Source organism: Novosphingobium album (ex Liu et al. 2023), assembly GCF_029076845.1.
In the GTDB taxonomy this organism is placed as follows: Bacteria; Pseudomonadota; Alphaproteobacteria; order Sphingomonadales; family Sphingomonadaceae; genus Novosphingobium.
The window spans coordinates 1-55,490 of sequence record NZ_JARESE010000073.1 but is presented as its reverse complement, the minus strand read 5'-3'; the positions used below and the strand labels follow the sequence as shown (position 1 = coordinate 55,490).

The following is a 55,490-nucleotide window of genomic DNA, read 5'->3' as shown; positions in this document are numbered from 1 at the left end:
CTTGATCTGCCAGATGGCGTTGGCGATATCGCCGATCACCTCGATATGCGGGAAGTAGACCGGATCGACCTCGGCCGTCTTGCTGGAAACGTGGATCACGCAAGGTCCGTCCTGTCGCATGAAGAACGGCGGCTTTTCGATCACGTCATGGCCGATGTTGACGATGCAATCGGCATCCTCGATCGCCCGGTGGACGAAATCGCCGGCGGAAAGCGCCGCGCAGCCGAGAAATTTCGGATGCCGTTCATCGATCACGCCCTTGCCGAGCTGGGTGGTGAGGAACGGGATGCCCGTCTTCTCGATGAATTCGCGCAACATGCGCCCGGTCATCGTCCGGTTGGCGCCCGCGCCGATCACCAGAACCGGGGATTTGGCCGTTTCCAGCGCATCCACTGCCTGACGGACGGACTTCACGTCGGCGGTCGGGCGGCGCACCAGGCTGCGCTGGAGCGGATGCGAATCGGTGCGTTCGTCGGCGATGTCCTCGGGCAGCTCGATATGCGTGGCGCCGGGCTTTTCCTCCTCGGCCAGCCGGAACGCCTCGCGCACCCGGCTGGGGATGTTGTCGGAACTGGCCATCTGGTGCGCGTACTTGGTGATCGGCGTCATCATCGAGACGACATCGAGGATCTGGAAGCGGCCCTGCTTCGATTTCTTGATCGGCTTCTGGCCGGTGATCATCAGCATCGGCATTCCGCCCAGCGTCGCATAAGCGGCGGCGGTGACCAGATTGGTCGCCCCCGGCCCCAGCGTCGCCAGGCAGACGCCGGTCTTGCCGGTGTGGCGGCCGTAAGTGGCGGCCATGAAGCCCGCGCCCTGCTCGTGCCGGGTCAGCACCAGCCTGATCTTGTCCGAGCGGGACAGCGAATCGAGAAAGTCGAGGTTCTCCTCTCCCGGCACGCCGAAAACGTATTCGACGCCTTCTTCCTCAAGACAGGCGATGAAAAGATCGGAAGCCTTGGTCTTCCCCTGCTCGGACATTTGCTGATCCCCCACCCTGCCCCATCGTACAGGGGTAACAAATGGCCGGGCGCGAGTCACCGTGAAACCGGGGCGCCCGCCCGGTCAGTAGCCGCTGGTGAGGTCGACCACGTGGCTGAGCGGCTCTCCCCTGGCATAGCGCGCGAGATTTTCGCAGAAGCGATCGGCCGCGCGGTGGAACAGCGTCTCTTGCGACCGGCCGGACAAGTGCATGGTGATCTGCACGTTGTCATAGCCCCAGAGCGGATGATCGGCCGGCAAGGGCTCGGGATCGGTCACGTCCAGGAACGCCGCGCCGACTTGCCCGGCATCGAGCGCGGCCATCAGCGCCTCCTGATCGATCACCGCGCCGCGCGCGAAGTTGAGCACGGCGGCGCCGCGCTTCATCGCCGCGAAGACATCCGCATCCAGCAGCTTGTCGGTATCCGGGGTGGCAGGCACGGCCACCACGATCCAGTCGAACTCGCCCAGGCGCGCGCGCCATTCGTCCGGCCCCAGCGCGCCCGGCGCGGGGCGGCGACGCACCTCGGCCACGGCGACGCCGAAGCCGCGCAGCAGTTCGCCGATGCGTCCGCCAATGCCGCCCGCGCCCAGGATCAGCGCTTTCGATCCCCACAGCTCCCGCTTGCCCGGTGCCTCGGTCAGCCATTCGCGGCGATCCTGCGCGCGCACCACCTGGCGATAGCCCTTGGCGATCGCCAGCATCCCCATCACCGCGTATTCGGCGATGGTCAGGGCATTGAGCCCGGCCCCGTTGGTGAACACCACGCCGCGTTCGCGCAGCAGCGCCAGCGGGAACGGGTCCACGCCGGCGGCCATGGTGCTCAGCCACCGGGCGCGGGTGGCCCGGCGATAGGCCTCGATCGCGTGGGTAAAATCGAACGTATCGAACCAGCCGATCTCGGCCCCGGGCGCCAGCGCGAGCAGTTCCTCGCCCGTTTCGAACCAGCGCGGCTCCACCCAGTCGGGCAGCCGCGCTTCGAGCAGGGGCCGAACGGCCGCGCTCATGACCGTGACCGTGCGCGTCATGCGCGCGGCCTCACCGGGCCTCGTCCTTGGCGATCGTTTCGCGCAGCGCCTGCTTGAGCCCCCTGGGCATCTGCTCGCTGGTCATCTCGTCCAGCTTCCAGGCGCCGTCCTCGCGCCTGAAATCCAGCTCCGCCTTGCGCGTCTCGGTGCCGAACACGGCGACCGAGACGACGACATGCGCCGCATCCGCGCCGGTCATCGCGGTGGACAGGACATCGGCCTTGAACACGCGCGAATCCCAGTCCTGGCACATGCACAGCCAGTCACCATCGTTGAGATCGTCCACGTCGTCCTCGGGCATGACCGCTTCCCAGCGGGAAATCAGCGCGGTGACATCCTTCGAATAGAGCGGGCGTTCCCAGGCGGTGGGCGGATACGTGCCGTCGGCGGAGGTTATCGCGTAAGGCGCATAGATCGCCTTCACCGCCTGATCGAGCGCGGGATCGACCGGCCTCGCCTCACACGCCGTGCCGCACGCCAGGAATACCAGAACCGCCGCCGCTGCCTTCACCGAATCCACTCCGCCCGTGCCATCCGGGGCGAAACATGCCCGATCAGCCGCCCAGCTTCCACTCCCAACCGAGCGGATCGCCGTCCATCACCTCGACGCCTTGGGCCACGAGTTCGTCGCGCAGCGCGTCGGAGGTGGCGAAATCCTTGTCGGCGCGGGCCTGCCTGCGGCGGGTCAGCACGTTCTCGATCTCCGCTTCGGTGATGGTCGCTATCTTCGGGCGCAGGCGCAGATCGGCGCGGGTGAGCTGGAACAGACCAAGGCCAAGCACCGCGTCCATCGTTTCGACCGCCGCCCGCTTGGCCGTTGGATCGACCTTCTTGGCGGCCAGCACCTCTTCCAGCGCGGTCAGCGCCACGGGGGTGTTGAGATCGTCCGAAACGGCCGCCGTGAAGGCTTCGAGCATGGGCGCGAGCCTGGGGTGCGCGGCATCGCCGGCGTCGCACTCCGCCAACCGCTCGGTCGCCATCACCATGCGCTTCAGCCGGGTAAGCGCTGCGCCCAGCCCTTCCCAAGAGAATTCCAGTTCGCTGCGATAATGCGCCTGCAGGCATAGCAGGCGGTAGGCGAGCGGGTGGTAGCCCTTGTCGAGCAGCAACTGGAGCCGCAGGAACTCGCCCGAGCTTTTGGACATCTTGCCCGATCGCTCGACCAGGAAGTTGTTGTGCATCCAGATCCGCGCGCCGGAATTGGCCGGCACGTCGAGCCCGTTGGTGCAGCAGAACGCCTGGTTCTGCGCGATCTCGTTGGGGTGATGGATCTCGCGATGGTCGATCCCGCCGGTGTGGATATCGAACGGGAAGCCCAGCAGCGCGCCGCTCATCACCGAGCATTCCAGATGCCAGCCCGGCGCGCCCCGGCCCCAGGGCGAATCCCATTCCATCTGGCGCTTCTCGCCCGGCGGGGTCTTGCGCCAGATGGCGAAATCGGCGGCGTGGCGCTTGCCCTCGACCTTCTCGATCCGGCCTTCGCCCTCATCGGTGGCCGCGCGGGCGAGGCGGCCATAGTCGCTTACCGTCGAAACGTCGAAATAGAGCCCGCTGTCGAGTTCGTAGCAGTGCTTGTCCGCGATCGAGGCGGCGAATTCGATCATTTGCGGCACATATTGGGTCGCGATCGACCATTGCGCCGGCTGGCGGATGTTGAGCGCCTTGATGTCGGCCCAATAGGCTTCGGTGTAATGCTTCGCGATGTCCCAGATGGACTGGGCGCGTTCGGCCGCCATCTTCTCCATCTTGTCTTCACCCGCGTCGGCATCGTCGGTCAGGTGGCCGACATCGGTGATGTTGATGACGTGGGTGAGCTTGTAGCCCTTGAAGCTCAGCGTCCGGCCCAGCACGTCGGCGAAGACGTAGGCGCGCATGTTGCCGATATGCGGATAATTATAGACCGTCGGCCCGCAGGTATAGACGCGCGCCTCGCCCGGATGGACGGGCCGGAACTCCTCCGGCTGGCGAGTCAGGCTGTTGAACAGCGTGAGCGGTGCGGCATCGGTCATGGGCGAGCGGCCTTACGCGGCGCGCGCGGGCAGTCAAGCCGTATGGCCCGTCAGGCCGAATGAGCCGCCAGCAGCAGCGCCACGCCGCCCATGATCAGCGCGAAGCCGAACCCTTCGTGCGGCGCCAGCCACTTGCCCGAAATGCGCCGAGAGAGCAGCGCCGCGATCGGCATCTCCACCAGCCCCAGCGTCCGCACATTGGCCGCGTTGGTCAGCGAGAAGGCGATGAACCATCCGGCCGATGCCAGCGCGCCAAGGAAGCCGGCGCCGATGCTGGTGCGCCATTCACGCACCGAGCCAAGGAAGGCCGCGCGGTCACGCAAGGCCAGCCAGACGCCGAGCATCAGTGTCTGCAGCCCGAGCGAAAGGACGAGCATCGTCAGGCTGCGGAGCACGAAGCCGCCTTCGGGCAGGCTGTCGATCGAGCCGCGAAAGGCAATGGCCGAAAGGCCGAAGCACGCCCCGCCCGCCGTGCCGATCAAGACCGGCCGGGCCTCGCCCAGCAACCTGCCGATATCGCCCGGCCGGGTGGAGGCCAGGACGACGCCCAGCGTCACCAGCGCGATCGCCACCCACGCCAGCGGCGCCAGCATATCGCCCAGCAGGAATACGCCCAGCAGCGCCACCAGCACCGGCTCGGTCTTGATATAGGCATAAGCGACGCCGAAGCTGCGCGCCTGCATGACCACCAGCATCAGCGCCGTGCCGGCGATCTGCGCCACCGCGCCCAGCGCGACCCAGCCCAGCGCCGCGCCGGTCAAGGCCGGCAGCCTCGCGCCCGTTACCAGCAACGCGGCGCAAAGGAACAGGACAGCGAAGGGAAAGCCGAAGACAAAGCGGACCTGCGTTGCCCCCAGCGTGCCGATCCTCGCGGTCAGCCCCGCCTGCGCGCCGTTGCGCAGCACCTGGCCCAGCGCCGCCACCAGCGTGAACGGCACCCAGAGGAAGGCGTGCGTCACGCGCCGAGGAAGCGAACGACCTCGTCGATCGGCGCGCGCGTGCGCGGATAGAGGTTGAGCGGCGCTTGCGGATCGGGATGGCCGATGGCCATGCCGCAGAAGAACAGGTGCGTCTCGTCGCTGACGCCGACGAACTGCTTGATCAGCCGCCCGTGGACATAGAGCGATTCCTGCGGGCAACTGCCCAGCCCATCGCCATGCAGCAGCAGCATGATGGTCTGCAGCCACATGCCCACGTCCGACCATTGCGGCGGCCCCATCACGCGCGGCACGAAGCACAGCAGCGCGGCCGGGGCGCCGAAGAACGCGAAATTGCGCGCCTGCAAGCGGGCCCGGCCCGCCTCGTCATCACGGGCGATGCCGGCGGCATCCATGCGCGGGCCGGTGATGCTGTCGCGCCGGTCCTTGTAGAGCTGCGGCAGCCCCCTGGGCACGAGCTGGTATTCGGCCGGCTCCTGCGGCGCGGCGGCGATCATCCGGCGCGACAGCTCGCGCAGCGGCTCGCCCGTCAGCACCACGCCTTCCCACGGCTGGAAATTATAGCCCGAAGGCGCCATCTGCGCCGCCGCGATCACCCGGCGTAGCACGGCCGGATCGACCGGCTTGTCGAGATAGGCCCGGATGGCCCGGCGCCCCGCGACGGCTTCGGCTACGGTCATGCTCACTCCTCTTCGAACAGCCCCGCGAGCTGCTCGATCATCGTGCCGCCCAGTTGCTCGACATCCATGATGGTGACGGCGCGGCGGTAATAGCGCGTGACGTCATGGCCGATGCCGATGGCGACGAGCTGGACGGGCGACTGGCGCTCGATCCAGTCGATCACCTTGCGCAAGTGCGCTTCCAGATAGCCGGCGCTGTTCACGCTGAGCGTGGAATCGTCGACCGGCGCGCCGTCTGAGATCACCATCAGGATGCGGCGGTCCTCGGGCCGGGCGAGCAGCCGGGAATGCGCCCAGAGCAGCGCCTCGCCGTCGATGTTCTCCTTCAGCAGCCCCTCGCGCATCATCAGGCCCAGGTTCTTGCGCGCGCGGCGCCAGGGCTCGTCCGCCTGCTTGTAGACGATGTGGCGCAAGTCGTTGAGGCGGCCGGGATGCTGCGGCTTGCCACCGGCCAGCCAGGCCTCGCGGCTTTGCCCACCCTTCCATGCGCGCGTGGTGAAGCCCAGGATCTCCACTTTCACGCCGCAGCGTTCCAGCGTGCGCGCCAGCACGTCGGCGCTGATCGCCGCGATCGAGATCGGCCGCCCGCGCATCGATCCCGAATTGTCGATCAGCAGCGTGACGACGGTGTCCTTGAACTCGATATCGCGCTCAACCTTGTAGGACAGCGACTGGCCGGGCGAGACGACGACGCGCGCCAGCCGGGCGGCATCGAGCATCCCTTCTTCCTGATCGAAATCCCACGAGCGGTTCTGCTGCGCCATCAGCCGGCGCTGCAGGCGGTTGGCCAGCCGGGTGACGATGCCTTGCAGCCCCTTGAGCTGCGCGTCGAGATAGGCGCGCAGGCGCGTCAGCTCTTCCTCGTCGCACAAGTCGGGCGCGGCGACGATCTCGTCGAAAGCCTCGGTATAGATTTCGTAGTTGAACGTGTCGGGCAAGTCGGTCCAGGGCCGGTTCGGGCGGACCGGCAACATGCCTTCCTCGCCTTCCTGCCCCTCGTCGGCTTCCTGCATGTCGTCGGAAGCCTCGCGCTCGGCCTCGCTTTCGCCCTGGTCCTCGCCCTCGGTGGGCTCGGCGGCCATTTCGGAAGGCTCCTGCTGCTGCCCCGAATCGTCGCCGTCTTCCTCTTCCTCGGTCTCCTCGTCGCCGTCCATGTCGTCGGCTTCGTCGGGCTGCTGCTCGATATCCTCGGCCCGCGTCAGCTCAAGGTGCTGCAGCATGTCGAGCGACAGCGACTGGAACGCCTTCTGATCGCCCAGCGAATGGGCCAGCGCATCGAAATCGCCGCCGGCGCGCGCCTCGATCCAGTCGCGCACCATGGCCACGCCGTGGGCGGCGGCGGCGGGCACCGGCTGGCCGGTCAACCGTTCGCGCAGCAGCAGCGCCAGCGCGGTCTGCACCGGGACTTCGCCGGCCGAGGCCGCGCGCGCGATCGGGTCCGACCCCATGCGCACGTCCATCGCCGCGTCCAGATTGCCGCGCATCCCGGCATAGCCGTTGGCGCCCAGCGCTTCGTAGCGCACCCGCTCGACCGCGTCGTAGCAAGCGCGCGCGACCGGCTCCATCGGCGCGCCGCGCGTGTGCATCGCCTCGTTATGATGGCGCAGGCGCAACGCGAAGCTGTCGGCGAAGCCGCGCGCCTCCATCGCCGCGCCGCGCGGCAGGCTGCGGCCGGGCATCGGCACGCGAAACTGCGTGCCCGAGGCGCTGGGCGCATCGGCCGTCCAGTTGACCTCGATCTCCGGCTCGTGCGCGATCGCCCGGCTGGCGCCGGCAAGCACGGCCTTGAAACGGTCCGCGGGGGTTTCGTCGCTCAATTCGCGGAACGCCTCAAATCGACTGGCCGGTCTTCGCCCAGTCGGCCAGGAAAGCCTCGATGCCCTTCTCGGTCAGCACGTGCCTGAACAGCCCGCGGATCACCGCCGGCGGCATCGTCGCGACATCGGCGCCGATCTTCGCGCTTTCCAGCACGTGGATCGAATGGCGGATCGAGGCGACGAGGATCTCGGTCTCGAAGGCGTAGTTGTCATAGATCAGGCGGATGTCGCGGATCAGGTCCATCCCGTCGAACCCGTTGTCGTCATGCCGGCCGACGAAAGGCGAGATGAACGTCGCCCCGGCCTTGGCCGCGAGCAGCGCCTGGTTGGCCGAAAAGCACAGCGTGACGTTGACCATGGTGCCATCGCCGGTCAGCTTCTTGCAGGTCTTCAGGCCGTCGATCGTCAGCGGTACCTTGATGCATACGTTGTCGGCGATCCGGCGCAGCACTTCGGCCTCGCGCATCATGCCTTCGTGATCGAGCGCCACCACTTCGGCCGAAACCGGGCCATGGACCAGGCCGCAGATCTCCTTCGTCACTTCCATGAAGTCGCGGCCCGACTTGTGGATCAGCGAGGGATTGGTGGTGACGCCGTCGAGCAGGCCGGTTTCGGCCAGATCGGCGATTTCCTGCGTGTCTGCGGTATCGACGAAGAACTTCATTATGGTTTCCTGTGGCGATCTGTCTTGGGCGATTCTGGCCCCGCTATAGGCAAGGCCGCCGTCTGTCGCCAGAATCTGATTCAACCGGGCTGAATCGCGCCATAAGGGATCAACCTCACAGCGCCTTCAGCGCGGCGATCAGCAGCGGATCGTTGGTGCTTTCGGGGTTGCGGCGGATATCCGCCTCGGCCGCGCCGATCTCGTACCAGATGGCATTGTCCGCCTCCAGCGCCAGCGCGTGCGCGGCATCGCCGATGTTGACGCCGGCAAGCGCGGAGATCGCCTGGTTGACGATCGGATCGTCGGCCACGCGCATCACCCGGTCCAGCTCGGGGATCATCGCGTTGACCAGCGCCGGGCCCATCTGGTTGCGCAGGAACGTGGTCGCGGCGGTCGGCTCGCCCTTGAGCAGCGCCATGGCATTGGCGATGCCGATCGTGCGCACGGTATCGGCCACCAGCGGCGCGGCCTTCCTCGCTCCGTCCTCGGCAAAGCGGTTGAGCTGGTGCTGCAGCTTTTCCCGGAACATGTCGGAAGTGAGGATGCCCTGGATGATGCCGCCGCGCTTGCCGAACAGCGTGGGCATGTTCACCCGCGCGACCGCGCTGGTCCAGAAGCCGTCAGGGGCGGTCAGGCGGGCGAAGGCATTGCGCGTTGCCAGTTCCAGCAGATGCCGCACCGCTTCGGTATAGCTCATCTGCCCGCCCATCGTCGCGCAGCCCGGCAAGGCCAGCAGGCCCGAAACGGCCGCCGCGCCCAGCAGGAACCGGCGCCGGGCCAGAAGCGTGCCGGCCACCGCGTCCGCTTGCGAAATCAACATGCCCCAAGTCCTTTCCGAGAGTTTCCCCAGATGCCTATATGCGCCCCTCGATGAAACGCGTCCGACTCCTCGTATTCAACGCCGCGCTTGGCGTTCTTGACTATCGCCTGCCCGAAGGGATGGCGATCGAATTCGGCTCGGTCGTGATCGCGCCGCTGGGGCCGCGCCAGGTTCTGGGCATCGTGTGGGAAGCGGAACGCCTGAAGGCCAAGGAAGTGCCCGACGCGAAGCTGCGGCCGCTGCTCGAAGTGCTGCCAGTGCCACCCCTGCGCGCCGAGCTGCGCCGGCTGATCGAATGGACCGCCGACTATTACTGTGCGCCGATGTCGGCGGTGGCGCGCATGGCGCTGGCATCGAGCGCGGCGCTGCGCGGCGGCACCACCACCACCGAATACCGCCTGACCGGCGAGGAACCCACGCGGATGACGCCGCAGCGCGCCGCCGCGCTCGATGCCCTGCAGGGCGAGCAGGCGACGATCCGCGAGCTGGCCGAGCTGGCCGGCGTGTCCGAAGGCGTGCTGCGCGGCATGGTCGGCGCGGGCATCCTGGAGCCGGTGACGGTCGATCTTGACCGGCCCTATCCCGCCGCCCTGCCCGATTTCGCCGCGCCCGATCTCAATCCCGACCAGCAGGCCGCCGCCGACGCCTTCATCGCCGCGACGCGCGGCCACGCCTTCGCGCCCTTCCTGCTCGACGGCGTCACCGGATCGGGCAAGACCGAGTGCTATTTCGAAGCCATCGCCGAGGCGCTGCAACTGGGGCGGCAAGTGCTGGTGCTGCTGCCCGAGATCGCGCTGACCGAGAATTTCCTGCGCCGCTTCGAGCATCGCTTCGGCGTGCCGCCGGTGCTGTGGCACAGCTCGCTGAAATCGAGCGAACGGCGCCGGGCGTGGCGCGCGATCGTGCAGGGGCAGGCGCAAGTGGTGGTCGGCGCGCGCTCGGCGCTGTTCCTGCCTTATGCCAACCTGGGGCTGATCGTGGTTGATGAAGCGCACGAGGTCTCGTTCAAGCAGGATGACGGCGTGCGCTATAACGCGCGCGATGTCGCGGTGATCCGCGCGCGGTTCGAAAGCGTGCCGGTGATCCTGGCCAGCGCCACGCCCGCGCTCGAATCGATGCAGCTGGCCGAAGCGGGCGTCTATCGCCGGATCGCCCTGCCCGATCGGTTCGGCGGCGCGACCCTGCCCGAGATCTCGGTGGTGGACTTGCGCGCCGAAGTGCCCGAGCGCGGCCGCTGGCTGGCGCCCCGGCTGGTCGAGGGGATGAAGCAGCGGCTGGCGCGCGGCGAGCAGTCGCTGCTGTTCCTCAACCGGCGCGGCTATGCGCCGCTGACGCTGTGCCGCCATTGCGGCTATCGCTTCCAGTGCCCCAACTGCACCGCCTGGCTGGTGGAGCACCGCTTTTCGGGACGGCTCGCCTGCCACCATTGCGGCCACGAAGTGCCCGTGCCCGAGGTCTGCCCCGAATGCGGCACCGGCGATTGCCTGGTAGCCTGCGGACCGGGGGTCGAGCGGATCGCCGACGAAGTGGCGGAGATCCTGCCCGAAGCGCGCGTCGCCGTCGTGACGTCGGACACGCTCAACACGCCCGAGGCGATCGGCGCTTTCGTGGCGGCGGCCGAGGAAGGCGCGATCGACGTCATCATCGGCACCCAGCTCGTCACCAAGGGGTATCATTTTCCCGAACTGACGCTGGTGGGCGTGGTCGATGCCGATCTTGGCCTCGAAGGCGGAGACTTGCGCGCGGCCGAGCGCACTTACCAGCAAGTCGCGCAAGTCGCCGGGCGCGCCGGGCGCGGCGAGAAGCCGGGCGAGGTGCTGATCCAGACGCGCCATCCCGAAGCGCCGGTGATCGCCGCGCTCGCCGCCGGGGACCGCGATGCCTTCTACGATGCCGAGGCGCAGGCGCGGCGCGAGGCGGGCGCGCCTCCGTTCGGCCGCTGGGCGGCGATCATCGTCTCGTCCGAAGACCAGGCCGAAGCGCAGATGGCCGCGCGCGCGATCGGTGGCACCCGGCCCGATCACCCCGATATCATGGTGCTGGGCCCCGCGCCCGCGCCGATGGCGCTGCTGCGCGGCCGCTATCGCTATCGCCTGCTGATCAATGCGCGGCGCAGCGCCGAATTGCAGCGCGTGATCCGCGAATGGCTCGACGCGCTGACTTTCCCGCAAGGCGTGCGGGTGAATATCGATATCGACCCCTACAGCTTCGTCTGATTCCGCTGCCAGCGCGGCGCCACGAATTCCCCGCGCTGCCAGGCGCGGCGCAGCATCGCCAGCCCCGCCAGCGTCGCCACCACCAGCGTGACGACGGATGCTTCCAGCCCGAAATCCCCGCCAGTCAGCCATTCGGGCCCGGTCCGGCTGGTGACCAGCAGGCCCGGCGAGGGGCCGGTTCCCGAAACCGGGATCGACAGCAGCCAGCCTTGCGTGAAGTTCCATGCCGAATGCACCCCGATCGCCAGCCACAGCCGCCGCGTCAGCAGATAGGCCGCGCCCAGCAGGATGCCGGCCTCCATCATGATCGCGAAGCCGGCGAAAAACGTGGCGTTCGGGTTGGCCAGATGCGCAAAGCCGAAGAACGCCGCCGTCGCCGCCAGGGCCCAGAACGTGCCGACCACCCGTTCAAGCTGGCGCAGGATGACCGCGCGGAACAGCGTCTCCTCGAACGGGCCGGAATAAAGCGCCACGCCCAGCATCGTCCAGAAGTTGCCCAGGCCCAGCACGCCTTCGATGCGAAAGCCGCCCAGCAGCGCGACCAGCCCGGCCGACCCCACCATCAGAACGAAGCCCAGCAGCAGGCCCAGCCCCAGCTCGCGCGCCGCGCCAGGCGTGGCGAATTCACGATTCGGCCCGCGCTCCACCCAACGCCCGAACACCGCATAGGCCAGCACGGGGGCAAGCCCCGCCGCCAGCCCGCGCAAGGCTCCAAGGGGAGAATTCCTGCCGATGTCGAACAGGTTGATCCCGATCGAGACGATCACCAGCGCGCCGATCACCATGGCCGCGCCAATCACCATCAGCGTCAGCGGATAAGCGATGAAGCGCCGCAAGCGGCCCGGTTCGCGCGTCTCGCCAAGCTGCGTCATCGCCTTGTCTCCTTTCCGGCCAGTCGTGCTGCTTATCCCCGCCCCGCCTGTGCTGTCGACGGGAATTCAGCGGCTTGCGCCACTGGCGAAGCGGCGCAATCTCGCTAAGGAAGCAGTGATGCTTCGCCCCGCCTTTCGCTTCCTCCTGGCGCTGGCCGCCCTGCTGGCCTGCGCCGTCCCGGCCCATGCCGCCGGCTGGTACAGGGCGACGACCGCTGAGTTCATCATCTATAGCGAGGGCGATCCGGCCGACTTGCGCGCCTTTGCCGAGAATCTCGAACGCTTCGATGCCGTTTTGCGCGAACGCTTCGCGATCCGGGCCGAGCCCCGGCCCAATCCGCTGACGATCTATCTGCTGGCCAAGGCCGGCTCGGTCTCCCGCCTGCTCGATCGCGATCATGTCGCCGGGTTCTACAGCCCGGTGAGCGAGGGCAGCTTCGCCATCGCCAACCGCGCGGCGGACCGGGGCGGCAAGCGCCTTTCCGGCCAGATGACGCTGTTCCACGAATATACCCACCACTTCATGTACCGCCACCTGACCGCGCCCTGGCCGGCGTGGTATCGCGAGGGGCTGGCCGAATATCTTTCGACCGTGACGTTCGCGCCCGATGGAAGCTGGACAATGGGCACGCCGCCCGGCCGGCGCCTGCGTCGCGCGCGCGGTGCCGCCGCGCCGCTGGCGCCGATGCTGGCGGGCGAGATGCCGGCCAAAGCCACGAAAGACCCGCGCGATTTCTATGCGCGCGCGTGGCTGCTGGCGCACATGCTCGAATCCGATCCCGCCCGGTCCGCCGCGCTGAAGACCTATCTCGCCGCGATCGCCGCCGGTGAAGCGCCAGGGGCCGCCGCCGCGCGGCTGGGCAGTCCGGCCGCGCTGGACCGGGCCTTCGCCGCCTATGCCGCCCGCCCCTTGCCGGTCACGCCATCGCCCGGCCCGGTCGCGCCGCCGGCCCCGCCCGAGATCACCGCGCTGGATGGCCCCGCATCCGCGCTGGTGGAGCTTGAACTGGCGCGCCGCACCGGCCGCGATGCCGAAGCGACGCGCGCGGCGCTGGCGGGGCTCGCCACGCGATTCCCGAACGATCCGGCCGTACTCTATCAGCTCGCGCTGGCCGAGCGGGCCCGCGATGGCGGCGCGATCGCGGCCGAGGCGCTGGCCGACCGGCTGGTCGCATTGGCACCGGACCATGCGCGCGGCCACCTGCTGCGCGCCGATCTGCTGGCCGCGCGCGGGGCCCCGCGCGACACGATCCTGGACGAATTGGCCCGCGCCGCCCGGCTTGGCCCGGACGATCCCTATATCGCGGTCACGCGCTATCGGATCATGACGCGACTGGGCGTGCCGCCCACTCCCGAACTGTTCGCCAGCATCGCCCATGCCTTCGCGCTGGCGCCCGAATCAAGCGAAGTGCGGCTGGCCCATGCCTTCGCGCTGGCCGCGCAGCGCCGGTTCGACGAAGCCGAAGCCGTGGCCAAGGTCATGGCCTATGATCCCCACGGCGGCGATGTCGGCCGCAAGGCGCTCGAAACCATTGGCAACATGCGCCGGCTCTTCGCCAACGCGCCTGAAAGGCCGAACTAACTCCCGCCTTCCCGCCGCAACAGTTCGCGCTTGATGTCGAGGCCATAGGCATAGCCGCCCAGCGTGCCGTCGGTGCGGATCACGCGGTGGCAGGGGATCAGCACCGCGACATTGTTGGCCCCGTTGGCCGAACCGGCCGCGCGCACCGCGCCGGGTTTGCCCACGGCGGCGGCGATCTGGGCATAGCTGCGCGTCTCGCCGGGCGGGATACGCCGCAGCTCGCGCCAGACCGCTTCCTGAAAGGCGGTGCCCTGCACGTCGAGCGGGATCGCGCGGGAATCGCCGGGCTGTTCCACCGCCGTGATCACATCGGCCAGCAGTGCGGCGAAAGCGTCGCCGCCCGCCACCAGTTCGGCATGGGGAAAACGTCGGGCCAGCTCGTCGCGATCCTCGTCGAACGAAAGGCGGCACACGCCCTTCCCGGTCGCGGCGACCAGCATGTCGCCCAGCGTGGTAGGAACCACCGCCCAGCGGATCGTCACGCCCCGCCCCCCGTCACGCCATGCCGATGGCGCCATGCCCATTCTCCCTTCGCTAGCTTCATAGAACCGGGATGGCGCGCCGAACCCGGCGGCATAGACCGCCTCGGTCACGCTCGCGCCTGCGCTCAGCGCCGCGCCCGCGCGCTCGACGCGCAGCGCCCGCGCATAGCCCGCGGGAGACAGGCCCACCGCGCGCTTGAACAGGCGCTGGAAATGCGCCGGGCTATAGCCGGCCGCCCCGGCCAGCACGTCCAGCGGGATCGCCTCCTCGCTGGCGCGGATCAGGGCGATCGCCCGGGCGAGCGCGGCCTCGTCACGAGCGATATCGTCCGGGCGGCATCGCATACAAGGCCGCAGCCCCGCCGCACGCGCTTCGCGCGCCGAGGCATAGAAGCGCACGTTCTCGCGCCGGGGATGGCGGGCCGAGCACGACGGGCGGCAATAGATGCCGGTGGAATGCACCCCGGTGACGAAACGCCCATCGAAGCTGCGATCGCGCTTCAGGACAGCTTGCCAGGCGGTGTCGTCGGCGATGGTCATCGAATCCCTCCCCGCCAGTTCCGGGCCCAGCCCGCTCGCGCGGTCGTGCGCGGGAATACAGGCGTTCGGCCCGGCGGCCAACACCGCACCTGTCCCGGCGGGGCCGGATTCGCGCCTGTCGCGCCGCACGGGCGCGATTCGATATGTCATGGGCCGGTCCTTTCCGCCTGCTACCGGCACTGCCTAGCGCGGTGCCGGCCGCTTCGCGTCCCGCCGCTTGCTTTCAAAGCCGAAACGTGCCCGCCAAACGGGGTTGTCCCCGGCATGTCCCGCCTGCCTTGCATCCCGTCACAATCGTCGCTATGCGCGCCCGGTCTGCGGGCCGGCCGTGCTTTTCGCGCGTCCTTCAACGTGCCTCAGCCCACCCGATGTAAGGATAGGACACGCGTGGAGAATTCCGGCGGCATAAAGGCCAGCTTGCAAGGGCGTTACGCTTCGGCGTTGTTCGACCTTGCCAGCGAAAAGGGCGTAGTGACGGCAGTCGAGGCCGATCTGGAGAAGATCGAGCAGGCGATCGCCGAAAGCAATGAGTTCGCCGCCCTGATTCGCAATCCGCAAGTCAGCCGGGAAGCGGCCGGCAAGGTGATGGACGCGCTTGCCCCCGTGCTGGGCCTGTCGGACCTGACGCGCAATTTCGTGGGCGTGCTCGCGGCCAACCGCCGCCTTTCGGCGCTGCCCGAGATCGTGCGCGCCTTCCACGCGATCGCCGCCGCCCAGCGCGGCGAGGCGACCGCCGAAGTCGCCTCGGCCCACGCGCTCAGCGTCGAGCAGGTCGAGCAGCTCCGGCAGAAGCTGGAGGCCCGCGAAGGCCGCAACGTGAAAGTCCGCACCAGTGTCGATCCCGAACTGCTCGGCGGTCTCGTCGTCACCATCGGGTCCAAGCGTATCGACAGCTCGATCCGCACCCGTCTCAATTCTCTCGCCCAGGCCATGAAGGGCTGAAGAAAGGCTAAGCAATGGACATCCGCGCCGCAGAAATCTCGAAGGTCATCAAGGACCAGATCGCCAGCTTCGGCACCGAGGCCCAGGTCTCGGAAGTCGGCTCCGTGCTCTCGGTGGGTGACGGCATCGCCCGCATCCACGGCCTCGACAAGGTCCAGGCCGGCGAGATGGTGGAATTCGCCAACGGCATCCAGGGCATGGCGCTGAACCTCGAAGCCGACAATGTCGGCGTCGTGATCTTCGGTTCGGACCAGCAGATCAAGGAAGGCGACACCGTCAAGCGCACCGGCACCATCGTGGACGTGCCGGTGGGCAAGGGCCTGCTCGGCCGCGTGGTCGACGCGCTGGGCAACCCGATCGACGGCAAGGGCCCGATCGAGGCGGCCGAACGCCGCCGCGTCGAGGTCAAGGCGCCGGGCATCATCCCGCGCAAGTCGGTGCACGAGCCGGTGCAGACCGGCCTCAAGGCGCTCGACGCGCTGGTGCCCGTCGGCCGCGGCCAGCGCGAGCTGATCATCGGTGACCGCCAGACCGGCAAGACCGCCGTCGCGATCGATACCTTCATCAACCAGAAGGGCGTCAACGCGGGCGACGACGAGGGCAAGAAGCTCTACTGCATCTACGTCGCGATCGGCCAGAAGCGCTCAACCGTCGCGCAGATCGTCCGCCAGCTGGAAGAGAACGGCGCGATGGAATATTCCATCGTCGTGGCCGCCACCGCTTCGGAACCGGCCCCGCTGCAGTACCTGGCGCCCTATACCGGCTGCGCCATGGGCGAATTCTTCCGTGACAACGGGATGCACGCGGTCATCGTCTATGACGACTTGTCCAAGCAGGCCGTCGCCTATCGCCAGATGTCGCTGCTGCTGCGCCGCCCGCCGGGCCGCGAAGCCTATCCGGGCGATGTGTTCTATCTCCACAGCCGCCTCTTGGAGCGCGCCGCGAAGATGAACGATTCGCTCGGCGCCGGCTCGCTCACCGCGCTGCCGATCATCGAGACCCAGGCCGGCGACGTCTCGGCCTACATCCCGACCAACGTGATCTCGATCACCGATGGCCAGATCTTCCTCGAAACCGGCTTGTTCTACCAGGGCGTGCGCCCGGCGATCAACGTCGGCCTCTCAGTCAGCCGCGTCGGCTCCTCGGCGCAGACCAAGGCGATGAAGAAGGTCTCGGGCTCGATCAAACTGGAACTGGCGCAGTACCGCGAAATGGCGGCCTTCGCGCAGTTCGGCTCGGACCTCGACGCCTCGACGCAGAAGCTGCTCAATCGCGGCGCACGCCTGACCGAGCTGCTCAAGCAGCCGCAGTTCTCGCCGCTGCCGTTCGAGGAGCAGACTGTGTCGATCTTCGCCGGCACCAACGGCTATCTCGACGCGCTGCCCGTCGACAAGGTGACCGAATACGAGGCCGGGATGCTCAGCTTCATGCGCTCCGAGCATCCCGATGTCCTCGCGCTGATCCGCGACACCAAGGATTTTGGCGACGAGGCCAAGACCAGGACGGTCGCCGCGCTCGACACGTTCGCCAGGCAGTTCGCGTAAGGTTCGACCGTAGCCGCGCCTTTCGCCCATCTCGGGACGGCGGCGCGGCGACATGGATGCTGAAGCAGGTTCAGCAGACGCATAAGGGATAGGTTTTCCGGCTTATGGCCAGCCTCAAGGAACTCAAGGGCCGGATCAACTCGGTCAAATCGACCCAGAAGATCACCAAGGCCAAGCAGATGGTCGCGGCGGCCAAGCTGCGCAAGGCGCAGGCGGCGGCCGAAGCAGCGCGTCCCTACGCGGCGCGGCTCGCCGAGGTCATGGGCTCGCTCGCCAGCAAGGTGACGGTGAGCGAAACCTCGCCCAAGCTGCTGGCCGGCACCGGCAGCGACCAGGTCCACCTGCTCGTCGTCGCCAACTCGGACAAAGGGCTGTGCGGCGCGTTCAACTCGAACATCGTCAAGGCCGCTCTGGTCAAGGCGCGCGAGCTGGAAGCGGCGGGCAAGACGGTGCTGTTCTACATGGTCGGCCGCAAGGGCCGCCCGGTGATCCGCCGCAACTATCCCAAGGCCGTGCTGGCCATGTTCGACACGACCGACGTGCGCGAACCGGGCTATGACGAGGCGGAGCGGGTCGCGGCCGAGCTGGTCAAGCTCTACGAGGAGGGCAAGTTCGATGTGGCGCACCTGTTCTACTCGAAGTTCCGCTCGGCCCTGCTGCAGGAACCGACCGAACAGCAGATCATCCCGGTGCCCGCGCCCAAGACCGCCGCGGCCGGCGCGTCCGCCATTGGGGCAGCGGTCGTGGAATACGAGCCGGACGAGGAGGATATCCTCGCCGCGCTGCTGCCGCGCTATCTCAAGACGCAGATCTTCGGCGCGCTGCTGGAAAATTCCGCGTCGGAACAAGGCGCGTCGATGACCGCCATGGACAACGCCACGCGCAACGCCGGCGAACTGATCCAGAAGCTGACCATCCAGTACAACCGCAGCCGCCAGGCCGCGATCACTACCGAACTCGTGGAAATTATTGCTGGCGCGGAAGCGCTGTAAGGCATCGAAGGCAAGGAAACGAAAATGGCCACCGCACCCGTGCTCAACCAGACCACTACCGGCAAGATCAGCCAGGTCATCGGCGCCGTCGTCGACGTGACCTTCGAAGGCGAGCTGCCGGCGATCCTCACCGCGCTCGTCACCGAGAACAACGGCCAGAAGCTGGTTCTCGAAGTCGCCCAGCACCTGGGTGAAAACACCGTGCGCACCATCGCCATGGACGGCACCGACGGCCTGACGCGCGGCCAGGACGTGTCCAGCACCGGCGCGCAGATCACCGTGCCGGTCGGCCCCAAGACGCTCGGCCGCATCCTCAACGTCGTCGGCGATCCGATCGACGAGCGCGGTCCGGTCGGCAGCGACATGTCCGCGCCGATCCACGCCGAGGCCCCGCTGTTCGTCGACCAGTCGACCGAAGCGGCGATCCTCGTCACCGGCATCAAGGTGATCGACCTCCTCGCGCCTTACGCCAAGGGCGGCAAGATCGGGCTATTCGGCGGCGCGGGCGTGGGCAAGACCGTGCTGATCCAGGAACTGATCAACAACATCGCCAAGGGTCACGGCGGCGTCTCGGTGTTCGCCGGCGTCGGTGAACGCACGCGCGAGGGCAACGACCTCTACCACGAATTCCTCGACGCCGGCGTCATCGCCAAGGACGCCGAGGGCAACGCCACGTCGGAAGGCTCCAAGGTGGCGCTCGTGTTCGGCCAGATGAACGAGCCGCCGGGCGCCCGCGCCCGCGTCGCGCTCTCGGGCCTGACCATGGCCGAATACTTCCGCGACCAGGAGGGCCAGGATGTGCTCTTCTTCGTCGACAACATCTTCCGCTTCACCCAGGCGGGCGCCGAAGTGTCCGCCCTGCTCGGCCGTATCCCTTCGGCCGTGGGCTATCAGCCGACCCTGTCGACCGACATGGGCGCGCTGCAGGAACGCATCACCTCGACCACCAAGGGCTCGATCACCTCGGTGCAGGCGATCTACGTTCCCGCGGACGACTTGACCGACCCGGCCCCGGCGACCTCGTTCGCCCACCTTGACGCGACCACCACGCTGAACCGCGCGATCTCGGAGCTGGGCATCTACCCGGCGGTCGATCCGCTCGACTCCACCTCGCGCGTGCTCGAGCCGCGCGTCGTCGGCCAGGAGCACTACGAAACCGCCCGCAAGGTCCAGGAAACGCTGCAGAAGTACAAGTCGCTGCAGGACATCATCGCGATCCTGGGCATGGACGAGCTGTCCGAAGAGGATAAGCTCACCGTCGCCCGCGCCCGCAAGATCCAGAAGTTCCTCTCGCAGCCGTTCCACGTCGCCGAGGTCTTTACCGGCATTCCGGGCAAGTTCGTCCAGATCGAGGACACCGTGAAGTCGTTCAAGGCGGTGGTCGAAGGCGAATACGATCATCTGCCCGAAGCCGCGTTCTACATGGTCGGCGGTATCGACGAGGCGGTGGCGAAGGCCAAGAAGCTGGCCGAAGAGGCGTAATCGACAATGGCACTGCACTTTGAACTCGTCACGCCGGCCAAGCTCGTGCGTTCGGAAGACGTCCACATGGTGGTCGTCCCCGGCGCGGAAGGCGAGTTCGGCGTGCTGGAAGGCCACGCGCCCTTCATGTCGACGATCCGCGATGGCGCGCTCAAGGTCTATCGCAGCGAAAGCGGCGCGCCCGAGGAGATCATGATCCAGGGCGGCTTCGCCGAAGTGGGCGCCAATGGCCTGACCGTGCTGGCCGAGCACGTCGAAGGCTGACCGCCCGCGACAACCGGATTTCGGAAAAGGGCGCCGTTTCGGCGCCCTTTCTCGTATGGGGCCGCCGCTCCACGCCCGATGATCGACCGCTAGCGTCGCTTCGCGGCGGTGCGCGCGTGGAAATCCGGCGGCTTGTCCGCAACCCATGCGATGAACCGCGCGATTGCCGCGTGCTCGCGCAGCATCTGCACCGCCTCGCCCTTGCGCGTGAGTTCGGCATTGGTGAAATTGGCGTGGATCGCGCGGTGGCAGATCGGGTGTAGCGGCACGGTTTCGCGCCCTCCCCGGCTTTTCGGCACCGGGTGATGCCATTCGATCCGGCGCCCAAGCGGTCTGGCGCAAAGCCAGCAGGGCCGCTCGCCCGGTCCGCTCTCCCGATCCGTATCGGCCATGCCAGGTCCATTCTCCACCATTAGGAAGTTATCAAAGTTTCAACCTTAATGATCTGCCGAATTCGCAAGGCTGCAATCGCGCGATGGACAGGCGCGTCGGGAAGGTTGAGTACGCTATGAGTGCATTCGGGCGGCGTAACGGCATGGGCGGGATGGGACAGGGCGCGCGCCCTGCCTTCGGCGTCGCAAAGCCGCTGAAGGGCGGGGCCGGCGACAAGCCGGCTGGCGCGCCGCCGCCGCAATCCAGCGCTCCGGTTCCGGGCGGCGAGCAGTTCCCGCCGATCCCCGCGGCCGACATGGGCGCGCCCTCGCACAAGAACTTGCGCGACGATGCCATGACCCGCCTCGCCGATCGCGCCAATGCGGTTCACGACAACAACTCCGACCAGGGCGGCTTCGAAGCCTCGATCCACAAGATCAAGGAACAGGTGCTGCCCCGCCTGCTCGAACGCGTCGATCCCGAAGCGGCGGCGACGCTGACCAAGGACGAGCTTTCCGAAGAGTTCCGCCCGATCATCATGGAGGTGCTCGCCGAGCTCAAGATCACGTTCAACCGGCGCGAGCAGTTCGCGCTGGAAAAGGTGCTGATCGACGAACTGCTTGGTTTCGGGCCACTGGAGGAACTGCTGAACGACCCGGATATCTCCGATATCATGGTTAACGGCCCGGACCAGACCTACATCGAAAAGAAGGGCAAGCTCCAACTCGCCAACACCAAGTTCCGCGACGAGCAGCATCTGTTCCAGATCGCCCAGCGCATCGTCAATCAGGTCGGCCGCCGCGTCGACCAGACCACGCCGCTCGCCGATGCTCGCCTCAAGGACGGCAGCCGCGTCAACGTGATCGTGCCGCCGCTCTCGCTGCGTGGCACCGCCATCTCGATTCGTAAGTTTTCCGAAAAGCCCATCACGCTCGACATGCTGAAGGACTTCGGCTCGATGTCGGACAAGATGTGCACCACGCTCAAGATCGCCGGCGCCTGCCGGATGAACGTGGTCATCTCGGGCGGTACCGGCTCGGGCAAGACGACGATGCTCAATGCCCTGTCGAAGATGATCGACCCGGGCGAGCGCGTGCTGACGATCGAGGACGCGGCCGAGCTTCGCCTGCAGCAGCCGCACTGGCTGCCGCTGGAAACCCGCCCGCCGAACCTGGAAGGACAGGGCGCGATCACCATCGGCGATCTCGTCAAGAACGCGCTGCGTATGCGGCCTGACCGGATCATCCTGGGCGAAATCCGTGGCGCTGAATGCTTCGACCTGCTGGCCGCGATGAACACCGGCCATGACGGCTCGATGTGCACGCTCCACGCCAACAGCCCGCGCGAGTGCCTGGGCCGTATGGAAAACATGATCATGATGGGCGACATCAAGATCCCGAAGGAAGCGATCAGCCGCCAGATCGCCGAATCGGTGGATCTGATCGTGCAGGTCAAGCGCCTGCGCGACGGTTCGCGCCGTACCACCAACATCACCGAAGTGATCGGCATGGAAGGCGATGTCATCGTCACGCAGGAACTGTTCAAGTTCGAATATCTCGACGAGACCGACGACGGCCGCATCCTGGGCGAATTCCGCCCTTCCGGCCTGAGGCCCTATACGCTGGAAAAGGCGCGCCAGTTCGGCTTCGATCAGGCCTATCTGGAAGCCTGCCTGTAAGCGTGCCGCGATCGCGGCCCTAGCTGGCCAGCCAGTCCCGCGCCGCCAGCCCCAGCAGGACGATGGCGGCCAGCAGGGACCAGAAGAAGACCGTCGTCCAGGGCATGAAGCCCACCCGGTCCAGATCGGCGCGGCGCATCCGGCGATGATCGGCCAGCCACGCGGCGGCGGCGATCAACGCCGCGATCGCGCCGGCCAGCGCCATTATTCGGGTTGCCTGATCCATGCCCGGCCCTTGCCTCGAACCGCGCGGCGGTTAAAGCCCGTTTGTGCATCACACCGAGCGCCCGCTGCTGGCCATCGCCTTTAGAGCCGCCGCCATGGCGCTGCTCTCGACAATGTTCATGCTGATCAAATATGTTGGCGAGCTGGGCGTCGCCGGGCCGGAGATCGTTTTCTGGCGCCAGGCCTTCTCGGTGCCTATCCTGTTCGGCTGGCTGGCGGCGACGGGCGGCCTCCACCGCCTGCGCACACGGCGCATGGCCAGCCACGCCCGCCGCGCGACCACGGGGATGATCGGGCTGTTCTGCAACGTCAGCGCCGCGCTGCTGCTGCCGCTGGCCGAAGCGACCACGTTTTCCTTCACCACGCCGCTGTTCGCCGTGCTGATGACCGCGCTGGTGCTGCGCGATCGGGTGGGGCCCTGGCGCTGGACGGCAGTGGCCCTGGGCTTTCTGGGCGTTCTGATCATCGCCAATCCGGGGCACGAGGCGGTATCGCCCTGGGGCGTGGCGGCCGGGCTGGGCGCGGGCCTGCTGGTCGCGGTCGTCAGCTTCCAGATCCGCGATCTGGCCCGGACCGAGGAGCCGATAAGCTGCGTGTTCTGGTTCGCGTTCTACGGCGCGCTGATGACCGCGATCCTCCTGCCGCTCTACTACACGCCGCACAGCGCACGGGAATGGGCGATCCTGGCCGGCATCGGCACGCTCGGGACCATCGCGCAACTGCTCATCACCGCATCGCTGCGGCTGGGCCAGGTCGCGACCGTGGTGGTGATGGATTACACCTCGCTCATCTGGGCGACGTTTTACGGCTGGCTGATCTGGGATCGCCTGCCCACCACCGCGACCTGGCTGGGCGCCCCGGCGATCGTCGCCGCCGGGCTGGTCATCACCTGGCGCGAGCGCCGGCTGGCGCGAAGGGCGGCGCGGCGCCTTGTCCATGAACAGGAAAGTGGGCTGGCGCCGCTCTGAATCTTCCCCAAGGGAACATGGCGCGCCTTCGCGAGTTTCGCTGAGGATATCCGGTCGCGCGGCCGGATGCCGACCAGAAGGATACGCTCGTCATGATCAGGAAAATCGTCTTCGCGCTCGTGGTCGGAAGCATCGCGCTGAGCGCTTCGGCCTGCAACACCGTCAAGGGCGCGGGCCGCGATATCGAATCCGTTGGTGAAGCCGCCGATCGCGCATGGTGATCGCGCACTGACAGCAACGGTGCCGCGCGGGAAGGGTCGCTACCAAGCTCCCTGCATCGCTGGCCGCTTCTTCCCGCGCGGCCATCCCCGTTTCAGGACTATCCCTCTTGCAAGGCAGGCGGAGGCGGTGGCGTGGCCTGCTTTTGCGCGTGATGCTCGGCCAGCAGGGCCCTTGCCCGCAGCCAGATCTCCAGCCTTTGCGCCACGATCATGCCCAGCACGAAGCCCAGCAGGGCATCCGTGAAATAGAGCGCCTCGGCCGGGAAATGCCCATGGACCGGCGGCGTGCCCGGCGTGGCGGGATGGATCGCGCGGCGCAGTACCGCGATCACCACGATCAGCACCAGCGCGGCCGGCGATTGCCGCATCATCACGGTGCCGCTGTCGTCATCGACATGCAGGCGCATCAGGCGGCCGCGCTGCCAGCCCAGCAGCACCCCGATTGCCACCCCGGCCACGAAGCAAAGCCAGCCCAGACCGCTGGTCGGCATGGACAGCATCGCCGCCAGCACGATCGCGCCATAGATCGCCGGCAAGATCCACAAGCGCCCCGGCCGCAAGGCGCGCGCCTTGTGCACGTTGCGATAGCGCCAGGCCATGACGGCGATCAGGATGAGGATCGGCAGATAGCCGACCAGCGTGCGGACCAGCGGGCTCATGCCGATCAGCTTCCGCCGATCTCGCTGAGCGCAGGCGCGCCCGGCACGCCCGGCGTGCCTTGCCAGACCAGCACCGGCTTGCGCGCGGCCAGCGTCTCATCCAGCCGCCGACGCGGCGCGAAGCGCGGGGCCGAATGCAGGCTTTCGTCCCCTGCCCGCGCCCGTTCGGCCACGCTGCGCAGCGAGGCGATGAAGCGGTCCAGCCCGGCCCTGCTTTCGGTCTCGGTCGGCTCGATCAGCATCGCGCCTTTCACCACCAGCGGGAAATAGACCGTCATCGGGTGGAAACCCTCGTCGATCAGGCCCTTGGCCACGTCGAGCGTGGAGAAGTGATCGGCCAGCCCGGCATCGCTGAACAGCGCCTCGTGCATACACGGGCCGCTGGCGCCGAACGGCGCGGTGAGCACGTCCTCGCACGATCGCAGCACATAGTTGGCATTCAGCACCGCGTCCTCGGCCACCTGGCGCAGCCCATCGGCGCCGTGGCTGAGGATATAGGCCAGCGCGCGGGTGAACATGCCCATCTGGCCGTGGAACGCGCTCATCCGGCCAAAGCCCTGCGCATGGCCCATGGCCTCGGCGTCCTCTTCCTCGACGAGATGGACGACGCCGTCGGCGGTGCGCGCGGTGAAGGGCAGCGGCCCGAAAGGCGAAAGCGCTTCGGACAGCACGACCGGCCCCGATCCCGGCCCGCCGCCGCCGTGCGGGGTTGAGAAGGTCTTGTGCAGGTTGATATGCATGGCATCGACGCCCAGGTCGCCCGGCCGCACTTTGCCGACGATCGCGTTGAAATTGGCGCCGTCGCAATAGACGAAAGCCCCGGCGGCGTGGGCCGCGTCGGCGATCGCCTTCATGTCGCGTTCGAACAGGCCGCACGTGTTGGGATTTGTGATCATCACCGCCGCCACGTCCGGCCCGAGCCGGCCCTTGAGCGCGGCGAGATCGACGCGCCCGTCGGCGGTGGCGGGAATGCTTTCCACCCGGTAGCCGGCGAAAGCGGCGGTCGCGGGATTGGTGCCATGTGCGCTTTCGGGCACCAGCACCACCGAGCGCGCATCGCCGCGTGCTTCCAGCGCGGCGCGAATGCACAGCAGGCCGCACAGTTCGCCATGGGCGCCGGCCTTGGGCGTCATCGCCACGCCGTGCATCCCGGTGAGCGTCACCAGCCAATGGGCAAGCTGGTTGATCACGTCGAGCGCGCCGCGCACGGTATTCTGCGGCTGCAGCGGATGCACATCGGCAAAGCCCGGCAGCCGCGCGACCTTCTCGTTAAGCCGGGGATTGTGCTTCATCGTGCAGGAGCCGAGCGGGAACGGCCCAAGATCGATCGCATAGTTCTGCCGCGACAGGCGCGTGTAGTGGCGAATCGCCTCCGGCTCGGTCAGGCCGGGCAGCGCCGGGGCCTGCCGGCGCAGGAACCGGGCAAGGCCGGCCACGGGCGCGCCCTCGGGCTCGTCGAGATCGACGCCGCATTTGCCCGGCGCGCCCAACTCGAAGCTGAGCGGCTCTTCGAGCATGAGGCCACGATCGCCGCTCATGGTGGCCACGGCCGGCGGCGCATCGCCCGCCTCGCCGATGGCGGGCCGCCATCCGGCGGCGTTGACGGCGGTCATGCCAGCACTCCTTCCAGTTCGGCGGCGAAGATGGCGATATCCTCGTCCGTGGTGGTCTCGGTCGCGGTGACGAGCAGCCCGTGCCGCAAGCTCGCGACACCGGGATAGAGCCGTCCCAGCGAGACGCCGCCGAGCACCCGGCGTTCGGCCAGCGCGCGCACCACATCGCGGGCATCGCGCGGCAGCAGCAGGGTGACTTCGTTGAAATAGGCGTCGTTCAGGCAGGAAACGCCCGGCACTTGCGTCAGTCGCGCCACCATGGCCTGCGCGCGGGCATGGTTGATCCGGGCGAGCCGCGCCAGTCCCTCCCCACCAAGCAGGGTCATATGAATACTGAAGGAAAGCGCACAAAGCCCTGAATTAGTGCAGATATTGCTCGTCGCTTTTTCGCGTCGGATATGCTGCTCGCGCGTCGAAAGGGTAAGCACGAAGCCGCGCTTGCCCTCGGCATCGACCGTCTGCCCGCACAGCCGCCCCGGCATCTGGCGCACGAACTTCTCGCGGCAGCCGAACAGGCCGAGATAGGGCCCGCCGAACTGGAGCCCGACGCCCAGCGACTGCCCTTCGCCCACGACGATATCCGCACCGAGATGGCCGGGCGCTTCGATCAGGCCGAGCGCGACCGGCTCGGTCACGACCGCGACCAGCAAGGCGCCCCTGGCGTGCGCCGCCTCGGCGATCGCGGCCAGATCGGGGATGCGGCCGAGGATGTCGGGATATTGCACCACGACGCAGGCGGTTTCACCATCAATCGAACTGATTAACGCGATATCATCAGGTTCTGCCTGAAGTTCGGGCAACCGCGTGTCGATCACGTCGCGGGTGAACTTGGCCATGGTCCGCACCACTTGCGCATAGTGCGGATGCAGCCCGCCCGAGAGCACCACCCGATCGCGCCGGGTGATCCGCCCGGCCATCAGGATCGCTTCCCAGCACGCGGTCGAGCCGTCGTACATCGAGGCATTGGCGATCTCTGTGCCGTAAAGCCGCGCGACCTGGGTCTGGAACTCGAACAGCGCCTGCAAGGTGCCTTGCGCGATCTCGGGCTGGTAAGGCGTGTAGGCGGTGAGGAACTCGCCGCGCTGGATAAGATGATCGACGCTTGCGGGCACATGATGCCGGTAAGCCCCGGCGCCCAGGAAGAACGGCACGCTGCCCGCGCTGAGGTTGCGGGCGGCCAGCCCGGTCATGTGCCGTTCGACCGCCAGTTCGCTGGCGTGGAGCGGCAGGCCGGCGATCGGCCCGTCAAGCCGGGCCTGGGCGGGCACGTCGGCGAACAGGTCATCAACCGTGGCGGCGCCGATCACCGCCAGCATCTCGGCCCGGTCGGCCTCGGTCAGCGGCAGGTAGCGCATCGGCTCAAAGCTCCGCGACGAAGGCGTCGTAAGCCGCCCTGTCCATCAGGCCGGCCAGCTCGGCGGGATCGCTCAGCGTGATGCGGAACAGCCAACCGCCCAGCTCGGCATCGCTGTTGACCAGTTCGGGCTCATCGGCGAGCGCGGCGTTGGTGTCGCTCACCGTGCCGCTTACCGGGGTATAGACGTCGGAGGCGGCCTTCACCGAATCGACCACCGAAACCGAATCGCCCTTGGCCACGGTGCTGCCTTCGGCGGGCAGCTCGACGAAGGTGATGTCGCCCAGCTGGCTCTGGGCATAATCGGTGATGCCGACAGTGCCGGTATCGCCTTCGACATCGATCCACTCATGATCCTGGGTGAAATAGCGGGGCATGGGGCAGTTCCTCAACGATGATAGCGGTGGGGGACGAAGGGCATCGGCACGATGCGGGCATCGAGCCGCTTGCCCCGCATTTCGAGCGACAGCGCGGTTCCCTCTGCGGCCAGGTCGCTATCGACATAGGCCATGGCGATGGGCCGTTGCAGCGTGGGCGAAAAGCCGCCTGAAGTGACGATGCCGACTTCGCGGTCTCCGGCGAAGACCTTGGCGCCTTCGCGCGCGGCCATCCGTCCCTCGAGCGAGAGGCCGATCCGGCGGCGCGGCGCGCCACTGGTGAGCAGACCGAGAATCCGCTCCGCGCCGGGAAAGCCGCCTTCGGCGCGGCGGCGCTTGTTGATCGCGAAGGCGAGATCGGCGCTGACGGGATCGGTTTCGGGCGAGAGATCGTGGCCATAGAGCGGCAGGCCAGCTTCAAGCCGCAGCGAATCCCGCGCGCCCAGCCCGATCGGCTTCACCTCGGGCGCGCCGCAGAGCAGATCGGCCACGGCGACGGCGGCTTCGGCGGGAACCGAGATCTCGAAGCCGTCCTCGCCGGTATAGCCCGAACGGCTGATCCACGCTTCCACGCCGCCCAGCATGAACCGGCCGCCGCGCATGAAGGTCAGCGCCGCAAGCGGATGCTCGCCGCTCGCCAGCCGGTCCAGCGCGGCGAACGCGGCCGGGCCCTGCAGCGCCAGCAGCGCGCGCTCGTCCAGATGGTTGAGCGTGACGGCATCGGGCAGCTGCTCACGCAGCCAGGCGATATCGTCCCATTTGGTCGCGCCGTTGACGACCAGGAACAGCCCTTCGCGCCAGCGCGAGACGATGAGATCGTCAAGAATGCCGCCATCCGCATCGAGCAGCAGCGAATAGCGCAAGGCGCCCAGCTTCAGCGTCGCCAGATCGATGGGCAGCACCGCTTCCAGCGCCGCATCGGCATCCTCGCCCGAGACGAACAACTGGCCCATGTGCGACACATCGAACAGCCCGGCATTCTCGCGCGTCCACTGGTGCTCGGCGATGATGCCTTCGTACTGCACGGGCATGAGATAGCCGGCGAATTCGACCATGCGGCCCCCGCGCGCGCGGTGCCAGGCATCGAGCGGCAGGGTCAGCAGCGCGATCGCGACCTCTTCGGCCGCGTCATCATCAGCGGAAACGTCATCCGGGAAAACATCATCGCTCACATCAAACGCTCCGCACAGCTTGGCACACCATTCCAGGTGCCCCCTCTGTCACGGAAGCCTGAGAGCTTTCCCCCGCGCACCCGATCACAAGGGCTTGCTGGGTTACACCGTCGGCGGCCCCCCGTTTTCGGCAGGGCACTTTCCAGAGTCTCGCTATCGACGCCGCGCGGTCCTTTTGCCTGAGAGATTCCGGGGCGGTTGCTCCTTCGGCGCCCGGCGATGCTTCCCTGATAGGTCGAATCGACGGGTCTCTCCCGCGCTGTCAGCGATGCATGAACGATGGGCGAGCCGCCGATGCGAGTCAACCGCCCGGCCAGCCGGAGCCGAGACTATTCCCCAGCCCGGCGCAGGATTAGCTGAATCCCGTCATATTCGTGGATGAACCGCCCGGCGGCCTTCTCATGCGCCAGCGCCAGGATGGCCCGCGCCAGCGATCGCGCGCGGACCGCGCGGAAGCGCCGCCAGCCGCCCTGAAGGAACAGATCCGCCAGCGGAGCGGCCGCCTGCGCCAGACGTTCGAACGGCCGGCTTTCGGCGCGTGACCCGCGCAGCAGGCCCGGCCGCAGGATATCGAGCCGGCGGAAGCCCAGCTTGCCCAGCGCCTCGTCGGTCTCGCCTTTGGTGCGCAGGTAGAAGGCCCGGCTCGCGCGGTCGGCGCCGACCGATGACACCACGATCATGCGCTCGATCCCCGCATCGCGCGCGGCGCGGGCGCAGGCCAGCACCAGATCGTGGTCGATCGCGCGGAATGCCTCCTCGCCGCCGGCGCGCCGCATCGTCGTGCCCAGCGCGCAGACCAGGACGTCGGCCCGCGCCGCCGCGATCGCGCGCGGCCAGCCGCCGGTATCGCCCACCAGCATTTCCATGCGCGCGCCCGGCGGCAGCGCCACCTCGCGACGGGCGACGGCGACCAGGCGCACATCCTCGCGCCCCACCGCCTCTTCCAGCAGGCTGTAGCCGACCAGCCCCGTCGCACCGACAAGGCAGATGCGCTTCACCGGGCCGGCACTCACCGCGCGCGCGCCTCAAACATTGCGCAGGCCCTCGGTGGTGCGGCCATAGATCTGTTCGTGGCAGGTGATGGCGAAGCGATCGGTCATGCCCGCGATGTAATCGGCAATGTGGCGGCTGCGATCGGGCTCGAAACGCGGCAGCGTGTCGATCCACTCCTCGTCCATCAGCACCGGTTCCTGCGAATAGGCCGCGAAGAGCTCGGCGATCACGGCGCGGGCGCGCCGCGCGGTCTCGACCTGCTCGGGATGGTAATACAACTTTTCGTACATGAAGCGCTTGAAGCCGCGCTCGGCCTCGCCCAGCTCGGGCGAGAAGGCAGCGGTGGCCCGGCCGGCGCCGCGCACGTCGCCCACGTCGGCCATGCCCGCGACGCGCCGTCGGGTTTCGGCGATGAGATCGTTGACCATGAAGCCGATCTGGCTGCGGATCAGCTCGGCCAGCTGGCGGTCGCGCGGCGCCAGGGGATAGCGCCGCTCGACCTCGGCCCAGTGATCGGCGACGAAGGGATGGGCCAGCAGCTCGTCAAGATCGAGGAAGCCGGCGCGCAGGCCATCGTCGATATCGTGATTGTCATAGGCGATATCGTCGGACAGCGAAGCGATCTGCGCTTCCAGCGAAGGCCAGGTGGCCAGATCGAGCGGGTATTCCGCGTCGAGCCCGGCCAGCGCCCAGTTCGGCTGGGCCACCGGCCCGTTGTGCTTGGCCAGGCCCTCCAGCGTCTCCCAGGTGAGGTTGAGCCCGTCATGCTCGCAATAGGGCGATTCGATCCGCATCAGCGTGCGCAGGCAATGGGCATTGTGATCGAAGCCGCCGCGCCGGTCGAGCGCGGCTTTCAGCGCTTCCTCGCCGGCATGGCCGAACGGGGCGTGGCCGATGTCGTGGGCCAGCGCCAGCGCCTCGGTCAGATCCTCGTCCAGCCCCAGCGTGCGGGCGATCACGCGCGCGATCTGCGCCACTTCCAGGCTGTGCGTCAGCCGCACCCGGTAATGATCGCCGTCGGGCGCGATGAACACTTGCGTCTTGTAGCGCAGGCGGCGGAACGCGATCGAATGGATGATCCGGTCCCGATCGCGCTGATAAGCGCTGCGCGGTCCGCGCGCGAGCGCGTTTTCCAGCGGGAATTCGCGTCCGCGCGTCCGTTCCGGGTCAGAGGCGTAGGGGGCGAGTGCCAAGTCAGCCCTCACCCAGGATCCAGTCGACCGCCGCATCGGCATGGATGCGCGTGCAATCGAAGATCGGCAGCACATTGGCATCGACATCGACGATCATCTCAAGCTCGGTACAGCCCAGCACGATCGCTTCGGCGCCTTCCTGCCCCAGCGTGGTGATGATCGTCTTCAGCTCGCGCTCGGACTGGCGCGTCGCCTTGCCCAGCATCAGCTCGTCATAGATGATCCGGTCAAGCGTCTCGACCCGCGCCAGGCTGGGCGGCAGCAGCTCGATATCGCGCGCGATCAGCTTCTGCCGGTAGAAGGTATCGAGCATGACGTTGCGCGTGCCGAGCAGCGCCGCGCGCTTCGCCCCCTGCCGGACCATGCGTTCAGCAACGCATTCGGCGATGTGGAGCAGCGGCACCGCCACCGCATCGGCCACCGCATCATAGACCTTGTGCATCGAATTGGCGCCGATGAGGATCGCGGTGGCGCCGGCGGCTTCAAGCCGGCGGGCCGATTCGGCCAGCACGTCGCTGGCGTGCTGCCAGTCCTCCGCGCTGGAAAGCCGCATCAGGCTGGCGGCATCCAGGCTTTCGATCACCATCGGCGCGCTGGCCGTGGCGCCCGCGCGCGCCTGCACGCCGCGATTGATGTATTCGTAGTAAGTCCGGGTGGAAAACCAGCTGAGGCCGCCGATCAGGCCGATCTTGCGCAAAATGGGGAGTCCTTTCGCAGTCTCGCTCGCCTGCCTTCCTAGCGGGCGATGCCCGTGGCGCACAAGGCGGCCGAGCTGGCCGTCACCGCAATCGCTTCCCCATCACCCACGCGGCGCACGCCGGCGATATAGGCGCCGAGCGAATGGCTTTCCCCTTCGAACCGCTGCAGCTTGTAAAGCTGGACGATGGACAGCCGCTTCACCATGCGCCGCGCCATGCAATCGGCGCGCTTGTCGGAAAGGCCGGCCTCGACCAGGGCGGAGCGCACGCGATATTCCTTGAAAGCGCGCCAGCCGCCGCCGAAAGTCAGGTAAACGCCCGCCGCCGCCAGCAGCAGGAGCAGCACGAAGCGGCGCATCAGTCCGCCAGGGCCTTGACGATTTCCTCGACCATCTTCTTGGCATCGGACAGCAGCATCATCGTCTGGTCCATGTAGAACACGTCGTTGTCGACGCCGGCATAGCCCTGCCCGCCCATCGAGCGCTTGATGAAGAAGATGGTCTTGGCCTTTTCCACATCGAACACCGGCATCCCGTAGATCGGCGAGGACTTGTCGGTCTTGGCCGCGGGGTTGACCACGTCGTTGGCGCCGATGATGAAGGCGACGTCGGTCTGGGCGAATTCGCCGTTGATGTCTTCCAGCTCGAAGACCTCGTCATAAGGGACGTTGGCCTCGGCCAGCAGCACGTTCATGTGGCCGGGCATCCGGCCGGCGACCGGGTGGATCGCGTACTTGACGCGCACGCCGTGCGCCTTGAGCTGGTCCGCCATCTCGCGCAGCACGTGCTGGGCCTGCGCCACGGCCATGCCGTAGCCGGGAATGATGATGACCTGCTCGGCCTCTTTCATCAGGAAAGCCGCGTCCTCGGCCGAGCCGCGCTTCCACGGCCGGTCTGTCTTGACCGCATCGCCGCCCCCGCCCGCCTCGGCGCCGAAGCCGCCGGCGATCACCGAGATGAAGCTGCGGTTCATCGCCCGGCACATGATGTACGACAGGATCGCGCCCGAAGCGCCGACCAGCGCGCCGGTGATGATCATCGCGGTGTTGTGCAGCGTGAAGCCCATCGCGGCGGCCGCCCAGCCCGAATAGCTGTTCAGCATCGAGACGACCACGGGCATGTCCGCCCCGCCGATCGGGATGATCAGCAGGAAGCCGATCAGGAACGAAAGCCCGACGATGGCCCAGAACAGCGCCGGCGTATCCCAGTGGAACAGGTTCACCAGCACCAGGATCGCGATCAGCGTGCCCAGGTTGATCACATGCCGCGCCGGCAACAGGATCGGCGCCCCGCTCATGTTGCCGTTGAGCTTGGCGAAAGCGATCACCGAGCCGGAAAAGGTGATCGCGCCGATGGCGACGCCCAGCCCCATCTCAAGCCGGCTGCCCTTCAGGATATCGAGCCCGCCCGGTTCCAGAATGCCGAATGCGCCGGGATTGAGATAGGCGGCGATCCCCACCAGCACCGCGGCAAGGCCGACCAGCGAGTGGAAGGCGGCGACCAGCTGCGGCATCGCCGTCATCTGGATGCGGCGAGCGATGACGAAGCCGATGCCGCCGCCGATCGCGATGGCCACCAGGATCTCGGGCAGGCTGGCGATCTCGTGCGTGATCAGCGTGGTCACGACCGCGATCAGCATCCCGGCCATGCCCAAGCGATTGCCCCGGCGCGAGGTGGCAGGCGATGACAGGCCGCGCAAGGCCAGGATGAAGCAGGCGCCGGCGACCAGATAGGCCGCCGCGACCCACGGGCTCACCTCATGGACCGCAAGCGAAGCGCCCGCCACGGCTTCGGAAGGCGCGATCGCCACTATTTGCGGTCCTTCTTCTTGTACATCGCCAGCATCCGCTCGGTCACGGCGAAGCCGCCGAAGATGTTGATGCTGGCCAGCACCACGCCGGCCAGGCCCAGCCACTTGGCCACCGGCGATCCGGCGGCGGCACCGGCAACGAGCGCGCCGACGATGATCACCGAGGAAATCGCGTTGGTCACCGCCATCAGCGGCGTGTGCAGCGCGGGCGTGACCGACCAGACGACATAATAGCCCACGAAGCAGGCCATGACGAAGATCGAGAGGATCGAGATGAAGTCCACTATGCGTCCTCCTCAGGCCAGCAGCCGCTCGTGCACGATCCTGCCGTCCCGCGTCAGCCGGATCGCGTCGCCGATTTCGGCGTCGAGCACGGGGCCGCCCGCGTCCTTGTCCCAGAACGCGGCGAGGAAGTTGAACAGGTTGCGCGCATAGAGTGCCGAAGCGTCGGCGGGCAGGTGCGCGGGGGTGTTCGAAAAGCCGATGATCGTCACGCCGTGTTTCTCGACCACCTGATCGGCCACGGTGCCTTCGACATTGCCGCCTTGCGGCGCGGCGAGATCGAAGATCACGCTGCCCGGCTTCATCGTCGCGATCTGGGCGTCGGTGATCAGGCGCGGCGCGGCGCGGCCGGGGATCAGCGCGGTGGTGATGACGATGTCCTGCCTGGCGATATGGCTGGAGACCAGATCGGCCTGCGCCTTCTGGTATTCCTCTGACATCTCGGTGGCATAGCCGCCCGTGCCCTCACCCTCGATGCCGGCGACGTTCTCGACGAAGATCGGCTTGGCCCCCAGCGAGAGGATCTGCTCTTTCGTCGCCGCGCGCACGTCGGTCGCGGAAACTTGCGCGCCCAGGCGGCGCGCGGTGGCGATCGCCTGGAGCCCGGCCACGCCCACGCCCATGATGAAGACCCGGGCCGCCGCGATCGTCCCGGCGGCGGTCATCATCATCGGAAAGGCGCGGCCATAGACGTCGGCCGCCGCGAGCACGGCCTTGTAGCCGGCCAGGTTCGATTGCGAGGAGAGGATATCCATCGTCTGCGCGCGAGTGATGCGCGGCATGAACTCCATCGCCAGCGCTTCCAGCCCGGCGGCGGCGTAAGCCTCGATCCGCGCGCGCCGGGCGAAGGGATCGAGCGCGGCGACGATCCAGGCGCCGGGCTTCACGCCCGCGAGCAGGTCAGGCTCGGGCCCCTGCACGCCGAACACGATATCCGCGCCCGCCACCACCTCGGCGGCATCGCCGATCACGGCGCCGGCGGCGCGATAATCGTCATCGGGGATCGAGGCGCGCACGCCCGCCCCGGCCTCTATCGCCACGCTCGCGCCCAGCGCGACAAGCTTCCTGACCGTCTCGGGCGAGGCCGAGACGCGCGTTTCCCCGGCCGCACGCTCCTTCAGAACGGCGATTCGCCGGCCTGACGGCATGACCGGCTCAGGCAATCAGGAAAACGACGAATGCCGTGGCGCAAACAGCCGCGATGGTGCCGATCTTCAGCAGCGTGAGAAAGCCGCTGTAAGTATCATTAGCCGCCTTCATGTCGTTGCCCGATGCCATGAAATCATTCCCCACACGTGTCTGACCGTCGATGGCACGCCTCTAGCCGCCCGGCCGGTTTCGCTCAAGTGCCGAGAACGCGTTTCGGCAACGCCCCTGGCGGGCATGGCAGCGCGGACCGGCTTTTCTCCCGTGCTGAAACGCATAATCCCAAACCGTCACTTAGCCTTAATCCGGTCTTTACCCCCGCGCTCTACACAGAGCCATTCCAAGACCGGGGGGCCCAAGGGCAAGCGCGAGACGATGGCGGAGCTGGACCAACGCCTGCTGATGTTGATCGACGATGAGCCGGCGCAATGCCGGCTGATCTCGGCGCTCGCCGCGCGCGAGGGCTGGCGCACGATCATCGCGCGCGATGCCGAAACCGCGATCGCCACGCTGGGCACGCGCCAGGGCATGGAACTGAACGCCATCATCCTCGATCAGTGGGTGCCGGGCGACGATGCCTGCGTGCTGATCTCCGAACTGAAATCGCGCCGCCCCGCCCTGCCCATCCTGATGCTTACCGCCAGCACATCGCCGCTGCTGGCGGTGGAAGCGATGCGCGCGGGGGCGACCGATTACCTCGTCAAGCCCGTCGCGCCCGACCGGCTGATGCAAGCGCTGCGCATGGCCACCACGCGCGAGGCCCCGCGCGACGAACTGGCACCGCTGACCGAGAAGATGCCGTCGAACCCCGATTTCGAATCGATGATCGGGGCCGCGCCCACGTTCCGCAAGGCGCTGGCGGTCGCGGCCAAGGCGGCGCGCGGCCATGGCCCCGTGCTGATCGAGGGTGAAAGCGGCACCGGCAAGGAAATGCTGATGCGCGCGATGCACGCGGCCAGCCCGCGCGCGAAGATGCCGCTGCGCTTCGTCAATGTGGGCAGCACGCCGGCCAATGCGATCGAATCGGTGCTGTTCGGGCATGAGAAAGGCGCCTTTCCCGGCGCGTTCGATCGCCAGATCGGCGCCTTGCAGCAGTGCGACGGTGCGACGCTGGCGCTCGACGAGGTCGATCGCCTGCCGCTTTCGGTGCAGGAGCGCCTGCTCGAATCGATCCGCCGCAGCGACGTGCGCCCGATCGGCGCGCGCTACAGCTTCCGCATCGACGTGCGCGTGATCGCGGCAACCAACCTGCCGCTGGGCGATCTGGTGACCGAAGGGCTGTTCCTGCGCGAGTTGCACGAAGCGCTCGCGCCGGTCACGGTCAAGCTGCCGCCGCTGCGTGAGCGGCTGGGCGATATCGCCGCGCTTTCGCGCTTCTTCCTCGCGCGCATCGGCGAGCAGCCGGGGCTGCGCGAGCTGGGCATCACCGACGGCGCGCTTTCACTGCTTTCGGCCTACGACTGGCCGGGCAATGTCCGCCAGCTTCAGGCCGTGCTGTTCCGCGCGGCGGTGTTCTGTGACGGCGATGCGCTGACTTCGGACGATTTCCCACAGCTTCTCAACATCCTTGGTCCCACGCAATCCACAGGATCATCCACACCGATGCAGGAAAGCTCGGGCGTGATGCTCTACACCGCCGACGGCAACCTGCGCCCGCTCGAAGAGATCGAGGCGGATGTCATTCGCCTAGCCATCGGGCTCTATCGCGGCCGGATGACCGAGGTGGCGCGCCGGCTCGGCATCGGGCGCTCGACGCTTTACCGCAAGCTCAGCGAACTGGGCATCGACAACGCCGCCTGAGCCGTCCAGTCTGCCTCCGACAAGGGAGGGAACCGGATGGACACCAGCGCGCGGCTCGCCGCGATCGAGGCGATCAGGCAACTCAAGGCCCGCTATTTCCGCGGCGTCGACATGGGCGACGGCGCGCTGGTGCGCTCGATCCTCGCCGAGGATTGCGTGCTCGATTACATGGGCTGCTGCACCGATCCGGTGAGCGGCGAGGATTTCATGCCGGCGATGAACGTGGTGCTGAAAGGGCGCGACGCGTGGAAGGCCGATGCCTTCGAAGGCCCGCGCATCGTCACGGTGCACCAGGGCAACGATCCCGACATCACCATCGAAAGCCCGAGTGCGGCCAGCGGCATCTGGTCGTTCACCGACCGCTTCTTCCTGCCGCCGGGCGGGCCCTATACGCGGCTGGTCGGCTGGGGCCGGTACTACGAGACCTATGAGAACAAGGGAGACGGCTGGAAGCTCAAGACCACGCGGATCGAGCGGATTCGCGTGGAAGTGAGCTGATCCGGGGGTGAGCTAGACTGGCATCTGCGCGAAATCGGTCAGCGCCGCATCGCGCAGGCCCCGCCAGACGCGCACGGCCTGCACCGTCTCGGCCACGTCATGCACGCGCAGCAGGTGAGCGCCCGCGTCCATCGCCCTGACCGCGAGAGTCAGCGAACCACCAAGCCGCTGGTGCGCCGGCGCCTCGTTCGAGAGCGCGCCGATCATCCGCTTGCGGCTGACACCCACCAGCAGCGGCGCGCCGAGCGCGTGGAACAGCGGCAGCGCGTTCATCAGCGCAAGATTGTCCGCCACCGACTTGCCGAAGCCGATACCGGGATCGAGAATGATCGCCTCGCGCGCGATGCCCGCCGCGATCGCGGCATCGCGCCGCGCCTTCAGCCAGTCGAACACGTCCAGCACGACATCGGCGTAAGCGGCATTGGCGTGCAGATCCTCGCCATCCCCCGGCGCGTGCATCAGCACCACGGGCACTTGCGCCGAAGCGGCCAGCCCCAGGCTGCGCGGATCGTGGCGCAGCGCGGACACGTCGTTCAGGATATGCGCGCCGGCATCGAGCGCGGCTTCCATCACCGCCGGGCGGCGCGTGTCCACGCTTACCGCCGCGCCCATCGCCGCCAGCCGCTCGATCGCGGGGACGACGCGCTTCAGCTCGTCGCCTTCCCACACCGCCGCCGCGCCCGGCCGGGTCGATTCGCCGCCGACGTCGATCAGCGCCGCGCCGGCTTCCAGCATCGCGGCGGCGTGGCCGTGGGCCGCCTCGGGATCATCGAGGAACCGGCCGCCGTCGGAGAAACTGTCCGGCGTGACATTGAGGATGCCCATGACTTGCGGCTGGTCGAGCCGGATCACCCGCTCGCCGCAGCGCAGCGGGGCATGGATTTGCCGCAAGGCAGCCCATTGCGCGGCCCCCTCGCCTGCCAGATCGCCGGGCAACCGCGCCAGCGCCTCGGCCATGCCGGAGGCACCCACGCGTTCGCGCGACACCACCTTGCCGCGATCGCGCACGATCAGCGCGAAGCGGCTGGCCCAGACCATGGCGCCGCCGAGACGGACGGCCTCGCCCTCCTCGCTTTGCGGACTGTCGGCGAAGGCGATCGGGCGGATGTAAAAGGATCGGGTCATGGCGCTTCTCTAGCCTTCACCACCGTCATCCTGAACTGGTTTCAGGGCCCATTGCGCGTTTGGCACCGCGGCCGGACAGCGGACAATGGCCAGTAGGCGCCTCATGCAAAGCGCTGGGCGGCGGGCACGATAGATCCTGAAACAAGTTGGCGATTATCCCCTTCGGACACGTATATCTTCCCTGGTCATCCCGGGCTCGACCCGGGATCCCGCTTTTCCTCGCTACTTCGGCAGAAGGCAGCGGGGCCCCGGATCAAGTCCGGGGCGACGAATGAGTTTACCTGTCAGAAGGGGATAATCGCCAAACAAGTTCAGGATGATGAGGGACGGTGGCGATGGCGCGTGAGAACGATCAGCGTCCGCGAAGCTCAGGGTTCGGTCGCCAGCAGGTAGAGCTGGCGGATGGCGTCCACCGGCTTCACCTCGCCCTGGTGCTCGATGTGCCAGAAGGTCCAGCCATTGCACGAAGGCGCGCCCTGGAGCTTGGCGCCAAGGCCGTGGATCGAGCCGTCGGCATCGCCCGAAACCAGCGATCCGTCGGCCCGCACCGTGGCGCGATGGCGGCCCTTGCGATCGAACACTTGCGTGCCCGCCGCGATCCAGCCGGTCTCGACCAGGAGGCCGAACGCCACCTTGGGCGCGGTCCGGGCGCTCTGCATGGTCTTGAGCGAGCTTTCGTCGAGCGGCAGCGCCATCTCGATCCGCTCGCGCGCGACATCGCGATAGACCGGCTCGCGCTCGCAGCCGATCCATTCGCGGCCCAGCCGGCGCGCGACCGCGCCCGTGGTGCCGGTGCCGAAGAAGGGATCGAGCACGACATCGCCCTTGTTGGTCGTCGCCAGCATGACGCGATAGAGCAGCGCTTCGGGCTTTTGCGTCGGGTGCGCCTTGGCCCCGCCCTTGCGGATGCGTTCCTGCCCGCCGCAGATCGGCAGCACCCAGTCGGACCGCATCTGCAATTCGTCGTTCAGCGTCTTCATCGCGCGGTAATTGAAGGTGTAGCGCGCCTTCTCGCCCATCGAGGCCCAGATCAGCGTTTCATGCGCGTTGGTAAAGCGCGTGCCCTTGAAATTGGGCATGGGGTTCGCCTTGCGCCAGACGATGTCGTTGAGGATCCAGAAGCCCATGTCTTGCAGGATCGCGCCGACGCGGAAGATGTTGTGATAGCTGCCGATCACCCAGAGCGAACCGTCCGGCTTCAGCACGCGGCGCGCCTCGGCCAGCCAGGCGCGGGTGAAGGCGTCATAGGCGGCGAAGCTGTCGAACTTGTCCCAGTCCTGCGTTACGGCATCGACATGGCTGCCATCCGGGCGGGCAAGGTCGCCGCCCAGTTGCAGGTTGTAGGGCGGATCGGCGAAGACCATGTCCACCGATGCCGAAGGCAGCGCGCGCATCGCCTCGATGCAATCGCCGTCCAGGATTTGCCCCAGCGGCAGCGGCGGACGCGCCGCCATGGCAGGCGCGTGCTCACGCGTCCGTTCCTTCAATGCCACCCGATCCATGCGCACTCCAGTTCCCCCGTTACGCGCACAGGGTGAGTCTTCCGGGACTCGCCGTCAAGTCGCGACTCGCCGGGAATCCTGACGATTCGTGCCGGAATGGCGATCAGTGGGCGCGGAACGGAACGAGTCCGACACCAGATATGGTTCCTGGCCTGTCTTTATGGACTCAACATCTGGTGGTGTGTCCGCGCGGACTCGCGGCCGGAAAAATTTATCCGGCGATCGGCGGCAAGCCCGGATCGATCCCGGTCATCTCCACCGAGACGTCCCACAGCCGCCGCGCGAAGCGCGGATCGCGCGCCGCCGCCGTCCGGCGCGCGGGGCCTGAAGGACCGGCGAATTCGAGGAAGCGCTGCGGTCCATAGTAACCGCCCGGCTCCACCGGGCCCGCCGCCGCCTGCAGCGAGGGCCAGGCGCCCTGGGCGGCGGTGTTGAACAGCAGCCCGGCCAGCGGGAAGAGGACGCGGAACAGGCCCGCATGGCGGCTGAGGTCAGTCCGCGCGAGGCCGGGGTGGCAGGATACGGCCGTGACCGGCGATCCGGCCGCGCGCAGCCGCCGGTCCAGCTCGAAGGCATGGAGCAGGTTGGCCAGCTTGCTCGCCGAATAGCGTTGCGTGCGGTGGTAGCCGCGCCGCGCATCGAGATCGTCCCAGTCGATCCTGCCGCCCCGGTGCGCGAGGCTGGCGGTGGTGACGACGCGCGATCCGGCGGTTTCGGCAAGCTTGGGCAGCAGCAGCCCGGTTAGCGCGAAGGTGGCCAGGTGATTGACGCCCCATTGCAGCTCATGCCCCTGCTTCGTGCGCTGGAGCGGCGGGAACATCACGCCCGCGTTGTTCAGCAGCACGTCGATCCGGGGTTCCCGCAAGGCGTGGTCGGCGCAGGCACGCACGCTGTCGAGATCGGCCTGGTCAAGCGGCAGGAAGGCCAGATCGGCCGCCGGGGTTTCGGCCCGGATCCGCGCCATCGCGGCGCGCGCCTTGTCCTCGTTGCGGCAGGCCATGAGCACGCGCCCGCCCCGTGCCGCGAGCACGGCGGCCGCCGCGAAGCCGAGCCCGGTGTTCGATCCGGTGACGAGGAAGCACTTGCCCGACTGGTCGGGCACGTCCTGGTCGGTAAATCCGCTCAAAGCCGCATCTCCAGTTGCGCGACCGGCGCGAAGCTGCGCCGGTGGTGCGGCGTCGGCCCATGGCGGCGCAACGCGGTCAGGTGCTCGGGCGTGCCATAGCCGGCATTGCGTTCCCAGCCATAATGCGGGTGTGCCTCGGCCAGTTCGCGCATCAGCCGGTCACGATGTTCCTTGGCGATGATCGAGGCGGCCGAGATCGCCGGCTCCAGGGCATCGCCGCCAACGATCGCGCGCGCCTCCCAGCACCAGTCGGCGCAGCGGCCGGCGGGCGTCATGTTGCCGTCCACCAGCACTTGCGCGGGGGCCTGCCCGATCCTCTCGCACAGGCCGCGCACCGCCAGCGTCATCGCCAGCATGGTCGCGCCGAAGATGTTGAGCCGGTCGATCGCTTCGACATCGACCACGCCCACGGCCCAGTGGCACCGTCGCTTGATCGCCTCTTCCAGCACCGCGCGCCGGGACCGGGAAAGCTTCTTCGAATCGTCGAGCCCCGCCGGCCGGGGCTTGCACAGGAGCACCGCCGCGGCGACAACCGGCCCGGCGAGGGGCCCGCGCCCCGCTTCGTCGACACCGATCACCGGGCCGGCAAGGCCGCTGGCACCAAGGCCGCTTTTTTGCGTTAGGACAGGCATGACCATTTTCCGCATTCTCACGCTCGTATCGCCGCTCCCCATCGCGCTCGCAAGCTGCGGCGCCGCCGCGCCGGGGGATAAGGCCGCCCCGCAGGACGCGGCCGCGCCGTTCCGGGCGGAGCCGGTGGCGCGGTTCGAAGCGCCCTGGGCGATGGATATCGACAGGGATACCGGCGTCATGCTCGTCACCGAGCGGGCGGGCGCTCTCAAGCTCGTCACGCCTGACGGCAAAATCAGCGATGTCGCCGGCGTGCCGAAAGTCGATTTCGGCGGTCAGGGCGGGCTTGGCGACGTTCGCCTGGCGCCGGGCCAGACCGGCACCACCTTCGATCGCCGCACGATCTACCTGAGTTGGGCCGAGGCCGGCGAAGGCGACACGCGCGGCGCCGCGCTGGGGCGTGGGACGATCGCTTGCGACCGGGCCATGGCCTGCGCGCTGCAAGACCTGAAAGTGATCTGGCGCCAGCAACCCAAAGTGACCGGGCGCGGGCATTATTCGCACCGCATCGCCTTCTCGCCCGATGGCCAATACCTGTTCGTCAGCTCGGGCGAGCGGCAGAAGATGGCGCCTGCGCAGGACCTGTCGAACACGCTGGGCACGATCGTGCGACTGCTGCCGGACGGCACGCCGGCACCGGGCAATCCGTTCGCGGCCAGGGGCGCGCCGGGCGACCAGATCTGGTCCTACGGCCACCGCAACGTGCTGGGCCTCGCCCTCGATCCGCAGGGGCGGCTCTGGGGCCTGGAGCACGGGCCGAAAGGGGGCGACGAGCTGAACCTGATCGAACCCGGCCGCAACTATGGCTGGCCCCTGGTGTCCGATGGCGACCATTACGACGGCACGCAGATCCCGCGCCATGCGACGCGCCCCGATCTGGCCGGGCCGGCGATAAGCTGGAACCCGGTGATCGCGCCGGGCGATTTCATCTTCTATACCGGCGACGATTTTCCCGAATGGAGGGGCGAGGCGGTGATCGCGGCGATGAAGCCGGCGGCGCTGGTGCGCGTCGCGATCACGGGCAATGGCGCCCGTGAAGTTGCCCGCTATCCGATGCCGCACCGCATCCGCGAGATCGAGCAGGGGCCGAACGGTACCTTGTGGCTGCTGGAGGACGGTCAGGAGAGCGCGACGGGCCGGCTGCTGCGGCTGATCCCCGCGACACGGTAAATCCTGTCGACAAGCCGGCGCGCGGCCCCTATCGGCGCGCGGCCATGACCGAAGTCACCACCCAAGCCGCGATCATCCCGCTCGACAATGTCGATCCCGTGCTGGTCGAGCAATTGCTCGACCGCGCGTTCGAGCCGGAGCGACGCACGCGCACCGCCTACAAGGTGCGCGAGGGGATGGACTGGCTGCCGGGGCTGAGCTTTGCCGCGCTGGACGAGAACGGGATGCTTGTCGGCACGATCCAGTGCTGGCCAGTGGCGCTGACCGACCCGGAAGGGCGCGCGCACCCGATGATCATGGTCGGCCCGGTGGCGGTCCTGCCCGAACAGCAGCAGCGCGGCTTCGGCAAGGCGCTAGTCGCCGCGAGCCTGGCCTGCATCGATCCGGCCGCCGCGCTGCCGCAAGTGATGATCGGCGATGCCGATTACTACGGGCGCTTCTGGGCCTTTTCGGCCCGGCCGACGCGCGGCTGGCGCCTGCCCGGTCCGTGGGAGCCCGATCGCCTGCTGGTGCGCTGCGACAATCCGGCCGTGCTGCCCGCCGAAGGTATGCTGGGGCCTTGGCGCGGCTGAACCGATCTGGCATCGCGGATGCCATGCCATACGAGCCGCCCCCCGATCTTGCCGGCCTGACGCTTGCCGAAATCACCGCGCTGGCCGAAGCGCGCAAGCTGCCCCCGCTCGACCAGTGGTCGCCCGGTGAAATGGGCGAAAGCCACATGCGCATCGCCGCCGACGGGCGCTGGTTCCACGAAGGCGGGGAGATCACCCGGCCGGCGATGGTGCGCGCCTTCGCCTCGCTGCTGATGCGCGATGATGCCGGGCGGCACTGGCTGGTCACGCCCGGCCAGAAGCTGGCGATCGCGGTGGACGACGCCGCCTTCATCGCCACCGACGTGCGGCAGGACGCGGGTGCCCTCGCCTTCCGGCTCAATACCGACGATCTCGTCATCGCCGGGCCGGATCATCCGATCCGCGCGGCCGGCGATGCCGATGCCCCCGCCATCTACCTCGGCGTGCGCCACGGTACCGAGGCGCGCCTGAACCGCAGCACCTGGGCCCAGCTTGCCGAGATCGCGCTGGCCGGCGACGGCCGTTCGGTGACGAGCCGGGGCGCGACGTTTTCGCTGATGCCGGCATGAGCGCGCTGTTCGATCGCGTCTCGCGGCTGTTCGCCGCCGGCCACGCCGCCGCCCCGCCCGCGCTCTGGGTCGATCCGCGCATCACCGAGATCGCCAGCTTCACGCCCGCCGCCGTGCTGATCGCCATGACCGAGCGCGAGCGGCCGGGATTCCTGTTCCTCCACCGCCCTTCGAACATGCGCGCGCACGCCGGCCAGATCGCCTTTCCCGGCGGCCGGATCGATCCCGGCGAGAACCCGGTCGAAGCCGCGCTGCGCGAAGCGAACGAGGAACTGGGCATCGCGCCCGAAGCGGTGCGCGTGATCGGCACCACCGACCTCTACCGCACCGGATCGGCCTATGAGATCACGCCGGTGCTGGGCATCGTGCCCGCCGGCATCGAGATCCGGCCCAATCCCACCGAGGTTTCGCAGTGGTTCGAGGCACCGGTCGATTTCGTGCTCGATCCGGCGAACCAGGTGCGCAAGACGATCGACTGGGAAGGCCGCCAGCACGCCTTCATCGAGATCGACTGGCATGGCCACCAGATCTGGGGCGTGACCGGAGCCATCCTGCACAACCTGGCCGGACGCCTGAACTGGCATGGCTGAGCTTCTGCCCCAGGCGGACTGGACCGGGCGGGAGGATCTGGCCGCGCTGATGCGCGCGCTGGGGGCCGGCAATGCCCGCTATGTCGGCGGCGCGGTGCGCGACACGCTGCTGGGCATCCCGGTCAAGGACATCGACGTCGCGACGCCCTTGCGCCCCGAGGCCGTGATCGCGCGCCTGAACGATGCCCATATCCACAACGTTCCCACCGGAATCGCGCATGGCACGGTGACAGCGGTGCTGCCCGGCGGCCCAGTGGAGATCACCACGCTGCGCCATGACGTCTCGACCGATGGCCGCCGCGCCACCGTGTCGTTCTCGGCCGACTGGCGCGACGATGCGGCGCGGCGCGATTTCACCATCAACGCGCTTTATGCCGATCCCGACAGCCATGAGATCTTCGACTGGTTCGGCGGGCTGGACGATCTGGCCGCGCGCAAGGTGCGCTTCATCGGCGATGCGCACCAGCGCATCCGCGAGGATCACTTGCGCATCCTGCGCTATTTCCGCTTCCAGGCCCGCTTCGGCTCGCAGCCCGCCGATGCCCGGTCCGAAGCCGCCTGCCAGGAGCTTGCCGCCACGCTCAAGGGCCTGTCGCGCGAGCGGGTGGGCATGGAGTTCCTCAATCTGCTGGGCCTGGCCGATCCGGCGCCGACCGTCGCGCGCATGGCCGAGCTGGGCGTGCTGGGCGAAGTGCTGCCCGAAGCCGCGCCGGCGGCGCTGGCGGAACTCACCGCGCGCGAGCGCGCCGGCGGCGTGGCGCCCGATCCGGTGCGCCGGCTCGCCGCGCTGCTGCCCGCCGACGTGCCGCTGGCCGAGCAAGTGGCGGCACGCTTCCGGCTGTCCTCGGCGCAGAAGAAGCGCCTTGCCACGGCCGCCGCGCGCACCGGCGAGCCGGCCGATCCGCGCGCGCTGGCCTATCGGCTCGGGCGCGAGCAGGCGCTTGACCGGCTGCTGCTGACAGGCGCCGACATCGCGCCGCTGGCCGACTGGAACGTGCCGCCCTTCCCGCTCAAGGGCGGCGAGATCGTCGCGCGCGGCGTGAGTGCCGGGCCGGACGTCGCGCGCATCCTGCGCCGCGTCGAGGAAGGCTGGATCGCCGAGGGTTTCCCGGACCGCGCGCGAGTCGAGGCCCTGCTGGACGCGGAGCTAGACACGCGACCAGGCGACTGATTCGCAGTCAGCCTGCCGCAAGCTTGCCCATGGTAACGGGGTGACAGATGGACTTTCCCGGCCTGATCCAGTTCCTTGCCGAACAGCCGCTGCTCTCGCTCGCCATCGTCGCGATCTTCGTGACGACGCTGGGCGGGATGCTGCGCCGCCCCTCGCCCACGCTGGGGCGGCTGCTGCAAGGCATCGGCAATCTCGGACTGGTCGCGGCGCTGCTGCTCACCATCGCGCAAGTGGCCCGCTTCACCACGGGCCGGGATCTGGCGCTGCCGCAGCTCGACATGCCGTTGCAGCGCGTCGAGGGCGGCGAGACCCGCGTGCCGATGGACGCGGACGGGCACTTCTGGCTGACCGCGAGCGTCAACGGCACGCCGCGCCGCTTCCTGGTCGATACCGGCGCGACGATCACCGCGATCTCGCCCGAGACGGCCGCGGCCGGGAAAGTGCCCGCCAAGGCGATCCCCCAGACGGTCGCCATGCGCACGGCCAACGGCCAGATCCGCGCCGAGCTGGCGACGATCGACGAGTTACGCTTCGGCAATGTCGTCGCGCGCGATCTCGACACCGTGATCGCGCCGGGGCTGGGCGATGCCAACGTGATCGGGATGAACCTGCTCTCCCGCCTCGCCAGCTGGCGAGTGGAAGGGCAGACGCTGATCCTGGTCCCCCGCCATCCCCAGCCGGTGCCCGAAAGCTAGGGCGTGGCTCAACGCATCGGGAGCGGCAGCCCGACTTATTCGGCGGCCAACTCGTTCGGCATCAGCAGATAGCGCCAGATCGCGCCGCCAATCGCCGCGCCGACCAGCGGCGCCACCCAGAACAGCCAGAGCTGGCCCAGCGCCGCCGTATCGGCGAAGAGCGCCACGCCGGTCGAGCGCGCGGGATTGACCGAGGTGTTCGTCACCGGGATCGAGATCAGGTGGATCAGCGTCAGCGCCAGCCCGATCGCGATTGGCGCGAAGCCGGCCGGCACCAGCCGCGACGTGGAACCCAGGATCACGATCAGGAACCCGGCGGTCAGGATCACTTCGATCAGCGCGGCCGCCGGCAGCGCATAGCCGCCGGGCGAAAGATCGCCATAGCCGTTGGAGGCAAAGCCCCCGGCCGCGAACCCGGCCTTGCCCGATGCGATGACGTAAAGCGCGGCGGCCGCGACGATCGCGCCCAGCACCTGCGCGATCCAGTATGGCGCCACCTGCTTCCAGGCGAAGCGATCGGCGATGGCAAGGCCCAGCGTCACCGCCGGATTGAAATGGCCGCCCGAAATCCCGCCCACGGCATAAGCCATGGTCAGCACCGTCAGGCCGAAGGCGAAGGCGACGCCGGCAAAGCCGATGCCCAGGTCCGGGAACGCCGCCGCCAGCACGGCCGAGCCGCAGCCGCCGAAGACCAGCCAGAACGTGCCCAGGAATTCCGCCGTGAGATGTCGCGTCATATGCCCTCCCTCAAGTTCACCTCGGGCAGACTAGCCCAAGGCTCGCTTGCGACAAAGCACGAACCCATGACGTCACGTTGGCGGCTGCTCCCGAAAGGTTCAGCCCATCGCGGCGTGGCGCGCTTCGATCGCATCCCAGATGCGGGCGCCGGTATCGGTGCCGTTGAACCTGTCGATCGCGACGATGCCGGTGGGCGAGGTGACGTTGATTTCGGTCAGCCATTGCCCGCCGATCACGTCGATGCCCACGAAGACGAGGCCGCGCGCCTTGAGATCGGGGCCCAGCGCGGCGCAGATCTCCTCCTCGCGCGCGGTCAGGCTCGCCGCCTCGGCGAAGCCGCCGACAGCGAGGTTGGAGCGGAATTCGCCCTCGCCCGGCCGGCGGTTGATCGCGCCGGCGAACTCGCCATCGACCAGCACGATGCGCTTGTCGCCTTCGGATACCGAGGGAAGGAACGGCTGGACCATGAACGGCTCGGGCCAGACCTGGCCGAACAGTTCGGTCAGCGCGCCCAGGTTGCTGCCGTCGGCCGGCACGCGGAACACCGCCTTGCCGCCATTGCCGTGCAGCGGCTTGACCACCAGATCGCCGGGATGGGCCGCGTGGAAGCGCCGCACATCCTCGATCCGACGCGCGATGAAGGTGGGCGGCATGAACCGGGCATAGTCCAGCACGAAGACCTTTTCCGGCGCGTTGCGCACGGCGACCGGATCGTTGACCACCAGCGTCCGCCCCGCCAGCCGTTCGAGCAGGTGGGTGCCGGTGATATAGCCCAGGTCGAACGGCGGGTCCTGCCGCATCAGCACGACGTCGATATCGCGGGCCAGATCCAGCAGGCGATAGTCCTCGCGGCTGAAATGATCGCCGGCAAGGCGCTGCACGCTGACCGGCGCGGCCCAGGCGGTCAGCGTTCCGCCGGCGCCCACGCTGGTGTCGTAGGACAGGGTGCGCACATCGTAATGGAACAGCTCGTGCCCGCGCGCCTGCGCCGAAAGCATCAGCGCGAACGAGGAATCGCCCGCGATATTGACGGATTCGAGCGGGTCCATCTGGACCGCTATGCGTAATTTCATGCCAATTCCCGTCCTAGGGCTTCTACCGCGCGCGGCTTAATCCGAATCATGGGGCTTCGCGACTAGAATTCCAGCCGTCACCTGGAACGACACCCAACGATGGGCGCAAGCAAACGGCCAGTACCCCAAGGCCGTATCCACCGAGGCCCGTCACGCGCCGGATTGCCAGGCATTGGCGATCCGGCGCGGCCACTGCCCCGGCGACAGCAACAGGACATCGATCCGCGCGCTGTCGCCGGGCCTTGTGTAGCGATGCGCGATCGCCTCCACGGCGGCGGCCACGCGCCGCAGCCGCCAGGCGTCTATGGCCAGGGCAAGATCGGCGGGATCGGCGCGCCATTTCACTTCGACGAAGCAGACGGTGCGGCCCCGCCGGGCGACCAGATCGACCTCGCCACGCGGCGTCTTCACCCGGCGTGCCAGGATGCGCCAGCCGCACAGCCGCAAGTACCAGGCCGCCAGCGTCTCGCCGCGCCGCCCGCGCGACTCGGCCCGGGCGCGATGCCGTGTCATTTGAGCTCAAGCGCGCGTTCGTAAAGCGCCTTGCGATCGAGCCCCGTCGCCCGGGCGACTTGCGCCGCGGCTTGCGAAGGCTTGTGCAGGGCCAGCGCCGCGCGCAGCAGTGCATCGGCATCGATCGCGCCGGGCGGCTCGGCCACCGGCGGGCCGATCAGCAGGACGATCTCTCCCCTGGGTGGATGGGCGGTGTAATGCGCGGCCAGATCGGCCGGCGGCCCGGTGCGGCATTCCTCGAACTTCTTGGTCAGCTCGCGCGCCACCGCCACATCGCGCCCCGGCAACACCGCGCCGATGGCTTCGAGCGCGGCCAGCAGGCGCGGCGCGGTTTCATAGAACACCAGCGTCGCCGGCACGTCGGCCAGCTCGCGCAGCGCATCCTCGCGCGCCTTGGCCTTGTTCGGCAGGAAGCCGGCGAACAGGAAGCGATCGTTCGGCAGGCCCGACAGCGTCAGCGCGACGATCGCGGCGCTGGCCCCTGGCAGGCTGGTCACGGCGATGCCCGCCTCGCGCGCGGCGCGCACCAGGCGATAGCCGGGATCGGAGACCAGCGGCGTGCCGGCATCGCTCACCAGCACCACCGCCTCTTCGCGCATCAGCGCCAGCAGCCGGTCGCGATCGGCCTCGGCCGCGTGATCGTCATAGCGGATCATGCGCTTCTTGATGCCCAGGTGATGCAGCAGCCCGCCGGTGACGCGGGTATCCTCGCAGGCAATCACGGCCGCGCGGCGCAATGTCTCGACAGCACGCAACGTAATGTCGCCGAGATTGCCAATGGGGGTTGCCACCAGATAGAGGCCCGGCGAAAGAAGATCGTCCATGACGAAATCCATGAAGCAACAACCGGGGGAGCGTGCAAGTGATCTTCGAACGGCGTGTTGACCGACGCAAGCTGGTGGCCGCGGGCGCGCTCGCCCTGCTCGGCGCCTGCACGATGGTCCCCAAAGCCCCGCCCCCGACCGATACGGGCCCCGCGCAGCCGCCCGAGCCGACGCCGGGCCTGCCCACCGACGTCGCCCGGCACCGCGTCGCGCTGCTGGTGCCGATGGCCGGCGCCAACTCGGCCGTGGGCCAGTCGATCGCCAATGCCGCAACGATGGCGATCCTCGATACCAATGCCCAGAACCTGCGCGTCACCACCTACGACACCTCGGCGGGTGCGGCCGAAGCGGCGAAGCGCGCGGTGGCCGATGGCAACAAGCTGATCCTGGGCCCACTGCTGTCCGACGATATCCCCGCCGTCGCGGCCGTCGCGCGCCCGGCCAAGGTGCCGCTGATCTCGTTCTCGAACGATGCCGGCTCGGCCACCAAGGACGTGTTCATCATGGGCAACCTGCCGGGCCAGTCGGTGCGCCGCACGGTGAGCTATGCTGCCGGCAAGGGCGTGCGCAGCTTCGCCGCGCTCGTCCCGCGCGGCGAATATGGCGATAGGGTCTCGAAGGAGCTGGTCAGCGCGGTGCGCGCCGGCGGCGGCGCGGTGGCGGCGATGGAAGCCTATGACCGCACCAATACCTCGATCGTCAGCGCCGCCCGGCGGCTGCGCGAAAAGGGCGGCTTCGATGCCGTGCTGATCGCCGATGGCGGCGCCATCTCGGCACGCGCGGCCTTGCAGATCAAGCCGCAGGCGGGCGCCGCCAGCCCCCGCATCCTGGGCACGGAGCTGTGGGGCGGGGAAAAGGACGTCACCTCGACTCCGGCGCTGACCGGCGCCTGGTTCGCTACCGTATCGGACAAGAACTTCGGCCAGTTCAGCAAGAGCTACCGCTCGCGCTTCGGCGCGCAGCCCTATCGCATCGCCACGCTGGGCTATGACGCGGTGCTGCTGTCGCTGCGCGTCGCGCGCGACTGGAAGCCGGGTTCGGACTTTCCTTTGCGCAACCTTGTCGACAGCGGCGGCTTCCTGGGGCTTGACGGGCCGTTCCGGTTCGATGCGAGCGGGGTGATCGAGCGGGCGCTGGAAGTGCGCGAGGTGGTGCCCGGCAACGTCCAGGTGGTCAGTCCCGCGCCGGCCCGCTTCGGCGGCTGAGGGCGCGGCGGGAAAAAGGCCCCTGCGGATAAGCGGGCCGGCGCGCTTGCCGGGCGGATTCCCGCTCGCGTATAGGCCGCGCCATGGCCGATGATCTGTTCGACAAGCTCCCCGCCGCGAGCGGTGACAGCTATGACGGTTCCGCGATCGAGGTGCTGGAGGGGCTGGAGCCCGTCCGGCGGCGTCCGGGCATGTATATCGGCGGCACGGACGAGCGGGCGCTGCACCACCTCGCCGCCGAAGTGCTCGACAATGCGATGGACGAGGCGGTTGCCGGGCACGCCAACCGTATCGAGGTCACGCTGGAGGAAGCGCCGGGCGCCGCCGGGCGCCTGACCATCGTTGACAACGGACGCGGCATCCCGGTGGATGAGCATCCGAAATATCCGGGCAAGTCGGCTCTCGAAGTGATCCTGACGACGCTCCATTCGGGCGGCAAGTTTTCCGGCAAGGCCTATGCGACCTCGGGCGGCCTGCACGGCGTCGGCGTCTCGGTGGTGAACGCATTGTCCAGCCACACCCGCATCGAAGTGGCGCGCAACAAGGAGCTTTACGCGCAGGAATTCTCGCGCGGGCTGGCGCAGGGGCCACTGCAGCGCGTCGGCGCGGCGCCCAACCGGCGCGGCACTTCCGTGAGCTTCGTGCCCGATGCCGAGATCTTCGGCGACCAGAAGTTCAAGCCGGCCCGGCTGTTCAAGCTGGTGCGGTCGAAGGCCTATCTTTTCGCCGGGGTCGAGATCCGCTGGAAATGCGCGCCCGCGCTCGCCAGCGACGAGGTGCCGGCCGAGGCGGTGTTCCAGTTCCCCGGCGGCCTGGCCGATCACTTGCGCGAACAGGTGGGGACGCGCGAATGCGTCACCACCCAGTTCTTCGCCGGATCGCAGGATTTTCCCGCGCCCAATCCCGATGAGCCGCAAGGCCGCGTGGAATGGGCGGTGGCCTGGCCGCTCTATTCGGACGGCGCCTATTCCTGGTACTGCAACACGATCCCGACGCCCGATGGCGGCACCCACGAGCAGGGCCTGCGCGCCGCGCTGACCAAGGGCATCCGCGCGTTCGGCGATCTCGTCGGCCAGAAGAAGGCCAAGGACCTGACGCCCGAGGACGTGGTGACGGGCGGCGAGATCATGCTTTCGGTCTTCATCCGCGATCCGCAGTTCCAGAGCCAGACCAAGGACCGGCTGACTTCGCCCGAGGCCGCGCGGCTGGTCGAGAACGCGGTGCGCGACCACTTCGACCATTTCCTGGCCGACAACATGGACCGGGGCAAGGCCCTGCTCGCCTATGTCATGGAGCGCATGGACGAGCGGCTGCGCCGCAAGGCCGAGCGCGAGGTCAAGCGCAAGACCGCGACCAACGCGCGCAAGCTGCGCCTTCCCGGCAAGCTGACCGACTGTTCGGGCGAAGGCTCCGGCGAAACCGAGCTGTTCATCGTCGAGGGCGACAGCGCGGGCGGATCGGCCAAGCAGGCGCGCGACCGCAAGACACAGGCGATCCTGCCGATCCGGGGCAAGATCCTCAACGTCGCCAGCGCCACCGCCGACAAGATCCGCGCCAACCAGGAAATCGCCGATCTCCAGCTCGCGCTCGGCTGCGGCACCCGCAAGGACTGCAACCCGGACAACCTGCGCTATGACCGCATCATCATCATGACCGATGCCGATGTCGACGGCGCGCATATCGCGACGCTGCTAATGACGTTCTTCTTCCAGGAAATGCCCGAGGTGGTGCGGCGCGGGCATCTCTATCTGGCGCAGCCGCCGCTCTACCGGCTCACCGCCGGATCGACCTCGGCCTATGCGCGCGACGATGCCCACCGCGCCGAGCTGGAAGCCACCACGTTCAAGGGGCGCAAGGTGGACGTGGGCCGTTTCAAGGGCCTGGGCGAAATGAACCCGCAGCAATTGCGCGAAACCACGATGAGCACGCAGTCCCGCTCGCTGATCCGCATCACCCTGCCGCCCGAATACGAAGGCCGCGCGGCGGTGAAGGATCTGGTCGACCGGCTGATGGGCCGCAATCCCGAACATCGCTTCATGTTCATCCAGAACCGCGCGGGCGAAATCGACCCCGAACTGATCGACGCCTGAAGCGCCCCCGAGTGAACCAGCGGCCGCTGGACCGGGCCGGCGCAGCGCGGTTAACCCTTTTCATTTCCCCGCCGGGCCAACCGTAAACCGCCGTAGTTCGCTCCGAACCCCGGCGAAAGGCGCCGTGCGCTAACGCATTCCCTCATCGGCCCCAGGCGCGAGCACTGATCGCGGCGCGCGGGGTTTTTCGTGAACGGGGATGCCAGCAAACATGCCGAATTTCAGGAATATGACGATCGGCCGCAAGCTGATGATCATGCTTTCGCTGCTCGCGGTGATCGTGGTCGGGATCTGTGCAATCCTCATCACCCGGATGTCGGCGATGAACGCGGTGGGTGAAGAGATCATCAAGGACCATGTGCCGCAGGCGCTGATCGCCGACCGGATCAACACCGCCACTTCCGATGTCGAGGCCGCCAGCCGCGGCGCCATCATCGCCGCGGGCGATGCGACGCTGCGCCGCCGGTTCGAGCAGCAGATCGACACGCTGAATGCCGGCATCGAGGACGACTACAAGAAGATATCCTCGACCGATCTCGATACGAGCGAGCGCGGCTTCATCGAGGGCTTCCACCGCAAATGGGCGGATTACACCCAGGCGATCAATCAGGCGAACCGGATGCTCGCTGCCGGCAACGTCGGCGCGGCCACCGGCCTGCTGCTGAACAAGCGTGGTGAATTCGATTCGCTGAGCAAGGATCTCACCGATTTCGCCGGCTATCAGCAAGGCCACATCACCAATGCCACCGCGCGCGCCAATGCCGCCTACGAAGGCGGCGTGTGGATCGCGGGTGTCGCCATCGTGCTGTCGCTCATGGCCTTCGTCGCGACTTACCTCATGCTGGTGAAGCTGGTCGCGCAGCCGCTCGGCCGGATCACCGGCGCGCTGGGAGAGCTGGCATCGGGCCGGCTCGACGTCACTGTCCCGGTCGAGCTGACGCAGGACGAAGTGGGCGAGCTGGGCCAGGCGATGACGCGGCTGCGCGACATGCTGGTCACCGCCGGCCGGGCCAAGGAAGAACAGGCCGAACTGCTCGTCAGCAGCGTGGGCACCGCGCTCAACGGCCTGGCGCGCGGCGATCTGGGCACCCGCATCGATGCGGACCTCAGCGGGCCGTTCGCCACGCTCAAGAGCGATTTCAACGCGGCCGCGAACGAGCTGTCCACCGTGATCGCCTCGGTCACGCGCGCAGCCTCCAGCGTCCACGCCGGATCGTCCGAGATCCGCGCCGCGTCCGACGATCTGTCCTCACGCACCGAACAGCAGGCCGCCTCGCTCGAATCGGCGGCCTCGGCGATGGGCAAGATCACCCAGATGGTGCAGGAAAGCGCCCGCGGCGCCGCCGAAGTGCGCGCCACGATCAACAAGGCGCACGTGCGCGCCACCGAAGGCGGCGAAGTGGTGCGAAATGCGATCGACGCGATGGATTCGATCGAGAAATCCGCCCAGAAGATCACCCAGATCATCGACGTGATCGACGGCATCGCCTTCCAGACCAACCTGCTGGCGCTCAACGCCGGGGTGGAAGCGGCGCGCGCGGGCGAAGCCGGCAAGGGCTTTGCCGTCGTCGCCACCGAAGTTCGCGCGCTGGCCCAGCGATCGGCCGATGCCGCGCGCGACATCAAGGCGCTGATCTCCGAAAGCGCCGAACATGTCGGCTCGGGCGTGCGGCTGGTTTCGGATACCGGCAGCGTGCTGGACCAGATCGTCGATCAGGTCGGCCAGATCACCACGCTGATCGAAGGCATTTCCAGCGCGGCCGAGGAACAGGCCGAAGGGCTGACCAAGGTCAACACCGTGGTCGGTGAAATGGACCGCATGACGCAGCAGAACGCCGCGATGGTCGAGGAAAGCACCGCCGCCGCGCGCAATCTCGCCTCGCAGGCGGACGAACTGGCCAACCTGGTCCAGCGTTTCGAGTTGGGGATGACGCACCGTGCGGCATCGGTCGCGACGATCGCACGGACGGCACGCCCCGCCGAAGCCCCGGCCGCCGCCCGGCGCGCGCCGGCCTCGCGCGGCAATCTCGCGCTGGCCTCGGACGAAAGCCAGGACTGGTCCGAATTCTGATCGTCACGCGCGGCGCCGCCGGAGGTTTCATCGGCGGCGCCGCGAAGGACGGGCGCGGCTATCGCATCCGCTTGACGAACAGCCCGCTCTCGCGCTTCTCGGTGGCGAAGTTGGGCAGCGACTGGATCAGTTCCGACAACCGCGAATAGCCATAACTGCGGGCATCGAACGAGGATCGGTTGGCCACGCGCTGGCCGATCTCGGACAGGCTGGCAAAGCCCTGCTCGTCGCGCTTGCTGGCCTTCCAGGCATCGCCGAGCAACTTGAGCAGCTCATCGTCGATCACCGGCTTTTCAGCCGCGCTGTCGGCGATGCCGTCGGGCGGCAAGGCATCAAGGTCGATGAAGCGCGTGCAGGCCTCGCGGAACGCCTCGGGCGTGCGCGCCGAACCGAAGCCGTAGACCGGCATCCCGTTCTGCCGGATGCGCATGGTGATCGGCATGAAATCGCTGTCGCTCGACATGATGCCGAAGCCATCGACATGCCCGCCATAAAGCAGGTCCATGGCGTCGATCGTCATCTTCATGTCGGTGGCGTTCTTGCCCTTGGTCAGGTCGAACTGCTGCTGGGGCTCGATCGCGTGGCGATGAATGATCTTCGACCAGCCTTTAAGTCCCGGCTTGCTCCAGTTGCCATAGACACGCCGGATATTGACCGTGCCCAGATCCCCCAGGATCGTCAGCGCCGCCTCAAGGTTCGCGGGCGATGCGTTGTCGGCATCGATCAGCAGCGCGATGTTGCGGTTACGCTCTGGATATGTGGTCGCCATCGCCGAATCCCCTTTTCACGCCTTTCCCATCGGCGCATCGCGCGGGAAACGCCAGTGGCGCCGTGCTCGCGGATCGCGTCCTAGCACTACTTTGGCAGAAGTGCGTTGGAATGTCTGGCGAGGGTGCATCTACAGTGAGGGCAAT

At 68.0% G+C, this 55,490-nt stretch carries 56 protein-coding genes and 2 riboswitches (1 of these 58 running past the window's edge); of the genes, 21 read left to right on the top strand and 35 right to left on the bottom strand.

Features of this window, described 5'->3' with window-relative positions:
- The 9 genes from PYV00_RS20760 to PYV00_RS20720 form a co-directional block, all read right to left on the bottom strand.
- Nucleotides 1–981 carry the 5' portion of an acetolactate synthase large subunit gene (locus PYV00_RS20760; protein ID WP_275230230.1) on the bottom strand. It extends 681 nt beyond the left edge of the window, so 981 of the gene's 1,662 nt are visible here — the first part of the coding sequence; it begins with the start codon at nt 979–981; its stop codon lies beyond the left edge, outside the window.
- 84 nt (nt 982–1,065) lie between these two features.
- Nucleotides 1,066–2,010 (bottom strand): D-2-hydroxyacid dehydrogenase, encoded by a 945-nt coding sequence (locus tag PYV00_RS20755; protein ID WP_275230229.1) that lies wholly within the window; start codon nt 2,008–2,010, stop codon nt 1,066–1,068.
- A 10-nt stretch (nt 2,011–2,020) separates the two neighbouring features.
- Nucleotides 2,021–2,521, bottom strand: a complete 501-nt coding sequence (locus PYV00_RS20750) for a DUF3828 domain-containing protein (RefSeq protein ID WP_275230228.1) — start codon at nt 2,519–2,521, stop codon at nt 2,021–2,023.
- Nucleotides 2,522–2,564: 43 nt separating this feature from the next.
- Nucleotides 2,565–4,019 (bottom strand): cysteine--tRNA ligase, encoded by a 1,455-nt coding sequence (gene cysS / locus PYV00_RS20745; RefSeq protein ID WP_275230227.1) that lies wholly within the window; start codon nt 4,017–4,019, stop codon nt 2,565–2,567.
- 50 nt (nt 4,020–4,069) lie between these two features.
- Entirely contained in the window at nt 4,070–4,978 is a 909-nt protein-coding gene (locus PYV00_RS20740; RefSeq protein WP_275230226.1) for a DMT family transporter, read from the bottom strand.
- On the bottom strand, nt 4,975–5,637 hold the full coding sequence (locus PYV00_RS20735) for a nitroreductase (RefSeq protein WP_275230225.1): 663 nt from the start codon (nt 5,635–5,637) through the stop codon (nt 4,975–4,977). Before PYV00_RS20735 ends, PYV00_RS20740 begins: the two co-directional genes overlap by 4 nt.
- A gap of 2 nt (nt 5,638–5,639) precedes the next feature.
- Nucleotides 5,640–7,454, bottom strand: a complete 1,815-nt coding sequence (gene cobT, locus PYV00_RS20730) for a cobaltochelatase subunit CobT (RefSeq protein ID WP_275230224.1) — start codon at nt 7,452–7,454, stop codon at nt 5,640–5,642.
- 13 nt (nt 7,455–7,467) lie between these two features.
- On the bottom strand, nt 7,468–8,118 hold the full coding sequence (gene fsa / locus PYV00_RS20725) for a fructose-6-phosphate aldolase (RefSeq protein WP_275230223.1): 651 nt from the start codon (nt 8,116–8,118) through the stop codon (nt 7,468–7,470).
- Nucleotides 8,119–8,233: 115 nt separating this feature from the next.
- Nucleotides 8,234–8,938, bottom strand: coding sequence for a DUF4197 domain-containing protein (locus tag PYV00_RS20720; protein ID WP_275230222.1), 705 nt, complete (start codon nt 8,936–8,938; stop codon nt 8,234–8,236).
- Between the two features lie 50 nt (nt 8,939–8,988).
- On the opposite strand from PYV00_RS20720, the gene PYV00_RS20715 reads away from it, so the two are divergent.
- Nucleotides 8,989–11,154 carry a primosomal protein N' gene (locus PYV00_RS20715; protein WP_275230221.1) on the top strand — a complete coding sequence of 722 codons (2,166 nt, stop codon included), beginning with the start codon at nt 8,989–8,991 and terminating at the stop codon, nt 11,152–11,154.
- Here PYV00_RS20715 and PYV00_RS20710 read toward each other — a convergent pair.
- Nucleotides 11,139–12,026, bottom strand: a complete 888-nt coding sequence (locus tag PYV00_RS20710) for a CPBP family intramembrane glutamic endopeptidase (protein ID WP_275230220.1) — start codon at nt 12,024–12,026, stop codon at nt 11,139–11,141. The genes PYV00_RS20715 and PYV00_RS20710 overlap by 16 nt on opposite strands.
- A 118-nt stretch (nt 12,027–12,144) precedes the next feature.
- On the opposite strand from PYV00_RS20710, the gene PYV00_RS20705 reads away from it, so the two are divergent.
- Complete coding sequence (locus PYV00_RS20705) at nt 12,145–13,608, top strand: hypothetical protein (RefSeq protein WP_275230219.1); 1,464 nt, start codon at nt 12,145–12,147, stop codon at nt 13,606–13,608.
- Here PYV00_RS20705 and ada read toward each other — a convergent pair.
- On the bottom strand, nt 13,605–14,630 hold the full coding sequence (gene ada, locus PYV00_RS20700) for a bifunctional DNA-binding transcriptional regulator/O6-methylguanine-DNA methyltransferase Ada (RefSeq protein ID WP_275230319.1): 1,026 nt from the start codon (nt 14,628–14,630) through the stop codon (nt 13,605–13,607). The genes PYV00_RS20705 and ada overlap by 4 nt on opposite strands.
- 387 nt (nt 14,631–15,017) lie before the next feature.
- Here ada and PYV00_RS20695 point away from each other — a divergent pair, with 387 nt between their 5' ends.
- The 5 genes from PYV00_RS20695 to PYV00_RS20675 all read left to right on the top strand — a co-directional run bounded on the left by PYV00_RS20695 (nt 15,018) and on the right by PYV00_RS20675 (nt 19,854).
- Nucleotides 15,018–15,572: a F0F1 ATP synthase subunit delta gene (locus PYV00_RS20695; protein WP_275230218.1), complete on the top strand. Its 555-nt coding sequence runs from the start codon at nt 15,018–15,020 to the stop codon at nt 15,570–15,572.
- Nucleotides 15,573–15,586: 14 nt separating this feature from the next.
- A complete protein-coding gene (atpA, locus tag PYV00_RS20690) occupies nt 15,587–17,116 on the top strand; it encodes a F0F1 ATP synthase subunit alpha (RefSeq protein ID WP_275230217.1) in 1,530 nt (509 codons plus the stop codon).
- 104 nt (nt 17,117–17,220) lie between these two features.
- Nucleotides 17,221–18,108, top strand: coding sequence for a F0F1 ATP synthase subunit gamma (locus tag PYV00_RS20685; protein ID WP_275230216.1), 888 nt, complete (start codon nt 17,221–17,223; stop codon nt 18,106–18,108).
- 24 nt (nt 18,109–18,132) lie between these two features.
- Entirely contained in the window at nt 18,133–19,590 is a 1,458-nt protein-coding gene (atpD, locus tag PYV00_RS20680) for a F0F1 ATP synthase subunit beta (protein WP_275230215.1), read from the top strand.
- Nucleotides 19,591–19,596: 6 nt separating this feature from the next.
- Nucleotides 19,597–19,854 carry an ATP synthase F1 subunit epsilon gene (locus tag PYV00_RS20675; protein ID WP_275230214.1) on the top strand — a complete coding sequence of 86 codons (258 nt, stop codon included), beginning with the start codon at nt 19,597–19,599 and terminating at the stop codon, nt 19,852–19,854.
- A gap of 89 nt (nt 19,855–19,943) precedes the next feature.
- Here PYV00_RS20675 and PYV00_RS20670 read toward each other — a convergent pair whose 3' ends face one another.
- The gene (locus tag PYV00_RS20670) at nt 19,944–20,246 is read right to left on the bottom strand and encodes an HNH endonuclease (RefSeq protein ID WP_275230213.1); all 303 of its coding nucleotides are present in this window, start codon (nt 20,244–20,246) and stop codon (nt 19,944–19,946) included.
- Nucleotides 20,247–20,362: 116 nt separating this feature from the next.
- Between PYV00_RS20670 and PYV00_RS20665 the strand changes: the two genes are divergently transcribed.
- Nucleotides 20,363–21,904: a CpaF family protein gene (locus PYV00_RS20665; RefSeq protein ID WP_275230212.1), complete on the top strand. Its 1,542-nt coding sequence runs from the start codon at nt 20,363–20,365 to the stop codon at nt 21,902–21,904.
- Between the two features lie 19 nt (nt 21,905–21,923).
- Here PYV00_RS20665 and PYV00_RS20660 read toward each other — a convergent pair whose 3' ends face one another.
- Nucleotides 21,924–22,130 (bottom strand): hypothetical protein, encoded by a 207-nt coding sequence (locus PYV00_RS20660; protein WP_275230211.1) that lies wholly within the window; start codon nt 22,128–22,130, stop codon nt 21,924–21,926.
- A 43-nt stretch (nt 22,131–22,173) separates the two neighbouring features.
- Between PYV00_RS20660 and PYV00_RS20655 the strand changes: the two genes are divergently transcribed.
- Both PYV00_RS20655 and PYV00_RS20650 read left to right on the top strand, forming a co-directional pair.
- Nucleotides 22,174–23,097: a DMT family transporter gene (locus tag PYV00_RS20655; protein WP_275230210.1), complete on the top strand. Its 924-nt coding sequence runs from the start codon at nt 22,174–22,176 to the stop codon at nt 23,095–23,097.
- A gap of 92 nt (nt 23,098–23,189) precedes the next feature.
- Complete coding sequence (locus tag PYV00_RS20650) at nt 23,190–23,318, top strand: entericidin A/B family lipoprotein (RefSeq protein WP_275230209.1); 129 nt, start codon at nt 23,190–23,192, stop codon at nt 23,316–23,318.
- Nucleotides 23,319–23,416: 98 nt separating this feature from the next.
- Here PYV00_RS20650 and PYV00_RS20645 read toward each other — a convergent pair whose 3' ends face one another.
- From PYV00_RS20645 to PYV00_RS20585, 13 genes are all read right to left on the bottom strand, one after another.
- Entirely contained in the window at nt 23,417–23,977 is a 561-nt protein-coding gene (locus PYV00_RS20645) for a CcdC protein domain-containing protein (RefSeq protein WP_275230208.1), read from the bottom strand.
- Nucleotides 23,978–23,982: 5 nt separating this feature from the next.
- Nucleotides 23,983–25,590 carry an aminomethyl-transferring glycine dehydrogenase subunit GcvPB gene (gene gcvPB / locus PYV00_RS20640; RefSeq protein ID WP_275230207.1) on the bottom strand — a complete coding sequence of 536 codons (1,608 nt, stop codon included), beginning with the start codon at nt 25,588–25,590 and terminating at the stop codon, nt 23,983–23,985.
- On the bottom strand, nt 25,587–26,945 hold the full coding sequence (gene gcvPA / locus PYV00_RS20635; protein ID WP_275230206.1) for an aminomethyl-transferring glycine dehydrogenase subunit GcvPA: 1,359 nt from the start codon (nt 26,943–26,945) through the stop codon (nt 25,587–25,589). Before gcvPA ends, gcvPB begins: the two co-directional genes overlap by 4 nt.
- A gap of 4 nt (nt 26,946–26,949) precedes the next feature.
- Complete coding sequence (gcvH, locus tag PYV00_RS20630; RefSeq protein ID WP_275230205.1) at nt 26,950–27,321, bottom strand: glycine cleavage system protein GcvH; 372 nt, start codon at nt 27,319–27,321, stop codon at nt 26,950–26,952.
- Nucleotides 27,322–27,332: 11 nt separating this feature from the next.
- Nucleotides 27,333–28,430, bottom strand: coding sequence for a glycine cleavage system aminomethyltransferase GcvT (gene gcvT, locus PYV00_RS20625; protein ID WP_275230318.1), 1,098 nt, complete (start codon nt 28,428–28,430; stop codon nt 27,333–27,335).
- 98 nt (nt 28,431–28,528) lie between these two features.
- Nucleotides 28,529–28,649, bottom strand: a riboswitch (glycine riboswitch).
- A gap of 1 nt (nt 28,650) precedes the next feature.
- Nucleotides 28,651–28,760, bottom strand: a riboswitch (glycine riboswitch).
- A 62-nt stretch (nt 28,761–28,822) separates the two neighbouring features.
- A complete protein-coding gene (locus PYV00_RS20620; protein WP_275230204.1) occupies nt 28,823–29,506 on the bottom strand; it encodes an NAD(P)H-binding protein in 684 nt (227 codons plus the stop codon).
- Between the two features lie 12 nt (nt 29,507–29,518).
- On the bottom strand, nt 29,519–30,679 hold the full coding sequence (locus PYV00_RS20615; protein WP_275230203.1) for a deoxyguanosinetriphosphate triphosphohydrolase: 1,161 nt from the start codon (nt 30,677–30,679) through the stop codon (nt 29,519–29,521).
- A 1-nt stretch (nt 30,680) separates the two neighbouring features.
- Nucleotides 30,681–31,376 carry an aspartate/glutamate racemase family protein gene (locus tag PYV00_RS20610; protein WP_275230202.1) on the bottom strand — a complete coding sequence of 232 codons (696 nt, stop codon included), beginning with the start codon at nt 31,374–31,376 and terminating at the stop codon, nt 30,681–30,683.
- Nucleotides 31,377–31,414: 38 nt separating this feature from the next.
- On the bottom strand, nt 31,415–31,735 hold the full coding sequence (locus PYV00_RS20605) for a hypothetical protein (protein ID WP_342803832.1): 321 nt from the start codon (nt 31,733–31,735) through the stop codon (nt 31,415–31,417).
- Entirely contained in the window at nt 31,735–33,186 is a 1,452-nt protein-coding gene (locus PYV00_RS20600; protein ID WP_428981665.1) for an NAD(P)(+) transhydrogenase (Re/Si-specific) subunit beta, read from the bottom strand. Before PYV00_RS20600 ends, PYV00_RS20605 begins: the two co-directional genes overlap by 1 nt.
- Nucleotides 33,186–33,470 (bottom strand): NAD(P) transhydrogenase subunit alpha, encoded by a 285-nt coding sequence (locus PYV00_RS20595; protein WP_275230201.1) that lies wholly within the window; start codon nt 33,468–33,470, stop codon nt 33,186–33,188. The genes PYV00_RS20600 and PYV00_RS20595 overlap by 1 nt, the downstream gene beginning before the upstream one ends.
- A 12-nt stretch (nt 33,471–33,482) precedes the next feature.
- Nucleotides 33,483–34,616, bottom strand: coding sequence for an NAD(P) transhydrogenase subunit alpha (locus tag PYV00_RS20590; protein ID WP_275230200.1), 1,134 nt, complete (start codon nt 34,614–34,616; stop codon nt 33,483–33,485).
- 7 nt (nt 34,617–34,623) lie between these two features.
- On the bottom strand, nt 34,624–34,746 hold the full coding sequence (locus PYV00_RS20585) for an aa3-type cytochrome c oxidase subunit IV (protein WP_275230199.1): 123 nt from the start codon (nt 34,744–34,746) through the stop codon (nt 34,624–34,626).
- Between the two features lie 243 nt (nt 34,747–34,989).
- Between PYV00_RS20585 and PYV00_RS20580 the strand changes: the two genes are divergently transcribed.
- Both PYV00_RS20580 and PYV00_RS20575 read left to right on the top strand, forming a co-directional pair.
- Complete coding sequence (locus tag PYV00_RS20580; RefSeq protein ID WP_275230198.1) at nt 34,990–36,414, top strand: sigma-54-dependent transcriptional regulator; 1,425 nt, start codon at nt 34,990–34,992, stop codon at nt 36,412–36,414.
- A 36-nt stretch (nt 36,415–36,450) separates the two neighbouring features.
- The gene (locus PYV00_RS20575) at nt 36,451–36,912 is read left to right on the top strand and encodes a nuclear transport factor 2 family protein (RefSeq protein ID WP_275230197.1); all 462 of its coding nucleotides are present in this window, start codon (nt 36,451–36,453) and stop codon (nt 36,910–36,912) included.
- A 12-nt stretch (nt 36,913–36,924) separates the two neighbouring features.
- On the opposite strand, the gene folP is transcribed toward PYV00_RS20575, so the two are convergent.
- The 4 genes from folP to PYV00_RS20555 form a co-directional block, all read right to left on the bottom strand.
- Nucleotides 36,925–38,037, bottom strand: a complete 1,113-nt coding sequence (gene folP, locus PYV00_RS20570; protein ID WP_275230196.1) for a dihydropteroate synthase — start codon at nt 38,035–38,037, stop codon at nt 36,925–36,927.
- A 368-nt stretch (nt 38,038–38,405) separates the two neighbouring features.
- Entirely contained in the window at nt 38,406–39,491 is a 1,086-nt protein-coding gene (locus tag PYV00_RS20565; RefSeq protein WP_428981664.1) for a site-specific DNA-methyltransferase, read from the bottom strand.
- A gap of 259 nt (nt 39,492–39,750) precedes the next feature.
- Nucleotides 39,751–40,665 carry an oxidoreductase gene (locus tag PYV00_RS20560; RefSeq protein WP_275230194.1) on the bottom strand — a complete coding sequence of 305 codons (915 nt, stop codon included), beginning with the start codon at nt 40,663–40,665 and terminating at the stop codon, nt 39,751–39,753.
- Nucleotides 40,662–41,297 (bottom strand): ribonuclease HII, encoded by a 636-nt coding sequence (locus PYV00_RS20555; protein WP_275230193.1) that lies wholly within the window; start codon nt 41,295–41,297, stop codon nt 40,662–40,664. The genes PYV00_RS20560 and PYV00_RS20555 overlap by 4 nt, the downstream gene beginning before the upstream one ends.
- Between PYV00_RS20555 and PYV00_RS20550 the strand changes: the two genes are divergently transcribed.
- Genes PYV00_RS20550 through PYV00_RS20525 form a run of 6 tightly spaced genes read left to right on the top strand, consistent with a single transcriptional unit; the run spans nt 41,296 to nt 46,062 of the window.
- The gene (locus tag PYV00_RS20550) at nt 41,296–42,465 is read left to right on the top strand and encodes a PQQ-dependent sugar dehydrogenase (RefSeq protein ID WP_275230192.1); all 1,170 of its coding nucleotides are present in this window, start codon (nt 41,296–41,298) and stop codon (nt 42,463–42,465) included. The genes PYV00_RS20555 and PYV00_RS20550 overlap by 2 nt on opposite strands.
- A 44-nt stretch (nt 42,466–42,509) precedes the next feature.
- Nucleotides 42,510–43,037 carry a GNAT family N-acetyltransferase gene (locus PYV00_RS20545; protein ID WP_275230191.1) on the top strand — a complete coding sequence of 176 codons (528 nt, stop codon included), beginning with the start codon at nt 42,510–42,512 and terminating at the stop codon, nt 43,035–43,037.
- Between the two features lie 23 nt (nt 43,038–43,060).
- Nucleotides 43,061–43,606, top strand: coding sequence for a DUF1285 domain-containing protein (locus PYV00_RS20540; RefSeq protein WP_275230190.1), 546 nt, complete (start codon nt 43,061–43,063; stop codon nt 43,604–43,606).
- Nucleotides 43,603–44,196, top strand: a complete 594-nt coding sequence (locus tag PYV00_RS20535) for an NUDIX hydrolase (protein ID WP_275230189.1) — start codon at nt 43,603–43,605, stop codon at nt 44,194–44,196. Before PYV00_RS20540 ends, PYV00_RS20535 begins: the two co-directional genes overlap by 4 nt.
- Nucleotides 44,189–45,367: a CCA tRNA nucleotidyltransferase gene (locus PYV00_RS20530; protein WP_275230188.1), complete on the top strand. Its 1,179-nt coding sequence runs from the start codon at nt 44,189–44,191 to the stop codon at nt 45,365–45,367. Before PYV00_RS20535 ends, PYV00_RS20530 begins: the two co-directional genes overlap by 8 nt.
- 47 nt (nt 45,368–45,414) lie before the next feature.
- The gene (locus tag PYV00_RS20525) at nt 45,415–46,062 is read left to right on the top strand and encodes a retropepsin-like aspartic protease family protein (protein ID WP_275230187.1); all 648 of its coding nucleotides are present in this window, start codon (nt 45,415–45,417) and stop codon (nt 46,060–46,062) included.
- A gap of 35 nt (nt 46,063–46,097) precedes the next feature.
- Here PYV00_RS20525 and aqpZ read toward each other — a convergent pair whose 3' ends face one another.
- From aqpZ to rsmI, 4 genes are all read right to left on the bottom strand, one after another.
- Complete coding sequence (aqpZ, locus tag PYV00_RS20520; protein ID WP_275230186.1) at nt 46,098–46,799, bottom strand: aquaporin Z; 702 nt, start codon at nt 46,797–46,799, stop codon at nt 46,098–46,100.
- 99 nt (nt 46,800–46,898) lie between these two features.
- Complete coding sequence (gshB, locus tag PYV00_RS20515) at nt 46,899–47,873, bottom strand: glutathione synthase (protein WP_275230185.1); 975 nt, start codon at nt 47,871–47,873, stop codon at nt 46,899–46,901.
- 150 nt (nt 47,874–48,023) lie between these two features.
- Nucleotides 48,024–48,386, bottom strand: a complete 363-nt coding sequence (locus tag PYV00_RS20510) for a YraN family protein (RefSeq protein ID WP_275230184.1) — start codon at nt 48,384–48,386, stop codon at nt 48,024–48,026.
- The gene (rsmI, locus tag PYV00_RS20505; protein WP_275230183.1) at nt 48,383–49,210 is read right to left on the bottom strand and encodes a 16S rRNA (cytidine(1402)-2'-O)-methyltransferase; all 828 of its coding nucleotides are present in this window, start codon (nt 49,208–49,210) and stop codon (nt 48,383–48,385) included. Before rsmI ends, PYV00_RS20510 begins: the two co-directional genes overlap by 4 nt.
- A gap of 41 nt (nt 49,211–49,251) precedes the next feature.
- On the opposite strand from rsmI, the gene PYV00_RS20500 reads away from it, so the two are divergent.
- The 3 genes from PYV00_RS20500 (at nt 49,252) to PYV00_RS20490 (ending at nt 54,576) form a co-directional block, all read left to right on the top strand.
- Nucleotides 49,252–50,415, top strand: a complete 1,164-nt coding sequence (locus tag PYV00_RS20500) for a penicillin-binding protein activator (RefSeq protein ID WP_275230315.1) — start codon at nt 49,252–49,254, stop codon at nt 50,413–50,415.
- A gap of 83 nt (nt 50,416–50,498) precedes the next feature.
- Nucleotides 50,499–52,505 (top strand): DNA topoisomerase IV subunit B, encoded by a 2,007-nt coding sequence (gene parE / locus PYV00_RS20495; protein ID WP_275230182.1) that lies wholly within the window; start codon nt 50,499–50,501, stop codon nt 52,503–52,505.
- 211 nt (nt 52,506–52,716) lie between these two features.
- Nucleotides 52,717–54,576 carry a methyl-accepting chemotaxis protein gene (locus tag PYV00_RS20490; RefSeq protein ID WP_275230181.1) on the top strand — a complete coding sequence of 620 codons (1,860 nt, stop codon included), beginning with the start codon at nt 52,717–52,719 and terminating at the stop codon, nt 54,574–54,576.
- 58 nt (nt 54,577–54,634) lie between these two features.
- On the opposite strand, the gene PYV00_RS20485 is transcribed toward PYV00_RS20490, so the two are convergent.
- Complete coding sequence (locus PYV00_RS20485; protein WP_275230180.1) at nt 54,635–55,345, bottom strand: NYN domain-containing protein; 711 nt, start codon at nt 55,343–55,345, stop codon at nt 54,635–54,637.
- Nucleotides 55,346–55,490 lie beyond the last annotated feature (145 nt).

Excerpts from the sequence above, each read along its gene's own strand:
- PYV00_RS20530 (WP_275230188.1), top strand. The coding sequence starts at position 44,189 with ATGGCTGAGCTTCTGCCCCAGGCGGACTGGACCGGGCGGGAGGATCTG.
- PYV00_RS20685 (WP_275230216.1), top strand. The coding sequence starts at position 17,221 with ATGGCCAGCCTCAAGGAACTCAAGGGCCGGATCAACTCGGTCAAATCG.
- atpA (WP_275230217.1), top strand. The coding sequence starts at position 15,587 with ATGGACATCCGCGCCGCAGAAATCTCGAAGGTCATCAAGGACCAGATC.
- folP (WP_275230196.1), bottom strand. The coding sequence starts at position 38,037 with ATGACCCGATCCTTTTACATCCGCCCGATCGCCTTCGCCGACAGTCCG.
- PYV00_RS20510 (WP_275230184.1), bottom strand. The coding sequence starts at position 48,386 with ATGACACGGCATCGCGCCCGGGCCGAGTCGCGCGGGCGGCGCGGCGAG.
- PYV00_RS20715 (WP_275230221.1), top strand. The coding sequence starts at position 8,989 with ATGAAACGCGTCCGACTCCTCGTATTCAACGCCGCGCTTGGCGTTCTT.
- atpD (WP_275230215.1), top strand. The coding sequence starts at position 18,133 with ATGGCCACCGCACCCGTGCTCAACCAGACCACTACCGGCAAGATCAGC.
- PYV00_RS20650 (WP_275230209.1), top strand. The coding sequence starts at position 23,190 with ATGATCAGGAAAATCGTCTTCGCGCTCGTGGTCGGAAGCATCGCGCTG.
- ada (WP_275230319.1), bottom strand. The coding sequence starts at position 14,630 with ATGACCATCGCCGACGACACCGCCTGGCAAGCTGTCCTGAAGCGCGAT.
- PYV00_RS20555 (WP_275230193.1), bottom strand. The coding sequence starts at position 41,297 with ATGCCTGTCCTAACGCAAAAAAGCGGCCTTGGTGCCAGCGGCCTTGCC.
- PYV00_RS20660 (WP_275230211.1), bottom strand. The coding sequence starts at position 22,130 with ATGGATCAGGCAACCCGAATAATGGCGCTGGCCGGCGCGATCGCGGCG.
- PYV00_RS20535 (WP_275230189.1), top strand. The coding sequence starts at position 43,603 with ATGAGCGCGCTGTTCGATCGCGTCTCGCGGCTGTTCGCCGCCGGCCAC.
- parE (WP_275230182.1), top strand. The coding sequence starts at position 50,499 with ATGGCCGATGATCTGTTCGACAAGCTCCCCGCCGCGAGCGGTGACAGC.
- aqpZ (WP_275230186.1), bottom strand. The coding sequence starts at position 46,799 with ATGACGCGACATCTCACGGCGGAATTCCTGGGCACGTTCTGGCTGGTC.
- PYV00_RS20755 (WP_275230229.1), bottom strand. The coding sequence starts at position 2,010 with ATGACGCGCACGGTCACGGTCATGAGCGCGGCCGTTCGGCCCCTGCTC.
- gcvH (WP_275230205.1), bottom strand. The coding sequence starts at position 27,321 with ATGCCCCGCTATTTCACCCAGGATCATGAGTGGATCGATGTCGAAGGC.
- PYV00_RS20720 (WP_275230222.1), bottom strand. The coding sequence starts at position 8,938 with ATGTTGATTTCGCAAGCGGACGCGGTGGCCGGCACGCTTCTGGCCCGG.
- PYV00_RS20575 (WP_275230197.1), top strand. The coding sequence starts at position 36,451 with ATGGACACCAGCGCGCGGCTCGCCGCGATCGAGGCGATCAGGCAACTC.
- PYV00_RS20550 (WP_275230192.1), top strand. The coding sequence starts at position 41,296 with ATGACCATTTTCCGCATTCTCACGCTCGTATCGCCGCTCCCCATCGCG.
- PYV00_RS20645 (WP_275230208.1), bottom strand. The coding sequence starts at position 23,977 with ATGAGCCCGCTGGTCCGCACGCTGGTCGGCTATCTGCCGATCCTCATC.
- PYV00_RS20705 (WP_275230219.1), top strand. The coding sequence starts at position 12,145 with ATGCTTCGCCCCGCCTTTCGCTTCCTCCTGGCGCTGGCCGCCCTGCTG.
- PYV00_RS20525 (WP_275230187.1), top strand. The coding sequence starts at position 45,415 with ATGGACTTTCCCGGCCTGATCCAGTTCCTTGCCGAACAGCCGCTGCTC.
- PYV00_RS20485 (WP_275230180.1), bottom strand. The coding sequence starts at position 55,345 with ATGGCGACCACATATCCAGAGCGTAACCGCAACATCGCGCTGCTGATC.
- PYV00_RS20665 (WP_275230212.1), top strand. The coding sequence starts at position 20,363 with ATGAGTGCATTCGGGCGGCGTAACGGCATGGGCGGGATGGGACAGGGC.
- rsmI (WP_275230183.1), bottom strand. The coding sequence starts at position 49,210 with ATGGACGATCTTCTTTCGCCGGGCCTCTATCTGGTGGCAACCCCCATT.
- PYV00_RS20675 (WP_275230214.1), top strand. The coding sequence starts at position 19,597 with ATGGCACTGCACTTTGAACTCGTCACGCCGGCCAAGCTCGTGCGTTCG.
- PYV00_RS20490 (WP_275230181.1), top strand. The coding sequence starts at position 52,717 with ATGCCGAATTTCAGGAATATGACGATCGGCCGCAAGCTGATGATCATG.
- PYV00_RS20545 (WP_275230191.1), top strand. The coding sequence starts at position 42,510 with ATGACCGAAGTCACCACCCAAGCCGCGATCATCCCGCTCGACAATGTC.
- gcvPB (WP_275230207.1), bottom strand. The coding sequence starts at position 25,590 with ATGACCGCCGTCAACGCCGCCGGATGGCGGCCCGCCATCGGCGAGGCG.
- cysS (WP_275230227.1), bottom strand. The coding sequence starts at position 4,019 with ATGACCGATGCCGCACCGCTCACGCTGTTCAACAGCCTGACTCGCCAG.
- PYV00_RS20585 (WP_275230199.1), bottom strand. The coding sequence starts at position 34,746 with ATGGCATCGGGCAACGACATGAAGGCGGCTAATGATACTTACAGCGGC.
- gshB (WP_275230185.1), bottom strand. The coding sequence starts at position 47,873 with ATGAAATTACGCATAGCGGTCCAGATGGACCCGCTCGAATCCGTCAAT.
- gcvPA (WP_275230206.1), bottom strand. The coding sequence starts at position 26,945 with ATGCGCTACCTGCCGCTGACCGAGGCCGACCGGGCCGAGATGCTGGCG.
- PYV00_RS20540 (WP_275230190.1), top strand. The coding sequence starts at position 43,061 with ATGCCATACGAGCCGCCCCCCGATCTTGCCGGCCTGACGCTTGCCGAA.
- PYV00_RS20580 (WP_275230198.1), top strand. The coding sequence starts at position 34,990 with ATGGCGGAGCTGGACCAACGCCTGCTGATGTTGATCGACGATGAGCCG.
- fsa (WP_275230223.1), bottom strand. The coding sequence starts at position 8,118 with ATGAAGTTCTTCGTCGATACCGCAGACACGCAGGAAATCGCCGATCTG.
- PYV00_RS20735 (WP_275230225.1), bottom strand. The coding sequence starts at position 5,637 with ATGACCGTAGCCGAAGCCGTCGCGGGGCGCCGGGCCATCCGGGCCTAT.
- PYV00_RS20710 (WP_275230220.1), bottom strand. The coding sequence starts at position 12,026 with ATGACGCAGCTTGGCGAGACGCGCGAACCGGGCCGCTTGCGGCGCTTC.
- PYV00_RS20565 (WP_428981664.1), bottom strand. The coding sequence starts at position 39,491 with ATGGCGGCGCGTCCGCCGCTGCCGCTGGGGCAAATCCTGGACGGCGAT.
- PYV00_RS20605 (WP_342803832.1), bottom strand. The coding sequence starts at position 31,735 with ATGCGCCGCTTCGTGCTGCTCCTGCTGCTGGCGGCGGCGGGCGTTTAC.
- PYV00_RS20670 (WP_275230213.1), bottom strand. The coding sequence starts at position 20,246 with ATGGCCGATACGGATCGGGAGAGCGGACCGGGCGAGCGGCCCTGCTGG.
- PYV00_RS20590 (WP_275230200.1), bottom strand. The coding sequence starts at position 34,616 with ATGCCGTCAGGCCGGCGAATCGCCGTTCTGAAGGAGCGTGCGGCCGGG.